Below are 44,058 nucleotides of genomic sequence, written 5' to 3' on the forward strand. Positions count from 1 at the left end.
CGTCGACGCCGCCCACCAACGCGGCATGCGCGTCATCATCGACTTCGTCATGAACCACACCAGCGACCAGCACCCGTGGTTCCAGGAGTCCCGCAACAACCCCGACGGCCCCTACGGCGACTACTACATGTGGGCCGACGACGACAAGCAGTACCAGGACGCCCGGATCATCTTCGTCGACACCGAAGTCTCCAACTGGACCTTCGACCCGATCCGCAAGCAGTACTACTGGCACCGCTTCTTCTCCCACCAGCCGGACCTCAACTACGAGAACCCGGCCGTCCAGGAGGAGATCCTGGCCGCCCTGCGGTTCTGGCTGGATCTCGGCATCGACGGCTTCCGGCTCGACGCCGTGCCCTATCTGTACGCGGAAGAGGACACCAACTGCGAGAACCTGCCCGCCACCCACGAGTTCCTCAGGCGCGTCCGCCGTGAGATCGACGCGATGTATCCGGACACCGTGCTGCTGGCGGAGGCCAACCAGTGGCCCGAGGACGTGGTCGACTACTTCGGCGACTACGCCAAGGGCGGCGACGAATGCCATATGGCCTTCCACTTCCCCGTCATGCCGCGCATCTTCATGGCCGTCCGCAGGGAGTCCCGCTACCCGGTCTCGGAAATCCTCGCCAAGACCCCCGCCATCCCCTCGAACTGCCAGTGGGGCATCTTCCTGCGCAACCACGACGAGCTCACCCTCGAAATGGTCACCGACGAGGAACGCGACTACATGTGGGCCGAATACGCGAAAGACCCGCGTATGCGCGCCAACATCGGCATCCGCCGCCGCCTGGCGCCCCTGCTCGACAACGACCGCGACACCATCGAATTGTTCACGGCCCTGCTGCTGTCCCTCCCCGGCTCGCCGATCCTCTACTACGGCGACGAGATCGGCATGGGCGACAACATCTGGCTCGGCGACCGCGACGCCGTCCGCACCCCCATGCAGTGGACCCCCGACCGCAACGCCGGATTCTCCACGGCCGACCCCGGCCGCCTGGTGCTGCCGACCATCATGGACCCGGTCTACGGCCATCAGGTCACCAATGTCGAAGCGTCGATGGCGTCCCCGTCCTCGCTGCTGCACTGGACCCGGCGCATGATCGAGATCCGCAAGCAGAACCCGGCCTTCGGCCTCGGCTCCTACACGGAACTGCAGTCGTCGAACCCTGCTGTGCTGGCTTTCCTGCGCGAAGCCCCCTCGACAGAGGACGGCGGGGACGACGTGGTGCTGTGCGTGAACAACTTCGCCCGGTTCGCGCAGCCGACGGAGCTCGATCTGCGCGAGTTCGCGGGGCGGCACCCGGTCGAACTGTTCGGCGGGGTCCGCTTCCCGGCCATCGGGGAACTGCCGTACCTGCTGACCCTCGGCGGGCACGGCTTCTACTGGTTCCGGCTCTCCCGAGTGGCATCCCGCATCGGTCGACGACTTTGAGCGTGTGCCGACGAAAGGACGCGTCACCATGCCGAAGACCGCATTCCTCCGCCCCGGACGGACGGTCGTCGACGATCCGATGGCTTCGTTCGGCGGTCTGCTGCGCGAGTGGCTGCCCAGGCAGCGCTGGTTCGCGGGCAAGGACCGGCCCGTCACCGAGCTCGGTCTGCTGTCGATGACCGAGCTGTTCCCGGGCTGTCTCCACCTGCTGGTGCAGACCGGCCACGCACCGGTGCCCTCCCCCGGTGGCGGCACCCCGGCCGGCGACTGCTACCAGCTGCTCCTGGGCGTACGCCAGCACCTGTCGCCGCGGCTCGGCCGGGCCCTCATCGGCCGTGCGGAGCAGGGGCCGTTCGCGGGAATGACGGTCTACGACGCCCTGCACGACCCCCGGTCGGCGCAGCTGCTCCTGGAGCGGCTGCGGCATCCGGGGTCGGCCGGCCCCCTGCGGTTCGAACGCGACCCGTCCACGGTCCTGCCGGCCGGGCTGCCGCCCCGGCTGCTGGACGCCGAGCAGTCCAACTCCTCGCTGGTGTACGGCGACGAGTACATCCTGAAGCTGTTCCGGCGCGTCCAGCCCGGGGTCAACCCCGACCTGGAGGTGCCCGGCGCGCTGGCCGGGCAGGGCTGCCGCCGGGTGCCCGCGCCGGTGGCCTGGTTCCGGACGACGTGTCCGCAGGAGGCGACGCTGGGCGTGCTCCAGCCGTATCTGCGGGACGCCTCCGACGGCTGGGCGCTGGCGCTGCGCGCGCTGGCGACCGGGGACGACTTCACCGCGCAGGCCCTCCAGCTGGGGCGGGCCACCGCGGACGTGCACCTCGCGCTGGCCTCCGCGTTCCCCACGGGCCCGCACGACGAGAGCGCCCGTACGGCGGCGGCGATGGCCGAGCGGCTGGACTCCGCGGCGCGCTGCGTACCGGCCCTCAAACCGTTCGTGCCGGGCCTGCTGGGGGCCTTCGGTGCCCTCGTCGCCTGCGATCCGGGGCCGCCCGCCCAGCGCGTCCACGGTGATCTCCACCTGGGGCAGGTGCTGCGGGCCGGGCGGGAGTGGTTCGTCATCGACTTCGAGGGCGAGCCGTCGAGACCGCTGTCCGAACGGCGCACCGCCCAGTCCCCGGTGCGGGACATCGCCGGCATGCTGCGGTCCTTCGACTACGCGGCCCGGCAGCGCCGGCCCTGGCGTCCGGAGTGGGCGCGCCGCTGCCGGGAGGCCTTCTGCGCGGGCTACGCGTCCCGCGCCGGCTGGGACCCGCGCAAGAAGCACGGCCTGCTCCGCGCCTACGAGACGGATCGAGCGGTGTACGAAGTGCTGTACGAGGCCAGGCACCGACCGGACTGGCTCCCCGTTCCCATGGCGGCGATCGAGCGTCTCGCCGTGAGAGGAGACTGACCCGTGGCCCTGCGTGACGACACCTCCCTGCCCGAGCCGTCCGGACCGGCCCGCCCCGGCGCGGCCCCGGCACTGGACCCCGCCGACCGTGGGCGACTGCTGTCGGGCGCGCATCACGACCCGCACGCGCTGCTCGGCGCCCACCCGGCCCCGGGCGGGATCGTCTTCCGGGCCCTGCGCCCGTTCGCCCGCGCGGTGGACGTCGTGGTCGACGGCGTGCGCACACCGCTCGCGTCGGAGGGTGACGGCCTCTTCTCCGGTGTCCTGCCGCTCGACGCGATCCCCGCGTACACCCTGCTGGTGGCGTACGCGGACGGGGAGCAGGAGGTGCACGATCCCTACCGGTTCCTGCCCGCCCTCGGCGAGACCGACCTGCATCTGATCCAGGAGGGGCGGCACGAGCAGCTGTGGCGGGCGCTCGGCGCCGAGCCGATGGTGCACCAGGGCGTGGCCGGCACCCGGTTCACGGTGTGGGCGCCGAACGCCCAAGGGGTGCGGGTCGCCGGGGACTTCACCTTCTGGGACGGGCAGGCCTTCCCGATGCGGTCCCTGGGGTCCTCCGGTGTCTGGGAGCTGTTCCTGCCGGGCATCGCGGAGGGCGCCCGCTACAAGTTCGAGATCACCTCCAGGTACGGCTCCCGGTTCCTCAAGGCCGACCCGATGGCCCGCGGCACCGAGGTTCCGCCCGCGACGGCGTCGATCGTGACCTCCTCGGCGTACGCCTGGGGGGACGAGGAGTGGATGGCCCGGCGCGGGGAAGTGCCCGTGCACCGGGCGCCGTTCTCGGTGTACGAGGTGCATCTGCCGTCCTGGCGAGCGGGACTGACGTACCGTCAACTCGCCGAGGTGCTCCCGGCGTACGTCAAGGACCTCGGTTTCACGCACGTCGAGCTGATGCCGGTCGCCGAGCATCCCTTCGGCGGCTCCTGGGGCTACCAGGTGACCGGGTTCTACGCGCCGACCTCGCGGCTGGGGTCCCCGGACGACTTCAGGTATCTGGTGGACGTGCTGCACCGGGCCGGGATCGGCGTGATCATGGACTGGGTGCCGGCGCACTTCCCCAAGGACGACTGGGCGCTGGCCCGCTTCGACGGGGACCCGCTGTACGAGCCCGGGGACGACCGGCGCGCGGAGCATCCGGACTGGGGGACGTTCGAGTTCGACTTCGGGCGCGTCGAGGTGCGCAACTTCCTGGTCGCCAACGCGGTGTACTGGTGCGAGGAGTTCCACGTCGACGGGCTGCGGGTGGACGCGGTCGCCTCGATGCTCTACCTGGACTACTCGCGTGACTCGGGGCAGTGGACGCCCAATGTGTTCGGTGGCCGCGAGGATCTGGACGCGGTGGCCTTCCTCCAGGAGATGAACGCCACCGTCTACCGGCGGGCTCCGGGCGTGGTGACGATCGCGGAGGAGTCGACGGCCTGGGACGGGGTGACCCGGCCCACGGACAGCGGCGGTCTGGGTTTCGGTCTGAAGTGGAACATGGGCTGGATGCACGACTCGCTCGGCTACATCGGCCACGAGCCCGTCCACCGCAAGTACCACCACCACGAGATGACCTTCTCGATGGTCTACGCCTACAGCGAGAACTACGTCCTGCCGATCTCCCACGACGAGGTCGTGCACGGCAAGCAGGCCCTGGTGTCGAAGATGCCCGGCGACTGGTGGCAGCAGCGCGCCAACCACCGCGCCTATCTGGGCTTCATGTGGGCCCACCCCGGCAAGCAGCTCCTCTTCATGGGCCAGGAGTTCGCCCAGGGAGCCGAGTGGTCCGAGGCCCACGGTCCCGACTGGTGGCTCCTGGACCCGGCCTACGCGGCGGAGCCCGACCACCGGGGAGTGCGGGACCTGGTCCGCGATCTCAACACCGTCTACCGGGGATGCCCCGCCCTCTGGGAGCGCGACACCGACCCCGCCGGCTTCCGATGGGTCGTCGGCGACGCCGCCGAGGACAACGTCTTCGCCTTCCTCCGCTACGACGCCGAAGGCACCCCCCTCCTCGCCGTCTCCAACTTCTCCCCCGTCGTCCGCCACGACTACCGCATCGGCGTCCCCGACGACATCCCCGCCTGGCGGGAGATCCTCAACACCGACGCCGCCGCCTACGGCGGCAGCGACCTGACCGATCCCGGCCTCGCCAAGCCGGAGGACGGGGCCCTCCGGCTCACGCTGCCGCCCCTCGCGACGGTGTGGCTGGTACCGCAGCCCGGCTGAGGCACTCCGGCGGTGACAGGTGTTCGAATGCCCTGACAGGGGCATTCGGGGTCTACACGACCGAGCATTCCACGTCGTCGCCGCCCAGGGGCCACAGAAAGGCTGCATCACGTGCGCACCGTCGGAGTGGAGGAGGAGCTCCTCCTCGTCGACCCGGAGACCGGGGAACCACAGGCGCTGTCCGCGGCCGTCCTCGCGCGGGCCGCGCAGGACGACGCCGACCAGGACGTCTTCGAGAAGGAACTGCACAACCAGATGCTCGAGTTCGCGACGCATCCGCAGTCGGGCATGGAGGAACTGCGGGCGGAGATCGTCCGCTGCCGCAAGGAGGCCGCCCGGCACGCCGAGCAGAGCGGCTGTGCCGTCGCCGCGCTGGCCACCTCGCCGCTGCCCGTGAGCCCCTCGGTGGCCGCGGGCCGGCGCTACCACTGGATGGCGGAGCAGTACGGGATCGCCACCCAGGAGCAGCTGGTCCTCGGCTGTCACGTCCATGTCTCCGTCGCGTCCGACGAGGAGGCCGTCGCCGTCGTCGACCGGATCCAGCCGTGGCTGTCGGTGCTGTCGGCGCTCAGCGCCAACTCCCCCTTCTGGCAGGGGAAGGACACCCTCTACAGCAGCTATCGCAGCCGGGTCTGGCAGCGGTGGCCGTCGGCCGGTCCGACCGAGCCGTTCCGGTCGGCCGAGCGCTATCACCGCAGGGTCGCGGACATGGTGGCGACCGGTGTGATCCTCGACGAGGGGATGATCTACTTCGACGCCCGGCTGTCGCGGCGGTATCCGACGGTGGAGATCCGGGTGTCGGACGTCTGTCTGCACGCCGACACCGCCGTGCTGATCGCCACGCTCGCCCGCGGTCTCGTCGAGACCGCCGCGCGCGAGTGGCGGGCGGGCGTGGAACCGGTGGGGCACAGTGTGAGCCTGCTGCGGCTGGCGTCCTGGCGGGCCGCCCGGTCGGGGCTGTCCGAGGAGCTGCTGCATCCGGTGACCATGCGGCGGATGCCCGCGGAGACGGTGGTGCGGGCCCTGCTGTGTCATGTCGAGGACGCGCTCGCCGACAGCGGCGACCTGGAACGGGCGCGCGGGACCTGCGCCGCGCTGCTGCACGGCGGCGGTGGTGCCCGGGTGCAGCGCGAGCTGATGGAGCGCACGGGGAGTCTCAGGGACGTGGTCACGGAGTGCGTGCGGCACACGCAGTCCTGACCTCCGGGTGCCGGGCCGTGCTCACAGCATGAGCACGATGGCGTAGACCAGGAAGAACGCCGCGATCAGGATGGCCAGGCCGAGGATGAGGGTCAGCGGTGCCTTGGCCCAGCCCTTGGTCGGGTTGTGCGTCTCCCTGGGGCCCGCCTCGGACAGGCTGCTCTCGGCCGGCGGGGTCTCGCCCGGCGGTACGCCGCCGCCCGGTTCCAGACCGGTGGTGCGCTCGGGATCGGGATCAGGGTTCGGATGGCTCATGTCGACCGAGTCCCCCGATCGCGCCGAGATCACCGGCAGGCGACCAGTTCTGCAATCACGGCACCCCGAACGATCGCCTGGGCTAGATTCGGGCACCGAAGATGACCGTACTCGCCCGTGGAGTCACACCCCGTACATGTCAGGAGCAGCGCATGCGCGACGTCGCACTCGCTCCCCCGTCCACCGCTCCCCTGACCGGTGGGCTGGCCGACAGCATCTTCGAGACGGCGGACCGCAGTCCCACCCTGCCGGTGCTCGCCCGCCGGCGGGAGACCTCCCCGTCCGTCTGGGAGGAGGTGACCGCCGTCGAGCTGCGGGACGAGGTGGTGGACCTGGCCAAGGGCCTGATCGCGTCCGGGATCAAGCCCGGACACCGTGTGGCCGTCATGGCCCGCACCCGCTACGAGTGGACGGTGCTCGGCTATGCCCTGTGGGCGGTGGGTGCCGAGGTCGTGCCGATCCATCCCACCGCCTCGCGCGACCAGGTCGAGTGGTTCCTCAGGGACTCCGGCTGTGTGGCCGTCGTGGTCGAGGACGAGCAGGCGGTGATGACGGTCGGCTCGGTGTGCGCGTCCCTGCCCCGGCTGCGGCATGTCTGGCAGCTGGACGCGGGCGCGCTGGACGAGCTGGTGGCGCGGGGCGAGTTCATCCCGCTGGCCACGGTCGACTCGCTGCGCCGGATCGTGCTGCCGGACTCCACCGCGGTCATCGCCTACACCTCCGGTACGACCGGGCACCCGCTGGGCTGCGCGCTGAGCCACCGCGGCCTGGCGAGCCCCTGCGACACCCTGCTGGCGGGCTGGGGCCAGACCGCGGCACCGCCCGGAGAACAGGGGTCCGTCCTGGCCTTCCTGCCGTTCTCCCATGTGTACGGTCTCATGATCCAGGGGGTGTGCCTGCGCGGCGGGCTGCTCATGGGCCACGAGCCCGACCTGGGCGGGGAGTCCCTGTCCGCGGCGCTGCGCTCGTTCCGACCCACCTACTTCTACGGCGTCCCGTCGATCTTCGAGAAGATCTACAAGACCTTTCTGCGCACGGCCCAGCAGAACGGCCGCGGGGCACTGTTCGAACGGGCCGCCGAGACCGCGCGGGACTTCGCCGCCGCGAGCGAACGGCAGCGGCTGGGCGAGGGCCCCGGCCCGGGCTTCGACCTGAGGCTCCAGCACGCCCTGTACGAGCGGACCGTGTACCGCAAGCTGCGCGGCGCCCTCGGCGGCAGAGCCCGCCGCGCCACCTCCGGCGGTTCACCGCTGAACCGGGAGCTCGCGCACTTCTACGAGGGCATCGGCATCTACGTCCACGACGGGTACGGGCTGACCGAGACCTGTGGCGCGATCACCATGCAGCCACTGGGCCGGGAGCGGTCCGGGACCGTCGGGAAGGCGCTGCCGGGCACGGACATCCGGGTGGCCGACGACGGGGAGATCCTGGTGCGCGGCCCGTCGGTGTTCCAGGGGTACGTGGGCGACGCCGCCGCCACCCGGACCGCGATGCCCGCCGGCTGGCTGGCCACCGGGGATCTGGGGCGGCTGGACCCGGAGGGCTATCTGACGATCACCGGCCGCAAGAAGGAGGTCATCATCACCAGCAGCGGCAAGAGCGTCGCCCCTTCCGTGCTGGAACACCGTCTGCGGATGCATCCGCTCGTCCACCAGGCGGTCATCGTGGGCGACAACCGGCCCTGTGTCGGGGCGCTGATCACCCTCGACCCCGAGTTCCTCGCGCACTGGCGGGCGGGCCTGTCGGTGCAGAGCGACACGCCGAGCCGGGAGGCCCGGGAGGAGAACGCGCTGCGGGAGGAGATCGCCCGCGCGGTGGCGGCGGCCAACAGCGCGGTCTCGCGCACCGAGTCCATCCGGGTCTTCCGGGTGCTCCCCGGGCAGTTCGACCTGGCCAGCGGGTTGCTGACGCCGTCGATGAAGCTGCGCCGGGACCGCATCGCGCAGACGTACGCCTTCGAGATCGACGCGATGTACCAGGCGCGCTCGCGTCCCTCCCGGCAGCGTCTGCCGGACGACCTCGCGAGCTGGGACGACGCGGACAACGTGTTCCGCTGAGAACGCCGCGAACACCTCCACGCACCCGGCACACGGAGCGCGCGTAGGCTCCGCGCCCACGGGAACACGCAACAGTGCGACGCATGAGGAAACAAGAGCAGGAAGAGCGGAGCAAGTACGACAGCCCTGCTGACGCCGGGCCGGAAAGGCGACATGGCAACCGAGCCGCGTTGGGACAAGACACTGACTTCCGAGGCGATCCCGAGCCGCTGCACCAGTTTTGCGGGCGAGCCGCAGAACGTGACGGGTGCGCGCCTCGCCGCGGAGGAATTCCTCCGTGACCTCGCACGGGCCGCTCCGCCGGCGGCCCCCGAGTACTGGGACGACATCCTCCTGGTCGTCACGGAACTGGCGGCGAACGCGATCCAGTACGCCCCCGGTCCGTTCGCGGTGCGGATGCGCCGGACCTTCGACGGTGTGCACGTGACGGTGCACGACACCAGCACCACACCGCCCGCACCGCGCCCCTTCGATCCGCGCAGCGGCGGGGGCGGTATCGGCTGGCATCTGGTCCACGCCCTGTGCGACCAGGTCAGCGTGGTCACCGACGAGCACGGCAAGGACGTCCACGTGTTCCTGCCCTGGTGACCCGCCCGGCGGGCCCGGACCGCGCCGGACCTAGACGGCGGGACTCGGCCGCAGCGGCACCAGGACGCTGATCGTCTTGCCGCCCGTGCGCCGCCGGTCGACGCAGATCTCGCGGGCCAGCCGGATGATCAGGGGCCAGCCGTAGCCGCTGCCCCGGTGCCCGCGGGGAAAGGCACCGGGCCCGAGGACCACGTCGGGGATGACGTCGCTGTGGTCGTGCACGGTCAGCCGCACCCCGTCCTCGGTGGGTGTCACCTCGAACCCGGCCAGTCCGCCGCCGTGCCGGATGGCGTTGGTGACCAGCTCCGAGACGACCAGCAGCAGGTCGATGACGTCCTCCCGGCGCGCCCTGCGGGAGGGGGACTCCCACCCCTCGCACACCACGCGCTGCGTGTGGGCGCGCGCGGTCGCCGGGCTGGTCACCGGGGGCGTCCCGGCACGGGTGTGGTCGAAGAGCGCGGGTCCTGCCGCGTCGGTCGCGTCCATGGCTGTCGTCCCTGTGATCCCTCCGGCCGGCGGCGGGGCCCCGGCCGTCAGACCGCGGTCCTCCTGCGCGGTGGGAGCCGATGGTAGTAGTCGCCGACGGCCGCCAGGTACGCCGGGTCCCTGGTCTCGCTGTCGGTCCGGAAACGGGGCGCCGCCTTCACCTCTCCCCCGCTGCAGGACAGCGTGATCCTGCGGCCCCGTGTGTCGATCGCGGTGACGACCCCCACGGGGACCAGGACGCTCCTGCCGAACAGCCACACACCGGTGTCGACGACCAGGTGCCGCATGCCTGCGGGCTGCGCCTGCCGGTCCACCCGCCCCAGGGTGCCGTCGTCGGCGGCGACGGTGAAGCCCGTCAGGTCCTGCCCTTCGACGTACCCGCTGTCCGGCGCGTACGACCAGATTCTGTCCACGGCCACGCTGCCCCTTCCTTCCGAGCGGTTCACCGGTCCCGGGCCGCCGGGCGGACGTATTCGCCCATCGGCCTCCACAGCAGCAAATACCCGTCTCCCGCACGCGCATTCGGCAAGCCGGGCCCCGAAAGCGGTAGTACTCCCTCCGCCTGCGCGGTGTCACCGCCTCCCGGGCATGCGGGACGGTTTCAGGGGTATGCGCGGGTGCGCGGTGAAAACGGTGAACCGACAACCGACAGGGAGAGGTTGATCACGCCGCGGGAAGGAAGCGGACGCGCATCGAAGCCGCGGCCGGGGGTAACCAGCCCTGGCCGTCAGCACTCGTAGGAGGTACTCGTGCCCCTTGCCCAGAACCCGTTGTCCGTCGAGGTCACTCTTCCTCGTGAGGACGTGGCCCTGATCAGGGTCGAAGGCTATCTGGACGTCGACACCGCGACCGAGTTCCAGCACCACCTGGCCAACCAGCTCCACCACGGCCGGCGCCACTTCCTGCTGGATCTCTCGGCCGTGCCGTTCATGGACTCGTCCGGCATGAACATCATCCTGCGGGTGTACCAGGAGGCCCGGGAGATACCGGGCAGCGTGCACATCATCTCGCCCGCCCCGGCCGTCCGCAGGATCCTCGATCTCACGGGCGTCAGCATCACCGTGCCGGTCTCCGAAAGCTTCGACGAGGCACTCGAACGCGCGGACGCCGGGGCCGGGCAGGTCGAGCAGGACGGACAACAGACCTGATCCGGACGGCAGTTAAAGTGGTCGTCCGGCAAGGTCACAGCGCTGTCCCGGTACCGCCGACGGGCCCGGCGCGACGGGACACCAAGGCGGAGAAGGAGTGCGACAGGTGCCGGAGCACGAAGCGCTGGGGGAACACGGATCGCCGGCACGGGAGGTCGGGGAGTTCCTGCGCCGCCGCGGTGAGCAGATCGCCCAGCGATGGGCCGACGAACCCCTCTTCCGAACGGTGTTCACCGTCTCCCGGGACGAGGCGGTGGAGGCGGGCAAGATCGTCGTCGACGCGTTGGCGCAGGTCGCCGACACGGACCAGGTGCACGATCCCGATGCCGCCGGATTCACCCTGGTCCGCGAGCAGTTGTCCCGGATGGGCGCGGCCCGCTCCCGGGCCGGCTTCACCACCGCCCAGGTCTCCAACGACGTGGACGCGCTGCGTCCGCCCGTCGAGAACCTGCTGGTCTCCGACCTGCCCGACGCCCCGAGCGACCTGGTCCGGGGCTGCACGACGGCGCTCACCGTGCTGATGGGCACCCTGCGGCTGGTCGTCCTGGAGACGGCGCTGAGCGAGGGTCAGGCCCTCATCGAGCGGCAGCGGTTGCAGCTGCTGGAGGTGGCTACCCCGGTGATCAAGCTGTGGGACGGCATCGTGGCCGTCCCGCTGATCGGGACGCTCGACAGCGCGCGCAGCCAGGTCGTGATGGAGACCCTGCTGGAGGCGGTGGTCGACCAGCACGCCCGGTTCGCGATCCTCGACATCACCGGTGTGCCGACCGTGGACTCCCTGGTGGCGCAGCATCTGATGAAGACGGTCGCGGCCGCCCGGCTGATGGGCGCGGAGTGCGTCGTCTCCGGCATCCGGCCCGCCATCGCGCAGACCATCGTCCACCTGGGCCTGGACCTCGGCACGGTGATCACCCGGGCGAGCCTGGCCGACGCGCTGGCGTACGCGCTGCACGAGCTGGGGGCCGACATCGTCAACGCGACGCCCGGCGGTGCGGGTCGACGGTGAGCCACGACTTCTCCCGTCAGATGACGGGCCATGTGCCGGTCCTCCGGCTCGGCGACGTCCTCCTGGTCACCCTTCAGGGGGATCTCGACGACAGCACGGCACAGCAGCTTCAGCAGGACATCGGCGAGGCCATCGTCGACAGCGGGGTGACCGGTGTGGTCATCGACATCTCCGGTGTCGAGATCGTCGACTCCTTCCTGGGCCGGGTGCTGGCCGAGATCGCGGCCAACGCCTCGCTGCTGGCCGCGCGGACCGTGGTGGCCGGTATGCGGCCCGCGGTGGCGATCACGCTGGTGGAGCTGGGCCTGACGCTTCCCGGGCTGCGGACCGCGCTCACCACGGAGGCGGCCCTGGAGCTGTTGTCGGGACAGCAGCCGGTCACGCGTGCCGGCGGCTCGGGCCGGGAGCGCCGGTGATGCGGACAGCGGCGGGCGTCGAGGCCTGCTTGCCGATCCGTTCGGACATGGACCTGGTGTGGGTGCGCCAGCACGTGCGCCAGGCGGCCGGCCGGCTCGGCTTCGGGCTGGTGGAGCAGACCAAGCTGGTCACCGCGGCCAGCGAGCTGGCCCGCAACACGCTGGTGCACGGCGGGGGCGGGCAGATGGAGACGGCGCCCGTGTCCGACGGGCCGGTACGGGGGCTGCGGCTGACCTTCTCCGACGAGGGGCCGGGCATCCCGGACCTGGAGCGGGCCCTGACCGACGGCTACACCTCCGGCGACGGTCTGGGCATGGGCCTGGGCGGCGCGCGGCGGCTGGTGCACTCCTTCACCGTCGACAGCACCCCCGGCGTCGGCACCACGGTCACGGTGGTCTCCTGGGCGAGCAGGGCACCGCGGTCACGCGAGGGGCACTGATGCCACGGGTGTGGGAGGTACCGGTCCACGACTCCACCCGGGTGCGCGACGCCCGGGTGGCCGCCGAGCACGCGGCCGATCTGGCCGGGCTCGCCGAGCCGCGCAAGGCGGCGGCCGCGCTGGTGGCGACCGAACTGGCCACCAACCTGCTCAAGCACGCCGGGGGCGGCCACGTCCTCATGGAGGTCGTGCCCGCGCCGGTCCCGGGGACCGACGTCACGGTGGTGCAGATCGCCGCGATCGACCACGGGCCGGGCATGCCCGATGTCGCCGCCGCCCTGCGCGACGGGTTCTCGACGACCCGGTCCCTCGGGGCCGGGCTCGGCACCTGCCGCCGGATAAGCGACGACTTCGACGTGCACAGCACGGCCGGGCGGGGCACGGTCGCGGTGGCCCGGGTCGGTGCCGGGCTCAAGGGCCCGACGCCGCCCGGCGCGGTGCGGGCCGGCGGGATCAACGTGCCCTTCGCGGGCGCGGAGCAGTCGGGGGACGCCTGGGCGTGTGCCCGGGCGGGAGACCGGGTGACGCTGATGCTGGCCGACGGGCTGGGACACGGTCCGGAGGCCGCCCGTGCGTCGACGGCGGCGGCGCAGGCCCTGCACCGTGCGGCGCACCTGCCGCCCTCCGAGGCGCTGGTGCACCTGGACACGGCGCTGCGGGACACCCGGGGCGCGGCCGTCGCGGTGGCCCAGGTCGACACCCGAGCCGGTCTGCTGCGGTTCGCCGGCCTCGGCAACATCGGTGCGCGGCTGCGGGAGGGCGACGGCTGGCGTTCGCTGCTGTCGCGGCCCGGCATCGTGGGCGTCCACCGGCGCGCGACCCTGCGGGAGGACCGTCTGCCGTGGGCGGCCGACCGGATGCTGATCCTGCACAGCGACGGCCTGCCCAGTCGCTGGACGCCGCCGACCGACCCGCGGCTGTCGGCGGTGGACCCGGCCGTCGTGGCCGCCGTGACCGTGCGCGACGCGAGCAGCCCCGCCCGGCCGGTGCGGGACGACACGGCCGTGGTGGTGCTGGCTCCGACTCCGCCGGAGGGTCCATGACGCGCAGTTGGCAGATCACCGGTGTCGTGGACGCGGCCCGGGCCCGTATCGCGACCGCCCGGCTGGCCGCCGCCTACGGGGTGCCCGCCCTGGAGCGCACCCGGCTGACCACCGCGCTCAGCGCACAGCTGCGGCAGTGCCTCACCAAGGGCGGCGCCTGGCAGCTGACGCTGGACGCCACGGCCGCGCCCGCCGAGGAGGGGCTGCTGCACCTCGTGGTGAGCCCGGTGCCCGGCTCCGGTGCCGCCGCGCAGCCGCCGTGGCGGACCACGGTGCGCTGCCCCGAGGCGGCGGACCCGGCGGGCGCGGCCACGGTGGCGGACGACCCGGCGGTGCTGGCCGAGGCGCTGCTGGGTGCCGACGAGGACACCGCGCTGGTACTGGAGAGACTCACCCAGCAGGAGGAGCTGGTCGCCTTCCACCGGGAGGAGCTGCATCAGACCAACCAGGGCGTGCTGGCCCTGCACGCCGAGCTGGACGCCGCCGGGCGGGCCCAGCGCGAGGCCTTCGCCGCCGAACGCAGGGCGCGCACCGAGGCGGAGAGCGCCCGTCGGCGGCTGCTGTTCCTGGCGGACGCCAGCGCGGTGCTGACGGCGTCGCTGAACCACGACGAGATCGTGCGCCGGCTGCCCGAGCTGCTGGTGCCCGAGTACGCCCGCAGCGTGGACATCTGGCTGTTCGACAGCGACGGGGACCGGCGGCCGCCCGCTCCGCACCCGGCCGCCGCCGTGCTCGCCGCCCGCACCGGGCGACCGCAGTACGCCGCCGACCATCCCGGCGGCCTGCCCGGCGTCGACGACCAGCCGCCCTCGGCCCTGGACCCCGGCCGCCCCCTGCTGTGCGTCCCGCTGCCGACCCGCCGGGCCCCGCTGGGCGTCCTCACCCTGTCGCCGCCCGGCGACCGCTGGGACCCGGACGACGCCGTGATGCTGATCGAGCTCACCCGGCGGGCCAGCATCGCCATGGACAACGCCCGCCGCTTCGAGCACAACCGGGACATCGCCGAGACGCTCCAGCGCGCCCTGCTCACGGAGCTGCCCACCACGCCGGGCCTCAGCCTGGCCGCCCGGTATCTGCCGGCCACCCACGGCCTGAACATCGGCGGTGACTGGTACGACGCCTTCCGGCAGCCCGACGGCAGCCTGATCACCGTGATCGGCGACGTGACCGGGCACGGTCTGCACGCGGCCGTGATGATGAGCCAGCTGCGCACCGCGCTGCGCGCCCACGCCGTCGACGGCGGCAGTCCCGGCCAGCTGCTGACCCGGCTGCACACCTTCCTGCACCATCTCCAGCCGGATCTGTACGCCACCGCCGTCATCGCCCGGTTCCGCCCCGGCGACCCCACCCTGACCTGGGCGGCCGCCGGCCATCCACCGCCGGTGCTGCGCACCCCGGACGGCCGGGTGCACACGCTGGACGCCAAACCGGGCGCCATGCTCGGCATCCCGCTGCGGCAGCAGATCGCCGACCACACCGCGCCGCTGGCGCCCGGTTCGACGCTGGCGCTGTACACGGACGGCCTGGTGGAGCGGCGTGCGCAGGGGATAGACCCGGGGATCGAGCGGCTGGCCGAGGCGCTCGGCTCGTTCGGCTCGGCGGAGCTGGAGAGGGATCTGGAGGGCTCGGCGGACCGGATCCTCACTCCCCTGCTGAGCGACTCCGAACGCGACGACGACGTGTGCCTGCTGCTGTGTCACCTGGCCGCGTGAGTCCGCCCGCGGTCCCGCCGCCCCGCCTCCCGAGGCCTCGGGAAGCGCGTCCGCCCCACGATCTTCACGATCGCCCCGGTGCGCTTCGGCGGCCGGGCGGGCATGGTGGTGCTCGACGCGTTCGTCCGCCGCGATCACGGGCAGGCGAATGGCGTTCGAAGGCAGACCGCCTGGAGCCGCAGAAAGGGATGAACACCGTGACACGACCCAGGATCCTGGTGGTCGGCGCAGGCTTCGCCGGCGTGGAGTGCGTCCGCCGTCTGGAGCGGAAGCTCTCCCCCGACGAAGCCGACGTCACTTTGGTGACGCCGTTCGCCTACCAGCTCTATCTGCCCCTGCTGCCCCAGGTCGCCTCCGGCGTGCTGACACCGCAGTCGATCGCCGTCTCCCTGCGCCGCAGCAAGAAGTACCGCACCCGGATCATCCCGGGCGGCGCGATCGGCGTGGACCTCAAGGCGAAGGTCTGCGTCATCCGCACCATCAACGGGGAGATCGTCGACCAGCCCTACGACTACATCGTGCTGGCTCCCGGCAGCGTCACCCGCACCTTCGACATCCCGGGCCTGACCGACCACGCCTTCGGCATGAAGACGCTGGCGGAGGCGGCCTACGTCCGCGACCACGTCATCTCGCAGCTGGACCTCGCCGACTCCAGCCACGACGAGGCGGAGCGGGCCGCCCGGCTGCAGTTCGTGGTGGTGGGCGGCGGCTACGCCGGCACCGAGACCGCGGCCTGTCTGCAACGCCTCACGCACGCGGCCGTCAAGCGCTACCCGCGCATCGACCCGGGCCTGATCAAGTGGCATCTGATCGACATCGCGCCGAAGCTGATGCCGGAGCTGGGCGACAAGCTGGGCCGCAGTGCCCAGGAGATCCTGGGCAGGCGCGGTATCGACATCTCCCTCGGCGTCTCCATCGCCAAGGCGGGTCCCGAGGAGGTCACCTTCACCGACGGCCGGGTGATCCCCACCCGCACCCTGATCTGGACCGCCGGTGTGGTCGCGAGCCCGCTCATCGCCACCCTCGGCGCGGAGACGGTGCGGGGCCGGCTGGCCGTCACCGCCGACATGAACCTGCCGGGCCACGACGGGGTGTTCGCGCTCGGCGACGCCGCAGCGGTGCCCGACGAGGCCAAGGGCGAGGACGGCGCCATCTGCCCGCCCACCGCGCAGCACGCGATGCGCCAGGGCAAGCACGTCGCCGACAACGTCATCGCCACGCTGCGTGGCATGCCGAGGACGCCGTACACGCACAAGGACCTCGGTCTGGTCGTCGACCTGGGCGGCAAGGACGCCGTCTCCAAGCCGCTCGGCATCGAACTGCGCGGTGTGCCCGCGCAGGCGGTGGCGCGCGGTTACCACTGGTCGGCCCTGCGCACGAACGTGGCCAAGACGCGCGTGATGACGAACTGGGTGCTCAACGCCCTTGCCGGCGACGACTTCGTCCGTACCGGGTTCCAGTCCCGCAAGCCCGCCACGCTGAAGGACTTCGAGTACACCAACTCGTATCTGACGCCGGAGCAGGTGCGGGCGCACGTGGACGGCAGCGAGCGGCAGGACTGACGCCCGCGCGCCTGTGACGTGGTTCACTCCCGACCGCCGATCACTTTCCCCGTGGTCGGCGGTCGTAGGAGGGACAGCACGACGTCACACCGAAAGGACCCCGTAGTGGCCGAGAATGTGAAGGGCCCCGCGAGCTACTTCCCGTCCATCGAGAAGAAGTACGGCCGCCCGATCGCCGAGTGGCAGGAGCTGATCCGTTCCTCGCCGCTGACCGGGCACATGCAGCTGGTCGCCTGGCTCAAGTCCGAGCACGCCCTGGGGCACGGCCACGCCAACGCCCTGGTGGCGCACACCCTCGCGGAGGGCAGGGGCAGGTGATCCGGACGGGTCTGCCATGCTGAGACGTGGATCTTGACCTGACACGGGAGTGAGTGCGGCGGAGTGAAGGCAGCGGGGCAGTCGGTCCGGGCACGGTTGCGCATCGGTGTCGCGGCGTCCGATCCGGGGCTGCTGCGGCTGGCCGCCGGACTCAGGACGGTCGGCGCGATCGCCCTCACGCTCGCCGTGCTCGGCCTGCTGGACGCCGGGATCCGGCATCTGGTGGCGGGCGCCATGGCGGCGATGGTCGCCACCTTCGCCATCCGGGAGAAGCAGCGCGCGCAGCAGGCCCTCACCCTGGCCCTCGGGCTGCCGGTGGCGCTGGCGTCCGTGAGCCTGGGTGCCGTCATGAGCTCCCGGGTGGTGGCCGGTGACCTGGTCTTCGTGGCGCTGATCTTCTGCGCGGTCTACGGCCGCCGGTTCGGCGACCGCGGCACCGCCCTCGGGCTGATCGGCTTCCAGGTCTACTTCCTGTCCCTGTTCGTCGGCGCCGCCGTCTCCGGCCTGCCCGAGCTGTACGGCGTGCTCGGCATCGCCTTCGCGAGCAGCGCGCTGGTGCGTTTCGTGCTGGTCCCGGAGACGCCCGCGGGGCTCCTGGAGCGGCTGCGGGAGGCCTTCAGGGCCCGGCTGGCGCAACTGGTGGCGGCGCAGCTCGACCTGCTGGACGCCGGGCCGGACGAGCTGGAGAAGGTGCTCGAGGACGTGCGGGACGGGACCGCCCGGCTGCACGAGACGGCGTTGATGATCCAGGGGCGGCTGGAGGAGGGCACGGCCGACGAGGCGACCGCCCGGCTCGTGCAGCGGCGGATCGCGGACGCCGAGATCGCCGCCGAGCGGCTGGGGCTGTTGCTGCTGACCGCGCGCAGTGCCGAGCGGGCCGACACGCTGACCATGCACCTGCCCGGGGCGCCCGTGCCCGCGGGGCGTCGGCTGCCGGCGCGGGACGAGGCGACGGCCACCCTGCGCCGCGATCTCCAGGCGCTGCGCCAGCTGGTGCTGCGGCCCGTCTCGCAGGGCACCGGGACCGGGCTGTCGCATGTGCGCAACCGGCTGCTCGGGTACCGCGACGAGGAGAACGTGCCCACCGCCCCGGCCGCCGTCCAGGACGCCTTCCGGGGCATCGGCGAGGCCGCCCGTGCCGTGCTCGGGCTGCGGATCGCGCTCGGCGGGGCGCAGGACGAGTCGGACGACACCCCGGCGACGACCCGTTCGCGTGAGGAGATGGACGCCGAGGACGCCGCCATCGACGCGGGCGAGGACGAGGACCGGGACCAGGAGGAGCCGACGGGGCTGCGGCGCCCCACCACCCGGGCGGCCGTGCAGGTCGCCGTGGGCTCGTCGCTGGCGATCGTCGGCGGCGAGTTCCTGTCCAGTCAGCGCTGGTACTGGGCGGTGCTGGCCTGCTGGATCGTCTTCATCAACACCGCGTCCACGGGCGAGATCCTGGTCAAGGGCTACCGCCGGCTGGTGGGCACCGTGTTCGGGGTGGTGGCCGGGATCGTCCTGGCGGGCCTGGTGGGGCAGCACACCTGGACGGCTTTCGCGCTGATGCTGGTGTGCGTCTTCGCGATGTTCTACACCGCTCCCCTGTCGTACACGCTGATGTCCTTCTTCGTCACCGCCGCGTTGGGGCTGCTCTACACCCTGATGCACACCTACAGCCTCTCGGTGCTGCTGCTGCGGGTGCAGGAGACCGCGCTGGGCGCGGCCTGCGGTGTGGTGGCGGCGGCGTTCGTGCTGCCGGTGCGCACGGACCGCCGTACGAACGAGCTGCTGGTCACCGTGCTGGAGCGGCTGGCCGAGGTCACCGAGTCGGCGGTCGACCAGCTCAGCGGCGGGCCGCCGGTCGAGCTGCTGGACCAGGCCCGTGACCTGGACCAGGCGCTGGCCGATCTGCGGGCCGCCACCCAGCCGCTGACCCACCCGATCACGCCGCTGCGGGCCCGGCGCGACACCGCCCGGTACGTGGTCGCGCTGCTGGAGACCTGCGCCTACCACGCCCGTTCACTGGCCGCGACGGCCGAGCTGCTGCCCACGCATCCCTCGATCGCGGCGGATCCGAGGCTGCGTCGGGCCGGGCGGCGCATCGCGCACAACATCGGGGCGATCGCCGCGTATGTCGCCGACGACCAGGCCGCCGTGGAGATCGAGACCGGCCGGAGCATCGCCTCCCTGCTGGAGCCGGACATCCCGGGCACCCCGCGGTACAGCCGTGTCACCGACCGTGTGCTGCGACACCTCCAGCGCCTGGACGAGACGGTGGCGGGCCTGGCCCGGCCCCTGGACGTCCCGGTCGCGGCACCGAAGCGCTAGCCACGGCGCCGGTACGGGCGTGGGTCAGAGGTCCGTGGGCAGGTCGCTGACCTCGGCGATGCCGCGCAGTTCCTCGTTGGTGCGCTGGCGTTCCTTGATGTAGTCGGCGATCTCTCCCAGGCGTACCGGGTCGGAGGCGGTGGCCGCGTCGGTGACCACCCGGACCGGGCCGGTGTCGTCGATGTGCAGCTCGATCACCTCGTTGTCCAGGCGGCCCGTGACGGCCGTGGCGATGACCAGGGCGGCCTCGTCGCGGATCTCCTGGGAGAGCTCGTCGGTCTGTTCCTCGTCGAGGGAGAAGTCGAGGGCGGGCAGTTGGTGTTGGTCGATGGCCTCCAGGACCGGCTCCACCACGCTGAGCAGCAGTCGGTAGTCCTCGGTGTCCATGCGGATGCGCAGCAGGCCGAGGTAGACGTCCACGGGCCGGCCGTCGGGCGGAAGCTCTGGTTCGTCGTTCATCCGGACCGGGTTCCCCGTGTGGCCACGGTTCAGACGCGGCGCCAGCGGGCCAGGGCGAACGAGAACACGCCGAACAGCACGAGACCGGCGGCGACGCAGACCAGGAGCCACGGTCCGAGCGGGGTGTCGGCGAAGGAGCGGAGGGCGTCGTCGAGGCCCTTGGCCCTGTCGGGTTCGTAGTCGACCGCCGCCTTCACGGCGAAGGCCCCGACGACGGCGAACACGGCGCCGCGGGCCAGACCGCCGGCCACACCCGTGACGTCCACCAGCCGCCGGGTGCGCCGGGACAGCTCACCGAACTTCATCTTGTCGTGGTAGGAGCGGCGCAGTGCCTGTACGGCGATCCACCCACCGGCCACCACGATCGCGGCCCCGGCCGCCCCGACCAGCCACTGCCCGGCGGGGACCTCCAGGAGCCGGGCGGTGACGTCCTTGGACTGCTCGTCGCTCGATCCGCCGCCGCCCGATCCGGCGGCGAAGGACAGCACGGAGTAGGCGACGAAGGCGTAGAAGAGACACCGCATCGCGGCCAGCAGCCGTTTCCTCGGCTTGTGGCCGTCGCGTCCGACCGAGCCGAAGAGGGCTTCGGACAGCCGCCACAGGGCCATCCCCACGAGTCCGATGCCCAGCGCCCACAGCAGGACGGCGCCGAAGGGCTTGTCGGAGAGTGCGGCGAGGGCACCGCCGCGGTCGGCCTGTTCCTTGCCGTCGCCGAAGGCGATCTGGAGGGCGAGGACGCCGACCAGCAGGTAGATGACGCCGCGCGCGGTCAGTCCCGCGCGTGCGGCGGCCTCGCGCGCCGAGCCCCTGCCCACTCGGCGGGCACCGATCCGTCCGGTCCGTGCCGTGGCGCTGATGTTCATCTCGACCTCCTGGGATCCGAATGCCCTGGTCGGGGGCGGACACACCCGGCGTGACCGACGGGGTGGTGGCGCAGGGGGCGCGCGACCGGCGGACCTGCGGTCCGGCGCGGGCGCCGTGACCGCAGGTCCGCCGGTCGCGCGGTGCACTGGCGGTCGGCCGCCCTAGGACGCGGGCTCGCGCTCCTGGGCGGGCTCGCGGTCCTGGACGAAGTGACGGTCCTGGACAGGGTGACGGTCCTGGAGAGGCTTGCGCCTCAGGGCGGGCTCGCGGTTCGGGGCGGGTTCATGGTCCTGGCCGGGCTCGCGCTCCTGGGCTGCCGCGAGCAGGCGGCGGGCGGTCTCCAGGGCCGGTCTGACGTCCCGCGTGCCGGTCGACACGCAGAGCGTGTAGGCGAGGTCGCGGGCCCGCGGGCTGGGCTCGGTCCGGCCGGCGGCGGCCTCCTCGGCCGCCAGGGCCTCGTAGGCTTCGACCAGTTCCCGTAGAAAGCCGGGACGGGGGATCAGCATTGTCTCGCCTCCTTGTCGACGTCGACCGCGGTCCGCTCAGTGCTCCGCCCGCCCGGCGGGGCCACGGCCCGCCCGCTGCCCCAGGGCCTCGTCGCGCACACGGGCGCAGCTGCGGCTGATGAGCCGGGAGACGTGCATCTGGGAGATGCCGAGGTGGTCGGCGATACGGCTCTGGGTCATGTCCTCGAAGAACCGCATGTAGAGAATGGCGCGCTCGCGTTCGGGCAGCCGGCGCAGCCCCTCCTTGGCTGACTCGCGGTCCACGACCACGTCGTAGGAGGTGTCCGAGGAGCCCAGGGTGTCCGCGAGGCTGTAGCCGTCGTCGCCGGCCGATAGCTCGGCGTCCAGGGACAGGGTGCTGAAGCTCTCCAGGGCCTCCATGCCGGTGGCGACCTCGTCCTCGGTCAGCCCGGTGTGGACGGCGATGTCGGCGGCCGAGGGTTCGGGGGACCCCGGGTTCTGGGTCAGCTCGCGGCGCGCCACCCGCACCTTGTTGCGCAGTTCCTGCACGCGGCGCGGGACGCGCAGCGCCCACATCCGGTCGCGGAAGTGCCGCTTGACCTCACCGGTGATGGTGGGCACGGCGTAGCTCTCGAAGGCTCCCCGCTCGGGTTCGAAGCGGTCGATCGCCTTCACCAGTCCCAGGGCCGCGACCTGTCGCAGGTCCTCGAGGGACTCGCCGCGGTCGCGGAACCGGCCGGCGATGCGGTGGGCCATGGGCAGCCAGGCGGTGACGAGTTCGTCGCGGACGGCCTCCCGGTCCGGACCGTCCTCCAGAGTGTTCATCCGGGCGAAGAGGGCGGCGGTGTCGGGGGCGTCGTCGTGGCGGCGCCGGGCGGGGGCGGAGGGCTGGGCGGACGCACCGGGACGGCTTGTCGACATATCGATGAGCATGCGGAATCGCTCCTGAATGGTCGTCTCAGGGGGAATTACCGCGGGAGGTCGGCGCCCGGATGACCTGGAAGGGCCCCGGGGCAGCCATATCGCTCCCGCTGGCGCGCCTCCGGTCCGAAGCACGAAACTGCGACTGCCCTGCTGTCCTGGGTGCAAACTCCGGTTCCGAAAACTGTTCAGGACAGTTCAGGACAGGGGCACCACAGCGGTGATGCACTTGCCGCCGGCGGGCAGGTCGGTCACGCGGACGTCGTGCGCGAGCCGGCAGACGATGGGCCAGCCGTGGCCGCCGACCCGGTGCCGCCCCTGCCGGTCCACCGGCGGGGAGACCACCGGCAGGGCGTCACTGCGGTCACACACCGACACACGCACATCCGTGCCGGGTTCCAGGACGTCGACGCGGAAGTCGGTGATCCCGCCGCCGTGCAGGATGGCGTTGGTGGTGAGTTCGGAGGCCACGAGCAGGGCGTCGGAGAGGGCGTCCGCGTCGCACGGCCGGTCGGCGGCGCGGTAGCGCGCGGCCACGGCACGTTCCACCGCCCGCCGCGCCTCGGCCGGTTTGCACGGGCCGGGGCGCTCTCCGCGCCGGCCGGCAACGGACGACTGGAGGGCGAATTCGGTCCTGTGCTCCTCGCACATCCCTTTCACTCCCTGAATCACTCGCGCAGAGGACAGAAGCCGAGCCCCGGCCACACCCGCGGGCCTGTACGGCCACGGCGGTGACGCCTCACGCTGCGTAGGCTTCCGCAGGTCTCACTTCTTCGGCTGACCTCTCCCCGGCATACCAAACCTCTCGTTCCGTGCGAGGACGAACCATGACGAACCATGTCGACAGGTCATTGCCCCGCGGGAATCGGGTACGCGGTCCGCATGACCGATGTGGTGGACTCAGACGAACTGCTGCGACGCATCCAGCGGGCCCGGGCCTGTGCGCGGGAGGAGGAGCGGACCTGGCGCACACGCCGTGACAGTCTCCGGCAGGACGATCCGGACGGCGCCCGCGAGGCCGCGGTGCGCAGTCTGGCCTACGAGGCGGTGCTCCGGGTGCTGGACGAGATCGTCACCCCGGGCAGGCAGGGCGAGGAGCCGTGACGGCCGGGGCGGGCCGGGCCGCCGTGAGCACGCTGATTGACGTCCCCCGGGCCTGGGCACCCGGCCTCCATGGCACCAGCTGATCACACCAGCGCACCGGTTCTGGAAGCCCTGGCCGACTATCACCGCCAGGGCCGACTGACGTTCGCGCCGCCGGGTCACAAGCAGGCCCGGGGCGCCGATCCCGCGGTGCGCGAGGTGCTCGGTGACGCCGTCTTCCTCGGTGACGTGCTGGCCTCGGGCGGTCTGGACGACCGGCTGACGCGGGGGCGGGTGCTGGAACGGGCCCAGGACCTGATGGCCGACGCCGTGCACGCGGAGCACACCTTCTTCACGACCTGCGGGAGCTCGCTGTCCGTCAAGGCGGCGATGCTGGCCGTGGCGGGCCCGCACGAGAAGCTGCTGATCGGGCGGGACGCCCACAAGTCGGTCGTCGCGGGTCTGATCCTCTCCGGCATCGAACCGGTCTGGCTCGAACCGCGCTGGGACACCGAACGGCGCCTGGCGCATCCGCCGTCCGCCGCGGAGTTCGAGGAGGCCTTCGAGGCGCATCCCGACGCGAAGGGCGCGTTGATCACCAGCCCCACGCCCTACGGCAGTTGTGCGGATCTCCGGGCGGTCGCCGACGTCTGCCACCGGCGCTCGGTGCCGTTGATCGTGGACGAGGCCTGGGGCGCCCACCTGCCCTTCCATCCGGAGTTGCCGTCCTGGGCGATGGACGCCGGCGCCGACATCTGCGTCACCAGCATCCACAAGATGGGCAGCGGTCTGGAGCAGGGCTCGGTCTTCCACCTCCAGGGTGATCTGGTCCCGCCGGAGCTGTTGCGGATGCGGGCCGATCTGCTCGGCACGACCAGTCCGTCGGTGCTGCTCTTCGCCGGGCTGGACGGCTGGCGTCGGCAGATGGCCCTGCACGGCAGGGGCCTCCTGGGCGCGGCCCTGGATCTCGCCGACGAGACCCGGCACGCCATCGAGGAGATCGACGGACTGCACGTCAACGACCGCGCCGACTTCTGCGGCGCGGGCCTGGCCGACGACCTCGATCCGCTGCCCGGCGTGATCGACGTGAGCGCGCTCGGCATCACCGGCTACCAGGCGGCCGACTGGCTGCGGGAGCACCGCGCCATCGACGCGCATCTGACCGACCACCGGCGTATCGGCGCGCAGATCACGCACGCCGACGACCGGGAGACGGTCGGTCAACTGCTGGCCGCGCTCAAGGACCTGGTCCGGGTCGCACCGGAACTGCGCCCGGCGCCACGGGTAGAGGTGCCCCTGCCGGGCGAACTGCGCATGGAGCAGGCCCGACTGCCCCGGGACGCGTTCTTCGGTCCCGCCGAGAACGTGCCGGTGACCGAGGCCGCGGGGCGGGTCGCGGCGGAGATGATCACGCCGTATCCGCCGGGGATCCCGGCGATCCTGCCCGGTGAGCGGCTGACCGAGCCGGTGCTGCGGTATCTGCGGACCGGCAAGGACGCGGGCATGAATCTGCCCGACGCGACCGACGCCGAACTGGAGTCGATCAGGGTCGTGCCCCGGGACACCGAGTGACGGCGGAGTGAAACCGGTCACGTGACCCGGATTTGTGTCGCACCACCTCCACGGATGGTTTACCGTTCATACATACGTGGCCGCGGGGTCGACGGCATCCGTCCTCCGTGCACCACGCCTTTACGGCCCTGGCTGGTCTCCCCCGTCCAGCCAGGGCTTTTTTCTGCCCGATGACCGGGCGACACGCGATCCTCACAGCCTCTTGTCCGATTCTTCGGTCCGCCGAGGTGCCCCGAACGGTGCAAGCCGCTGAAATGGGCGTAGGGAAAAACCGGAATCCTTCGCCGGCGAGGAGCCCCGCGCCATGACCAAAGCGATCAAACTCCTGACCGCCCTTCCCCCGCCGCAGCGTCAGCGCCTGATGACGCTCGCCCACGAGGTCTCCTTCCCGGAGGACACCCGGATCTTCGAGGCGGGCGGCACGGCCGACCGCTTCTGGGTCATCCGCTCCGGCGCCGTCTCCCTCACCCAGCAGGTGACGGCCCAGCAGCGGGTCACCGTCGCCGGTCTCGGCTCCGGCGACCTGCTGGGCTGGTCGTGGCTCTTCCCGCCGTACCGGTGGGACTTCGGCGCCGAGGCCTTCAGCCCGGTGCGTGCCTACGAGTTCGACGCGGCGGCCGTGCTGGAGCTGTGCGAGGAGGATGCGCGGCTCGGAGTGATCCTGGTGCGGTCCGTCGCCGAGATCCTCGCGCACCGCCTGGAGACCACCCGGGGCAAGCTCCTGGAGCAGTACTCGATGCACCGGCGCAGCGCCCTGTAGCGCGTCGGGCGTCCGGGGCGGCCTCAGACCCGGTAGCGGCGCAGCGCGGGCACGGTGAGGGCCAGGGTCAGCATCACGACGACGACCAGGATCCCGCCGCCCGCGACGGCCGTACGGGCGCCGAAGGCCGAGCCCGCGGTGCCGTGCAGGACGTCGGCCAGCCGGGGGCCGCCCGCGACCACGACCGTGAAGACGCCCTGCATACGGCCGCGCATCTCGTCGGTGGCGGCGGACAGCAGGATCGCCCCGCGGAACACCATGGAGACCATGTCGGCGATCCCGGCCAGCGCGAGGAACGCCACCGCGAGCCACAGGCTGCCGCTCAGCCCGAAACCGGTGATGGCCGCGCCCCAGGCGACGACCGCCCCGATGACCATCCAGCCGTGCCGGCGGGCCCGCGAGAACGTCCCGGAGAACAGTCCGCCGACCACCGCCCCGATGGGGATCGCCGCGAAGAGCAGGCCGAGCGCGAGGCCTTCGCCGTACGGGGCGTACGTCTCGGAGGCGAGCTGCGGGAACAGGGCGCGGGGCATGCCGAGGACCATCGCGACGATGTCGGCGAGGAAGGACAGCAGTAGCACCTTGTGCGCGGAGATGTAGCGGAAGCCGGCCGCGATCTCCCGGACTCCGGCCCGGCGGGTGCCGCCGGCCGCGAGGGGCGGCAGCGAGGGCAGCCGGTACACCGCCCACACCGTGACGCACAGGGCCAGGGCGTCGATCAGGTACAGCTCCGGCAGTCCGATCACGGGGATCAGGACACCGGCGAGCAGCGGTCCGACGACCTGGCCGGTCTGCATGACCGTGGACCCGAGGGCATTGGCCGCGGCCAACTGCTCCTGGGGCACCAGACGGGCGATGGAGGCGTTGCGGGCCGGGGCGTTCAGCCCCCAGAAGGCCTGCTGGACGGCGAGCAGCACCATCAACGCGGTCACCGACTCCAGGCCGGTGACGGCCTGGAGCCAGAACAGGACCGAGGTGACGGCGATGCCGCTGTTGGTGATCAGCAGCAGCTTGCGGCGGTCCATGGCGTCGGCGACCGCCCCGCCCCACAGCGCGAACACGATCAGCGGCAGCAGGCCCGCGAGGGAGGCGGCGCCCACCCAGGCGGAGGAGCCGGTGATGTCGTAGATCTGCTTGGGGACGGCGACGGCGGTGAGCTGGCTGCCGACGGCCGTGACGATCGTCGAGGACCACAGCCGGCGGTAGGCCGGGACGCGCAGGGGGCGGGTGTCCATCGCCCAGCGGCGCCGGCCGCGTCGGGGCGGTGCGCCCGGGTCCTCGGCCGGGGTCTGCGATTCGGTGCCGGTGCCGCTGTCACTGGTGTCCACGGAGTTCCTGGTTGCTCGCTACATCTATCGGGTCCGGGGTTCACTATCGCAGCACCGCCCAGGAGTTCGGGACGCGCGTTCCGGATCGCGGACATCACGCCCCGGCGATCAGCGTCACGCCGAACGTGATCATCATCGCGGCGACCAGACCGTCCAGGACGCGCCAGGCGGCGGGCCGGGCCAGGAAGCGGCCGAGCAGCCGGGCACCGAACCCGAGCGCGGTGAACCAGCACAGGCTGGCGACCACCGCGCCCAGGCCGAACGTCCAGCGCAGCGGGCCCCGGTCGGCGGCGACCGAGCCGAGCAGGAACACGGTGTCGAGGTAGACGTGCGGGTTGAGCCAGGTCAGCGCCAGGCAGGTGAGCACGGCCCGCCGGACGGAACCCTCGGCCTCCCCCTCGGCGCTCAGGGCACCGGCCGGCCGGACCACCCGTCGGACGGCGAGGGCGCCGTAGCCGAGCAGGAACGCGCCGCCGATCCAGCCGACCGCGGTCAGCGCTCCCGGCCGGCTCACCACCACGGCGCCGACACCGCCGACGCCCAGGGTGATGAGGACGGCGTCGGACAGGGCGCAGATGGCGACGACGGCGAGGACCGCGTGGCGGCGGATCCCCTGGCGCAGGACGAAGGCGTTCTGGGCGCCGATGGCGACGATGAGCGAGAGACCGGTGCCGAAGCCTGCGGCAGCGGCGGCGAGAGAGGCGGACATGGCTTCGACGCTAGGGAATCGATCTCTGCACGTACAGCTAAAGATTCTTACGTACCATTAGCTGTCGTGATGGTGACCGAACTTCCGCTGGATCAGGTACGGACGCTGCTCGCCGTTGTCGACGAGGGCACGTTCGACGCCGCGGCGGCCGCTCTGCACGTGACCCCGTCGGCGGTGAGCCAGCGGGTCAAGGCCCTGGAGCAGCGCACCGGCCGGGTCCTGCTGGTGCGCACCAAGCCGGTGCGGCCGACCGAGTCGGGCGAGGTGGTGGTGCGGTTCGCCCGGCAGCTGGCCCGGCTGGAGCGGGACGCGCGGGCCGCGCTCGGGATGAGCGACGAGAACGAACTGACCCGGGTCTCGATCGCGGTGAACGCGGACTCCCTGGCGACCTGGCTCCTGGAGGCGCTCACGCATGTCCCGCAGCAGCCGGGGCTCTGTTTCGAACTGCGCCGCGAGGACGAGACCCGTACGGCGGAGCTGCTGCGGGAGGGCCTGGTGATGGCCGCGGTGACCTCGTCGCCGGATCCGGTCGCCGGGTGCTCCGTGCGGCCGCTGGGGCGGATGCGCTACCTCGCGGCGGCCAGCCCGGCCTTCGTCGACCGGCATCTCGACGGGCCGCTGCGGGAGGTGCTGCCCGAGGCCCCGCTGATCGTCTTCGACCGGAGTGACGATCTGCAGGACGCGTTCGTGCGGCGGCTGCGGCGCGGGCGCGGGCGGGGGGCCGCGGTGCGGCACGCCGTGCCGACCTCGGAGGGTTTCGCCGAGGCGGTCGCGCTGGGGCTGGGGTGGGGGCTGGTGCCCGAGGTGCAGGCGGAGCCGTTGGTGCGGGCGGGGCGGTTGGTGCTGTTGGCTCCGGAGCGGCCTGTTGATGTGCCGCTGTACTGGCAGCAGTGGAAGTTGGATTCGCCCGCGTTGGCCGCGGTGGCGGATGCGGTTGTTTCGGCGGCGAGGGGTGCTTTGCGGGCCGCCTAAGGATGTGCCTCGCTGTGTCCGTTCGCGGCTGCGGCTTCGTTGTGGCTGGTCGCGCCCACGCGGCGGAGCCGCAGATCAATACAGCCCCGCGCCCCTAAAGGGGCGCTACTACGCCGGCCAGGAGCATTTCCAGTGCTGTTGGGTAGGCGCTCGTGACCATGCGGGGTGCCAGTAGCGGGGCTGCTTCCGCGATGCGGGGGTAGCTGGCGGCCGGGAGGTGGGCGTAGGTCGTGTGCCACTTGTCCTCGTCGGCGTCCAGGGCCGCGCTCGGCAGGGCCAGGGAGGCCGCGTCCAGGGCCGCGAAGGCCAGCGTCTGGTCGATGAAGGCGTGATAGATGCGCACGGTCTCGGGCAGGGAGAAGCCGGCGTTCCTGAGGATGTCCAGGACCGCTTCGTCCGCGGCCAGTTCGTTGGGGCGGCCCGTCACCCTGCTCGTGGTCAGCAGGGCCGCCTGCGGGTGGGCCACATAGGCGGCGTGGATGCGCAGGCCCACGGCACGCAGGTCCGCCCGCCACTCCCCGGTCGGCTCCCAGCCCTCCAGGGCCCGGCCTATGAGCGCGTCGCCGATGGCGAGGGTCAGGTCGTCCATGCTGCGGAAGTACCGGTAGAGCGTGGAGGGATCGGCGTCGAGGGCGAGGCCCAGGCGGCGGGCGGTGAGGCCGGAGCTGCCGTGTTCGCGCAGCATGCGCAGCGCGGTCTCGACGATCAGCCGTTCCGACAGCACGGTTCCGCTCTTGGTGGGCCGGCGCCGGCGGCGACGCTCCTCGGGAACGACGGGCTTGGGCATGACGGACCCCTGCTCCCCGCCTCGCGTCCTTATGCCAACGCCATTGACCTTACGTGAGAGCCGGGCGTTGTATCTGCGCGAGGGGCCCCGTCCATCCGCGACCTTCGATCCGCCAGGGAGTGCCTGTCATGCGTGTACTGCTCGTGGGAGCCGGTGGTGTCGGCACCGCCGTCACCCGGATCGCCGCCCGCCGCCCGTTCTTCGACGCGATGGTGGTGGCCGACTACGACCGGGCCCGTGCCGAGTCGGCCGTCGCGGCCCTGGGCGAGCGCGGGACCCGCTTCCGCGCCGAACGGGTGGACGCCGGGGACGAGGCGGCGGTGGCGGCGCTGCTGGAGCGGCACTCCTGCGACGTGCTCCTCAACGCCACCGACCCGCGGTTCGTGATGCCGCTGTTCCGGGCGGCGCGCACGGCCGGTGCCGGTTATGTCGACATGGCGATGTCGCTGTCCCGGCCGCATCCCGAACGTCCGTACCAGGAGTGCGGGGTGAAGCTCGGCGACGAGCAGTTCGCGCACGCCGAGGAGTGGGAGCGGGCCGGTGCGCTGGCCCTGGTCGGCATGGGCGTCGAACCGGGTCTGTCGGACGTGTTCGCCCGGCACGCGGCCGACGAACTCTTCGACACGATCGAGGAGATCGGGGTCCGCGACGGTGCGAACCTGACCGTCGACGGCCACGACTTCGCCCCGTCCTTCAGCATCTGGACCACGATCGAGGAGTGCCTGAACCCGCCGGTCGTCTACGAGGACGGCCGCGGCTGGTTCACGACCGAACCCTTCAGCGAGCCCGAGGTGTTCGACTTCCCCGACGGCATCGGCCCGGTGGAGTGCGTGAACGTGGAACACGAGGAGGTACTGCTCGTGCCGCGCTGGGTGCCCGCCCGCCGGGTCACCTTCAAGTACGGCCTGGGCCGCGAGTTCATCGAGACGCTGCGCACCCTGCACCTGCTGGGCCTGGACCGCACCGACCCGGTGACCGTGCCGGGCGCCGCCGGTCCGGTCGCCGTGTCGCCCCGGGACGTGGTCGCCGCGTGCCTTCCCGACCCGGCGACGCTGGGCGAGCGGATGCACGGAAAGACCTGCGCCGGCACCTGGGTCCGGGGCCTCAAGGACGGGGCGCCGCGCGAGGTGTACCTGTACCACGTGGTCGACAACCAGTGGTCCATGAAGGAGTACGGCTGCCAGGCGGTGGTGTGGCAGACCGCCGTCAACCCCGTCGTCGCCCTCGAACTGCTGGCCACGGGCGCCTGGTCGGGCGCGGGTGTCCTCGGCCCGGAGGCCTTCCCCGCCCGCCCCTACCTGGATCTGCTGACCGAGTACGGCTCCCCCTGGGGGCTTCGCGAGCAGTGACCGCGGCCGTCCGGCCGTGCCGCTCGCCGGATCCTCACCAGGTCCCCACAGGACTCGGTCGTTTCACCCACGCATCGACAGGTGACCCGGAAACGAGTAAGGCATCCCCGAGGGCACGTTCGACTTCGATCGCAGGTGACTTTTCATGGACAACTGGCGAGACCATGCCGCGTGCCGCCACGAGGACCCCGACCTCTTCTTCCCGATCGGCACCACCGGCCCGGCGCTGGTGCAGCAGGAGCAGGCCAAGGCCGTCTGCCGACGCTGCCCGGTCCGGGAGGAGTGCCTGGAGTGGGCCCTCGACACCGGTCAGGCCATCGGGGTCTGGGGCGGCACGAGCGAGAACGAACGCCGTGCGCTCAAGCGCCGGGCCGCCGCCGCCCGCAGGCGCACGGGATGACGAGGAGGCCCGGCGTCGGGTGACGCCGGGCGGGTCAGCGAGCACCGCGCCGCAGTGGACCCCAGGAGTTCTCCTGCCGTTCCACCGCGGCGCGCGCCTCGTCGATCACCCCGGGATCGATCCAGCGCATCGGCCGTACGTCCTCGACGAGCGGTTCGTTGTCGGGCCCACGGCTCGTCTCGCGGCCCTGAAGGACCCAGGGGCGGACGTCGGGGCCCTTCTCGTGCGGCAGGTGCGAGTAGTCGTACAGACGCCTGGCCACCCACACCTCCACGGGGCGCCCCTCCCACCAATCCTCCACGTCGAGCGGGTTGGCCGACAGCCCCGGCATGGGGACGCCGGTGAGGTCGTCGGTGCTGGACACGTCGGCGAGGTCGGTGGCGGGGCCCCGTGACCAGCGGACGTACAGGCCCTCGTACCGTTCGACCAGGCCGGTGAGCTCGGCGAGTGTCCGTACCACCGGCAGGTCGTCCGATCCGCTCATGGCATGACCTCCCTCTTCGCCTCGGGGTCCGCGCCCCACGGGCAGACGGGGTACCCGTACGACGGGAACGGAACCGGCCGGAACTCCTACCGCGGCGGGGCGCCGGGCAGCCGCAGCGTGAAGACGCTGCCGGTGCCGGGTTCGCTCCGGGCGACGGCCGTGCCGCCGTGCGCGGCGACCAGGTGGCGGACGATCGGCAGGCCGAGACCGCTGCCTCCGGTACGGCGGCTGCGGGACTTCTCCGCGCGCCAGAACCGGTCGAAGGCGTGCGGCAGGTCCTGCGGCGCGATGCCGGTGCCGGTGTCGGCGACCTCCAGCAGCACGTCGTCGCCGTCACGGCGTGCGGACAGGGTGACCGTGCCGTCGGCGGGGGTGTGGCGCAGCGCGTTGGAGACCAGGTTGCCGAGGGCCTGGCGCATGCGCACCGGGTCGGCGTCCAGCCACGGTCCGCCCTCCACCGTCGTCTCCAGGACGACTCCCGCCGCGTCGGCGGCGACGCGGTGGGCGGCGGCCACCTGGTCGAACAGGTCCGCGCAGCGCACCGGCTCCCGGTGCAGCCGCAGGGTGCCGGCGTCGGCGTCCGCGAGGTCGCGCAGGTCGTCGATGACACGCTGGAGCACCAGGGCCTCGTCGTGCAGGGCGGCGAGCAGGGCCGGGTCGGGGTCGACGACGCCGTCCCGGGTGACCTCCAGCCAGCCGCGGATGTTGGTGAGCGGGCTGCGCAGTTCGTGGGCGATGTCGCTGACCATGGCCCGGCGCTGGGACTCCAGGCGTTCCCGGCGTTCGGTGTGGGCGTTGAAGGCCGCGGCCAGGATGCCGGTCTCGTCGCGGGTGGTGACGGGGACGCGCACATGCCGCTCGGGCGGCTGCCGGGCCGCCTCCGTCAGGGCGCGCAGGGGCCGTACCAGCCGGGTGGCGACGACCGCCGTGACGGCGACGGTGACGGCGAGGACGAGCCCGGCGGCGCCGACGACCTTGGCCTTGTTGGCCGGTGACATGTCGAACCGGACGGCGGGGGTGTCCCCGCCGCCCAGGAACAGGTGGGCGGCGGGGGCGACGTACGGGTCGAGCTGGACGCGCCGGGCCCGGTCGAGGCAGGACCGGGCGGCGCGCCTGACGTCGGAATCCGCCTTGGCGAGTGTGACGGGGTAGCTCGCACCCCGCGCGGCGGGGGTGGAGTCCACTCCCAGGTACAGCGGCGCGGCGGGGTCCATTCCGGCCCGGAGCAGACATGTCCCGGCGAGCTTCTCCAGCTCGGTCAGCGCCTTCCTCTCGGTGGGCGTCGGTGTGTTGAACAAGCCGTCGGCGCAGGCGTCGGGCACGTACGCGGGGTCGCCGGTGCCGTCCGCCTCGGTGAGGACCGGGCGGCCGCTCGGGGTGCCGGTCAGGCGCAGGTCGATGCCGTGGCGGGCGAAGCAGCGCTGCCGGGCCCGGGCCAGTGCCCCGACCTTGGCGCGTTCGGTCTCCGTCAGCCGGTACGGGCCCACCGCGCGGGGGTCCGTGCCGCCGAGCTGGGCGCCGCGCTCGCTGTAGGTGTCGACGCGCAGCGGGTCGACGGTGGCGGCGGCGCTCACCGGCAGGGCGGTGCCGCGCGGCGCGGAGTCGGCGATCGGTCTGCGGTCGGCGGTGGTCAGGGCGATCCGGCGGCCGGTCTTCTCGGACAACTCCCGTACGGTGTCCTGCACTCCGCTCCAGTCGGGGTGGGCCGCGGCGTAACCGCTGAGCCGGGCGAGGACGTCCATGTCGTCGGCGAGCACCTGTCCCTGTTCCTCCCGCAGCGCGCGGGTGGTGGTCTCCACCGCGAGCCAGGCGGTGGCCGCGACGGAGCACACGGCGATCAGCCCCGAGGCGATCAGCAGCCGGACCAGCAGGCGTTTGCGCAGCGGTATGCGGGCGCTCATCCGCGGCCGCCGCTGAGCTTGTAGCCGACCCCGAAGACGGTCAGCAGCCGGACCGGTCGGCGCGGGTCGGCCTCCGTCTTGCGGCGCAGGTTCATGATGTGGACGTCCACGGCCCGTTCGGTGGAGGCGCGGTCGGTGCCCCGGGTGATCTCCAGCAACTGCCGCCGGGAGAACACCCGTTCCGGTTCGGCGGCCATGGCCAGCAGGATCTCGAACTCGGCCGGTGTGCACTCCACCGGTCTGCCCTCGCAGACCACCTCGTGCCGTACCGGATCCACGGCGATGCCCCCGGCGCGCACGACGGGGTCGTCCGGGCGGTCGGCGCGCCCGCTGCGGCGCAGCACCGTGCGGATGCGGGCCATCAGCTCGCGCGGGCTGTAGGGCTTGGTCATGTAGTCGTCCGCGCCCAGTTCCAGGCCGCGCAGGACATCGTCCTCGGCGGTGCGGGCGGTGAGCATCAGGACGGGCAGGTCGTCCTCCCGGCGCAGCGCGCGGCACACGTCGAAGCCGTCGATCACCGGCAGCATCAGGTCCAGGACCACGAGGTCCGGGCGTCGGCGGCGGGCCGCGTCCAGGGCGGCCCGGCCGTCGTGGACCACGGTGGCTGTGTGGCCCTCCGCCAGCAGGGAGCGGCGGATCAGTTCGGCCTGCATCGCGTCGTCCTCGGCGACCAGCACATGTGCGCACACGCGGCGGATCCTAAGCGGTTCGGGAGTCCGAGGGGACTCGGCGGACAGGGACGGACTCGGCAGCCGGGGGCTCAGCGGGCCAGGGACTCGGCGTCGCCCATGACGACCACGGGGTGCCGGGCCGGGTCCAGCGCCAGCAGCAGCGCGCGCATGTGCTCCTTCGCGAGGCTGACACAGCCCTGGGTCGGGCCGTCGTGGTCGACGTGCAGCCAGATGCCCCCGCCGCGGCTCGCGCCGAGCGGACGCGTCCAGTCCAGGGGGGACGTTCCGGGCTTGCGGTTGTAGTCGATGGCGATCACGTAGTCGAAGGACCCGGCCAGCGGTTCGCCCTCGAAGCCGGTGCCGGTGGCGGTGAACCCGCCGGAGCGGTCGTACGGCAGCCGGGTGCCGGGGTCGCGGAGGCGGCCGCCGGCGTCGCTGAGGGTGTAGACGCCTATGGGTGAGCGCAGGTCGCCGACGCGGTGGTGGTCGGTCCAGCCGCGCAGCGCGTTGTGCGCGGGCCAGGTCTGGCCGGCCTGCCAGCCGGTGGCGGTGCGCTCGTGGAGCACGACCGTGGACAGCGGCGAGTCCTTGCCGCGGCCGGTGACGACGACGGCCTGCCGGGCTCGGGAGGGCACCTGCGCGAGGGTCTTCGGGCCCAGGCCCGGCAGGTCGCGCGGTGCCGTCCGGGCGGAGACGGCGGGTGCGGGCGGCGGGGTGCTCGTCGTGGGGGCACTCGTCGTCGGGGCGGTCTCGGAGCGGTGCTCGGAGACCGCCGCCGCGCCGCCACCGCATCCGGTCAGGAGCAGGGACGCGGCCAGCAGCGCGGCGGGAGGTGTGCGTCTGATCATGGTCTGAACCCTGACCGACACTTGTGAGGAACTCGTCAGGTTCCAGGGCCTGTTCGTTTCCCCGTCACCGCGGTCAGGGGGTGCTCGGGGTGCTGGGCTTGCCCTGGGTGTACAGCCAGGTGTGGAGCAGGGCGTCCAGGTCCTTGCCCGACACGCGTTCGGCGAGGCGGACGAACTGGGCGGTGGTGGCGTGCCCGTAGCGGTGTGCGTCCGCCCAGGCGCGCAGGATCCGGAAGAACGCCCGGTCCCCGACGGCCGTGCGCAGGGCGTGCAGGGTCATCGCGCCCCGGGCGTAGACGGGGGTGCCGAAGATGTTGGCGCCGCTGCCGGGGTCACCGGGCGGGAAGGCCCACAGGTCGTCGCTCGCGGGGCGGGCGTGGAGGTCGTCGAAGGTCTTCTGGGCGCTGTCGCCGCCGTGCTGCTCGTCGTAGAGCCACTCGGTGTAGACCGCGAAGCCCTCGTTGAGCCAGATGTCCTTCCAGGAGGTGAGGGTGACGGAGTCTCCGAACCACTGGTGGGCGCTCTCGTGGACGAGCGTGCTCAGGTCGGGCGCGGCGGAGTAGACCGGGCGGGACTGGGTCTCCAGGGCGTAGCCCACGTTCGGGGCCCGGTCCACGATGGAGCCGGCGGCCCGGAAGGGGTAGGGCCCGAAGAGCTTGCTCTCCCACTCCAGCACGGACGGCAGCTGCTTCAGAACGGGCGCCGCCGCCTTCGCCTCGCGGGGATCGACGGCGTCGTACACCTGGATGCCGTCGCGGGTGGTGTACCGCGTGGTCTTGAACGTGCCGACGGTCGCCGTGGCCAGGTAGGCGGCCATGGGCTCGCTCTGCCGCCAGCGGAAGGTGGTCCGTCCGTTCCGGGTGTGTTCGCCGAGGAGGACGCCGTTGGCGACGGCCGTCTTCCCCTTGGGCACGGTGAGGGTGAAGTCGTACGACGCCTTGTCCGTGGGGTGGCTGTTCGCGGGGAACCAGGTCATGGCGCCCTGCGGCTCGCCGGCCACGAAGGCGCCGTCGTCGGTGGGGATCCAGCCGTCGAGCGAGCCGTCCGGGTCGGTGACCGGCTTCGGGGTGCCGGAGTAGGTGACGGTGACCTGGAACCACTGGCCCTCGTGCAGGGCGCGGCGCGGGGTGACGACGAGTTCCTGGCCGTCGCGCCGGTGCTCCGCCTTGACGTGGTCGACGGTGAGACCGGTGACCTTCAGACCGCTCAGGTCGAGGTCGAAGCGGGTCAGGCGCTGGGTGGCGCGGGCGGTGAGGACGGCCTTGCCCGCCAGGTGGCGGCTGCCCGGGTCGTAACGGAGTGTCAGGTCGTAGTGGCCGACGTCGTAGCCGCCGTTGCCGGAGAGCGGGAAGTAGGGGTCGCCGACTCCGGGCGAGCCCGCCGACGGGGGTGCGGCGGCCCCGAGCAGGGCGGCGAGGACGACGGGGGTGGTGGCGAGAACGAAGGTGCGTCTGACGGCCTTCGGCACGTGTGCTCCTACAGGGGGTGGGGGGGGTGAGCGACGGCCTCACCCTAGATCCCGCCCGTCCGCGTCTCGACCATGATCAGGTCAAGTCCCATGGTCAGGTCACGTCGCGGCGCTGTCCGCGCTGTCCCGCGCAGTACGCTCCCGGCACCACTGCCGCCCTGCAGAAAGGCCCGCCGTGAGCATTCGCGTCCGTCGCGTGTACGAGCCGCCCGAGCCCGGGGACGGCGTGCGTGTCCTGGTCGACCGGCTGTGGCCGCGCGGCCTGTCCAAGGACGCGGCCCGGGTGGACGAGTGGCCCAAGGCGCTCACCCCGTCGACCGAGCTGCGCCGCTGGTATCACGCGGGCGAGGGGTCCTACGAGGAGTTCGCGGAGCGGTACGAGGCGGAGCTCGGCGCTCCTGAGGCGTCCGGACTCCTCGACCACGTACGGGAGTTGGCGCGAGCCGGTGACGTGACCCTGCTGACCGCGTCGAAGACGCCGGAGCAGAGTCACGCCACCGTGCTGGTCCGCCTTCTGAAGGGCGGCTGAGCCCGCTCAGCCGGTCTGCCGTGCCGCCGCCCGGCCCGCCGCCCGGCCGGAGAAGAGACAGCCGCCTAGGAAGGTGCCCTCCAGCGCGTTGTAGCCGTGGACGCCACCGCCGCCGAATCCGGCGACCTCGCCCGCGGCGTAGAGACCGTCGAGCGGCTCGCCGTCGGTGCCGAGGGCGCGGGAGTCCAGGTCGGTCTGGATCCCGCCGAGGGTCTTGCGGGTCAGGGTGTGCAGCTTGACGCCGATCAGGGGTCCGGCCGCCGGGTCGAGGATGCGGTGCGGGGTGGCGACGCGGCCGAGGCGGTCGCCGATGTAGCGGCGGGCGTTGCGGATGCCCTGTACCTGGGCGTCCTTGCTGTAGGCGTTGGCGATCTGGAGGTCGCGGGCCTCGATCTGGCGGCGGATCCCGGCCGCGTCGAGCAGTGCCTTGTCGGTCAACTCGTTCATCTTCTCCACGAGTTGCTCCAGGTTCGGCGCGGTCACGAAGTCCGCGCCCTTGCGCAGGAAGGCGTCGACCGGTCCGGGGGCGCCCTTGCCGAGGATGCGCTCCTTGAGGAAGCCGGCGCGGTCCTTGGCGGTGATGTCGGGGTTCTGCTCGGAGCCGGAGAGCGCGAACTCCTTCTCGATGATCTTCTGGGTGAGGATGAACCAGGAGTGGTCGTGGTCCGCGATGTCCTCGGTGGTGCGCAGGTACTTGAGGGTGCTGAGGGTGTCGTAGCCGGGCAGGCAGGGTTCGGGCAGGCGGCGGCCGAGGGCGTCGAACCACATCGAGGACGGGCCGGGCAGGATGCGGATGCCGTGGCCGGGCCAGATCGGGTCCCAGTTCTGAAGGCCCTCGGTGTAGTGCCACATGCGGTCGCGGTTGACCAGGCGCACCCCGGCCTCCGCGCTGATGTCGAGCATCCGGCCGTCGACGTAGGCGGGGACACCGGTGACCATCTCGGCGGGCGGGGTGCCGAGGCGCTCGGGCCAGTAGCGGCGGACGATCTCGTGGTTGGCGCCGATGCCGCCGGTGGTGACGATCACGGCCTTGGCGGTGAGCTCGAAGTCGCCGACGCGGTCGCGGTTGGAGGCGACACCACGGGGTGAGCGGTCCTCGGCCAGGACGGTGCCGCGCACCCCGCGCGCCGCGCCCTCCTCCACGACCAGCTCGTCCACCCGGTGGCGGTGGTGGAAGGTCAGCAGCCCGTCGCGCGAGGCCTGCTTGGCGTACTCGACGAAGGGCTCCACGACACCGGTGCCGGTCCCCCAGGCCACATGGAAGCGGGGCACGGAGTTGCCGTGGCCGTGGGCGGTCAGGTCGCCGCGCTCGGCCCAGCCGACGGTGGGCAGGAACTTGATGCCGTGCCCCTCCAGCCAGGACCGCTTCTCCCCGGCCGCGAACTCGACGTAGGCGCGCGCCCAGCGCACCGCCCAGGAGTCCTCGTCCTCGATCCGGTCGAACCGTGCGCTGCCCTGCCAGTCGTTCCAGGCGAGGTCGAAGGAGTCCTTGATCCCGAGGCGGCGCTGCTCCTGGGAGTCGACGAGGAACAGGCCGCCGAAGGACCAGAAGGCCTGTCCGCCGAGGTTGGCGGCGTTCTCCTGGTCCACCAGCGCGACCCGGCGGCCCCTGCTGGTCAGCTCGTGTGCGGCGACCAGGCCCGCGAGCCCCGCTCCGACGACGATGACGTCGGCATCCATGGCGACCGTCCCTTCCTCATACGGTTGTGTCGCTGCCGTCGGTGAGCAGCGCGGTGAGCAGTTGTTTGAGCCAGCCGCGGGCCCGGTCGACGTCGCCGTCCAGCAGCAGTTGGACGGTGACCCCGTCGTAGGCGGCGACCACCGCGTGGGCGGCGCCGTCGACGGAGCCGAGCACCGCGGGCAGGCGGGTGTGCCCCTGTGCCCGGGACAGCCGGTCCGCGATCGCCTGCCGCAGCCGCGTCCGGTGTTCGAGCAGGGTCCGGGCGACCTCGGGTGCGCGGGCGGCGTGCACCAGGAAGTCGGTCTTGACCAGCAGCCAGTCCCGGTCCAGGAGCAGCACCTCGGTGACCCGGTCGACGGCGGCCGGCACGTCAAGCCCCGGGCCGTCGACGGCGAGCACCCCGGCGACCTGCTCGGCGATCAGGTCGGCCCGCTGCCGGTACAGGGCGAAGAACAGCTCGTCCAGGCTGTCGAAGTTCGAGTAGAAGGCGCCCCGGCTGTAGCCGGCGGCCTCGCAGACCTCCTCGATGGAGACCCGTCCGAACCCCTTGGCGGCGAAGACCGCGAAGGCGGCGTCCAGCAGTTTGGCCCGCGTGCGGACGCGCCGCTTGGTGACGCGCCTGGTCGTCTGCTCCACCGCCATCTCCGGACCCCCGTTCGATACAGAAATGTATCCGATACGGCGATGTATCGAAAGCTAATAGGGGCGGCCGGAACCCGGCCCGGAATTAATGGGAACAGATTTTCGAATACGGGGTACGCTGGAGCCATGAGCACGCACCTCCAGGCCTCCCTCTTCGACCAGACCGACCGGCTCCGGCTCGGCCCCCTCGACGGGATCCACCGGACCATGCTCGGATCCGGTGCTTGGATCGACGTCCTGCCGGGCTGGCTGAGCGGCTCGGACACGCTGTTCGAACACCTGGCCGCGGAGGTCCCGTGGCGCGCGGAGCGGCGGACCATGTACGACCACGTCGTCGACGTGCCGCGACTGCTGGCGTTCTACGGCGCCGGGGACGCCCTGCCGCACCCGGCGCTGGACCGGGCGCGCGCGGCGCTGTCCGCGCACTACGCCGAGGAACTGGGCGAGCCGTTCACCACGGCCGGACTGTGCTACTACCGCGACGGCCGGGACAGCGTGGCCTGGCACGGCGACCGGACCGGGCGGGGCGCCCGCCAGGACACCATGGTCGCGATCCTCTCCGTGGGAGCGCCCCGGGACCTGGCCCTGCGGCCGGTGCGCGGCGGCGACACCGTCCGACGGCCGCTGGGCCACGGCGACCTGATCGTGATGGGCGGCTCCTGCCAGCGGACCTGGGAGCACTGCGTACCGAAGACCACGCGTGCCGCGGGACCGCGCATCAGCATCCAGTTCAGGCCGCACGGCGTGCGGTGACACCTCGGGCGGCGTGCGCCGGGGCGGAGAGGCGGCCGCTTCGGACGTGCGCGGGGGCTGCCTCCGGCGGACGGTGCCGGAGGCAGCCTCGTTCCTCGCGGAACCCCGCCCTCCCCCTGTCCGGCGCGTGACCGGACCCGACGGCTCCGTCGCCCTCCCGGTCTGCTTTGCTGGGTCCGTCGGGCGGGGAACTCACAGTGCGGGGCGATCATGCGGGCAGATGTTCGGCAAGTGGCCGACGGTACTTATCTGGTGCACGGCAGCAACACCAACTGGGTGATCCTCACCGAGGGGGACGCCGCCACACTGATCGACACCGGCTACCCCGGGGACCGCGCCCAGCTGCTCTCCTCCCTCGCGGAGGTGGGCAGTTCACCGGAGGCCGTCGAGGCCGTGCTCATCACCCACGCCCACAACGACCACCTCGGCTCCGCCGAGTTCCTGCGCGCCACCTACGGCATGCCCGTCTACACGCACGAGGCCGAGGTCCCGCACGCCCGGCGGGACTTCCTGGACCAGGTGAGCGTCGGGACGGTACTGAAGAACGGCTGGCGGCCCGGTGTCCTGCCGTGGGCCGTGCACGCGCTCCGCTCGGGCGGCACCGCCCATGTGCCGGTCGCCTCGCCGCAGCCGCTCCCGACGGCCGGCCCACTGGACCTGCCCGGCAGACCCGTGCCGGTGCACACCCCCGGCCACACCGACGGGCACAGCGCCTTCCACCTCCCCGAGCGCGGGGTGGTGGTCTCCGGCGACGCCCTGGTCAGCGGCCACCCCACCTCCCGGGCAAAGGGCCCGCAGCTGCTGCCGGACATGTTCCACCACGAGCGGTCCGCCGCCGTGGCCTCCCTGACCGCGTTCGAGAAGCTGGACGGCGATCTGCTGGCACCCGGGCACGGACCCGTCCACCGCGGTCCGGTCCGTGAAGCGGCACTTCAGGCCCGGGAGAAAGCGCTTTAAGGTGAGGTGACGATCACCGGCGGGGCATCGCCTGCGACGGAGCACGGGTGCCCACCGCCTCGTGAGACCCCGTAAGACCTGGTGAGACCCCGTAAGACAAGGACACGCGACCCATGGCTCTGCAGATCAGCGCGACCACCCCGGAGCACCCCGCGCTCCTGCTCGAACTGCCGTGGCACCTCCCCCTGGAGGAGTGGCCCGAGGAGTACCTGGTGCCGCTGCCGCGCGGTATCTCCCGCCACGTCGTGCGCTACGCCCGGGCCGGCGACGAGGTGATCGCCGTCAAGGAACTCGCCGAGCGTCCGGCGCTGCGCGAGTACGAGCTGCTGCGCGACCTGGACCGCATCGGCATCCCGGCCGTCGACCCGCTCGCCGTGGTCACCGGGCGCACCGACGCCGACGACGGCCCGCTGGAATCGGTGCTGGTCACCCGGCACCTGGGCGGCTCGATGCCGTACCGGTCGATGTTCGAGACGACGATGCGGCCCGCCACCATGCACCGCCTGATGGACGCGCTGGCGGTGCTCCTGGTGCGGCTGCACCTCGCCGGGTTCGCCTGGGGCGACTGCTCGCTGTCCAACACCCTGTTCCGGCGGGACGCGGGCGCCTACGCCGCCTACCTGGTGGACGCGGAGACCGGTGATCTGCACACCCAGCTCAGCTCGGGGCAGCGCGACTACGACCTGGACCTGGCCCGGGTCAACATCAGCGGGGAACTGCTCGACCTGGAGGCCTCCGGGGCGCTGCACCCCTCCGTGGACCCGATCGAGTTCGGCATGGAGATCTGCGCGCGCTACGCGCGCCTGTGGGAGGAGCTGACCCGCACGTCCGTCTACCCGGCGGGCAAGTACCACTACATCGAGCGCCGGATCCGCCGTCTGAACGACCTCGGTTTCGACGTGGCCGAGATGCAGATCGAGCACGCCCCGAACGGCGACACGGTCACCTTCGTGCCCAAGGTCGTGGACGCCGGCCACCACCAGCGCCAGCTGCTGCGGCTGACCGGGCTGGACACCGAGGAGAATCAGGCCCGGCGGCTGCTCAACGACCTGGAGAGCTGGATGGCCACCCAGGACGACTACGCCCCGGGCGACCCGCTCGGTGCCCGCCCCGAGGTGCTCGCCCACCGCTGGGTCCGGGACGTCTTCCGGCCCACCGTGCGGGCGGTGCCCCTGGAGATGCGCGGCTCGATGGACCCGGCCGAGATCTACCACGAGCTCCTGGAGCACCGCTGGTACATGTCCGAGCGGGCACAGCACGACATCGGGCTGGACACGGCGGTGCAGGACTACATCTCCCACATCCTGCCCAAGGCCCGCGAGACGCTCCAGCCCTCGCCCTCCGCGGACTGAGAGCCTGTCTTTGGCCCCCCGTCGTCCGCGCGCGGCGCGGGCGCAGCGGCGGTCGGTGCGTGCGATCGGCGTGCGGCGAGCGTGCGTGCCGGGCGTCGGGGCGCAGGCGGGGGTTCAAAGACAGGCTCTGACTCAGGCCTGCGGCACCACGGCCACCGGGCAGCCCGCGTGGTGCAGGACGCCGTGGGCGACCGAGCCGATGCGGGCGCCGACGGCGGTGCGGTGGGCGCGCCGCCCGACGACCATCAGCTGGGCCTGGCCCGCCACGGACAGCAGCACCTGCCCGGCGCTGCCCATCTCCACGTGCTCGACGACCGGCACGTCGGGGAAGCGGTCCCGCCACGGCTGGAGCGCCGCCGCCAGGGCCTTCTTCTCGTACGGCTCCAGACCGCCGGCCTCGTCGAGGAGCTTCAGCGAGGCCGGGCTGTAGGCGAACAGCGGCGGCAGGGTCCAGGCCCGCACCGCGCGGACGGCGGCACCGCGCGCCGCGGCCGTCTCGAACGCGAACCGCAGGGCCTCGGCGCTGTCCTGCGGGTCGCCCTGCTGGCCCACGACGATCTCGCGGCCGGCCGCCTCGGCGGCGGGCTCGTCACGGGCGCGCACCAGGACCACGGGCCGCGCCGACTCCACGATGACCTGCTGGCCGACCGAACCGACCAGGAAGCCGACGACCCGGCCGTGGCCGCGCGAGCCGAGGACCAGCATCTCCGCCTCGGCCGCCGCGGCGACCAGCGCGTCCACGCCGCCGCCCTCCACCACGTCGGTGGACACCTCCAGCTCCGGGTGCCGCTCGGTGACGGTCCGGGCCGCCTCGCCGACCGCCTCCCGGGCCCAGCCGAGCTGGACGTCCGGGTCGGCGGCCTCGATCGCCTCGTACGACTGGAACCGCCAGGCGTGCACCACCCGCAGCGCCAGCCTCCGGCGGACCGCCTCCCGGGCGGCCCAGGCCAGTGCGGCCAGGCTCTCCTCGGTTCCGTCGACCCCTGCCGTGATCGGGCGCGTCATGCCGTCCGCCTCTCTGTCTCTGTCGCGGTCGAAATCCGTGCGTACGGCCCAGTCTTCACCACACGGCCCCCCTCGCCACGCAGCCCCCCGGCGTCCACCGCTCCCGGCCTCCCGGGCCCTTGGCCCATACCTGCGCGAAGCAGGGCGATCGAACATACGATGGGCGGGACCGGGCCGGTGACCACAGGGACACCGTGCCCCCGCATCCAACCACTCGGGGTGGGAGACGTATGGCACAGGCCGCGGACGCTGCGCGGACGGTCATCCTGACCGTGGACGACGACCCGGGAGTCTCCCGTGCCGTCGCCCGCGACCTGCGACGGCGCTACGGCGAGTCGTACCGGATCGTGCGCGCGGAGTCCGGCGAGTCCGCCCTGGAGGCGCTGCGGGAGCTGAAGCTGCGCGGTGATCTGGTCGCGGTGATCCTGGCCGACTACCGGATGCCCCAGATGAACGGCATCGAGTTCCTCGAACAGGCCCTGGACGTGTATCCGGGCGCCCGGCGCGTGCTGCTGA

45 protein-coding genes are annotated in these 44,058 nt (G+C 72.3%); 26 read left to right on the forward strand and 19 right to left on the reverse strand.

Going from position 1 to position 44,058, the window contains the following annotated elements:
- The 4 genes from treS to K4B79_RS46860 form a co-directional block, all read left to right on the forward strand.
- Window positions 1-1,432, forward strand: a 1,432-nt coding sequence (gene treS, locus K4B79_RS46845; RefSeq protein ID WP_232033603.1) for a maltose alpha-D-glucosyltransferase, incomplete at its 5' end; no start/stop codon positions are given.
- Between the two features lie 28 nt (window positions 1,433-1,460).
- Window positions 1,461-2,822, forward strand: a complete 1,362-nt coding sequence (locus K4B79_RS46850) for a maltokinase N-terminal cap-like domain-containing protein (RefSeq protein ID WP_232033604.1) — start codon at window positions 1,461-1,463, stop codon at window positions 2,820-2,822.
- A 3-nt stretch (window positions 2,823-2,825) separates the two neighbouring features.
- On the forward strand, window positions 2,826-5,036 hold the full coding sequence (glgB, locus tag K4B79_RS46855) for a 1,4-alpha-glucan branching enzyme (protein WP_232033605.1): 2,211 nt from the start codon (window positions 2,826-2,828) through the stop codon (window positions 5,034-5,036).
- A 111-nt stretch (window positions 5,037-5,147) separates the two neighbouring features.
- Window positions 5,148-6,236, forward strand: a complete 1,089-nt coding sequence (locus K4B79_RS46860; protein WP_232033606.1) for a glutamate--cysteine ligase 2 — start codon at window positions 5,148-5,150, stop codon at window positions 6,234-6,236.
- Between the two features lie 21 nt (window positions 6,237-6,257).
- On the opposite strand, the gene K4B79_RS46865 is transcribed toward K4B79_RS46860, so the two are convergent.
- Window positions 6,258-6,491, reverse strand: a complete 234-nt coding sequence (locus tag K4B79_RS46865; RefSeq protein ID WP_232033607.1) for a DUF6480 family protein — start codon at window positions 6,489-6,491, stop codon at window positions 6,258-6,260.
- 152 nt (window positions 6,492-6,643) lie between these two features.
- Here K4B79_RS46865 and K4B79_RS46870 point away from each other — a divergent pair, with 152 nt between their 5' ends.
- On the forward strand, window positions 6,644-8,548 hold the full coding sequence (locus K4B79_RS46870) for an AMP-dependent synthetase/ligase (protein ID WP_232033608.1): 1,905 nt from the start codon (window positions 6,644-6,646) through the stop codon (window positions 8,546-8,548).
- Window positions 8,549-8,701: 153 nt separating this feature from the next.
- Window positions 8,702-9,136, forward strand: a complete 435-nt coding sequence (locus tag K4B79_RS46875; RefSeq protein WP_232033609.1) for an ATP-binding protein — start codon at window positions 8,702-8,704, stop codon at window positions 9,134-9,136.
- Between the two features lie 30 nt (window positions 9,137-9,166).
- Here the strand turns inward: K4B79_RS46875 and K4B79_RS46880 are convergent, their stop codons facing one another.
- Together K4B79_RS46880 and K4B79_RS46885 are read right to left on the reverse strand one after the other, a co-directional pair.
- Complete coding sequence (locus tag K4B79_RS46880) at window positions 9,167-9,622, reverse strand: ATP-binding protein (protein WP_232033610.1); 456 nt, start codon at window positions 9,620-9,622, stop codon at window positions 9,167-9,169.
- A gap of 47 nt (window positions 9,623-9,669) precedes the next feature.
- Window positions 9,670-10,041, reverse strand: coding sequence for a PRC-barrel domain containing protein (locus K4B79_RS46885; RefSeq protein ID WP_232033611.1), 372 nt, complete (start codon window positions 10,039-10,041; stop codon window positions 9,670-9,672).
- 330 nt (window positions 10,042-10,371) lie between these two features.
- On the opposite strand from K4B79_RS46885, the gene K4B79_RS46890 reads away from it, so the two are divergent.
- The 9 genes from K4B79_RS46890 to K4B79_RS46930 all read left to right on the forward strand — a co-directional run bounded on the left by K4B79_RS46890 (window position 10,372) and on the right by K4B79_RS46930 (window position 19,580).
- Window positions 10,372-10,770, forward strand: coding sequence for an STAS domain-containing protein (locus K4B79_RS46890; protein ID WP_232033612.1), 399 nt, complete (start codon window positions 10,372-10,374; stop codon window positions 10,768-10,770).
- A 106-nt stretch (window positions 10,771-10,876) separates the two neighbouring features.
- Window positions 10,877-11,776, forward strand: coding sequence for an STAS domain-containing protein (locus K4B79_RS46895; protein WP_232033613.1), 900 nt, complete (start codon window positions 10,877-10,879; stop codon window positions 11,774-11,776).
- Window positions 11,773-12,192, forward strand: a complete 420-nt coding sequence (locus K4B79_RS46900) for an STAS domain-containing protein (RefSeq protein ID WP_232033614.1) — start codon at window positions 11,773-11,775, stop codon at window positions 12,190-12,192. Before K4B79_RS46895 ends, K4B79_RS46900 begins: the two co-directional genes overlap by 4 nt.
- Window positions 12,192-12,632 carry an anti-sigma regulatory factor gene (locus K4B79_RS46905; protein ID WP_232033615.1) on the forward strand — a complete coding sequence of 147 codons (441 nt, stop codon included), beginning with the start codon at window positions 12,192-12,194 and terminating at the stop codon, window positions 12,630-12,632. Before K4B79_RS46900 ends, K4B79_RS46905 begins: the two co-directional genes overlap by 1 nt.
- Window positions 12,632-13,675 (forward strand): ATP-binding SpoIIE family protein phosphatase, encoded by a 1,044-nt coding sequence (locus tag K4B79_RS46910; RefSeq protein ID WP_232033616.1) that lies wholly within the window; start codon window positions 12,632-12,634, stop codon window positions 13,673-13,675. The genes K4B79_RS46905 and K4B79_RS46910 overlap by 1 nt, the downstream gene beginning before the upstream one ends.
- Window positions 13,672-15,387 (forward strand): PP2C family protein-serine/threonine phosphatase, encoded by a 1,716-nt coding sequence (locus K4B79_RS46915; protein ID WP_232033617.1) that lies wholly within the window; start codon window positions 13,672-13,674, stop codon window positions 15,385-15,387. Before K4B79_RS46910 ends, K4B79_RS46915 begins: the two co-directional genes overlap by 4 nt.
- Window positions 15,388-15,575: 188 nt before the next feature.
- The gene (locus tag K4B79_RS46920) at window positions 15,576-16,949 is read left to right on the forward strand and encodes an NAD(P)/FAD-dependent oxidoreductase (RefSeq protein WP_232033618.1); all 1,374 of its coding nucleotides are present in this window, start codon (window positions 15,576-15,578) and stop codon (window positions 16,947-16,949) included.
- Between the two features lie 105 nt (window positions 16,950-17,054).
- Entirely contained in the window at window positions 17,055-17,267 is a 213-nt protein-coding gene (locus K4B79_RS46925) for a DUF4287 domain-containing protein (RefSeq protein ID WP_232033619.1), read from the forward strand.
- A gap of 63 nt (window positions 17,268-17,330) precedes the next feature.
- A complete protein-coding gene (locus K4B79_RS46930; RefSeq protein WP_232033620.1) occupies window positions 17,331-19,580 on the forward strand; it encodes an FUSC family protein in 2,250 nt (749 codons plus the stop codon).
- 24 nt (window positions 19,581-19,604) lie between these two features.
- On the opposite strand, the gene K4B79_RS46935 is transcribed toward K4B79_RS46930, so the two are convergent.
- The 5 genes from K4B79_RS46935 to K4B79_RS46955 form a co-directional block, all read right to left on the reverse strand.
- Window positions 19,605-20,039: a hypothetical protein gene (locus tag K4B79_RS46935; RefSeq protein ID WP_232033621.1), complete on the reverse strand. Its 435-nt coding sequence runs from the start codon at window positions 20,037-20,039 to the stop codon at window positions 19,605-19,607.
- Window positions 20,040-20,068: 29 nt separating this feature from the next.
- Entirely contained in the window at window positions 20,069-20,902 is an 834-nt protein-coding gene (locus tag K4B79_RS46940; RefSeq protein ID WP_232033622.1) for a DUF1206 domain-containing protein, read from the reverse strand.
- Window positions 20,903-21,064: 162 nt separating this feature from the next.
- A complete protein-coding gene (locus K4B79_RS46945) occupies window positions 21,065-21,409 on the reverse strand; it encodes a DUF5133 domain-containing protein (RefSeq protein ID WP_232033623.1) in 345 nt (114 codons plus the stop codon).
- Window positions 21,410-21,445: 36 nt separating this feature from the next.
- Entirely contained in the window at window positions 21,446-22,303 is an 858-nt protein-coding gene (locus tag K4B79_RS46950; protein ID WP_232033624.1) for a SigB/SigF/SigG family RNA polymerase sigma factor, read from the reverse strand.
- A 186-nt stretch (window positions 22,304-22,489) separates the two neighbouring features.
- Entirely contained in the window at window positions 22,490-22,942 is a 453-nt protein-coding gene (locus K4B79_RS46955) for an ATP-binding protein (protein WP_232033625.1), read from the reverse strand.
- Between the two features lie 231 nt (window positions 22,943-23,173).
- Here K4B79_RS46955 and K4B79_RS46960 point away from each other — a divergent pair, with 231 nt between their 5' ends.
- The 3 genes from K4B79_RS46960 to K4B79_RS46970 all read left to right on the forward strand — a co-directional run bounded on the left by K4B79_RS46960 (window position 23,174) and on the right by K4B79_RS46970 (window position 25,706).
- Complete coding sequence (locus tag K4B79_RS46960; RefSeq protein ID WP_232033626.1) at window positions 23,174-23,395, forward strand: hypothetical protein; 222 nt, start codon at window positions 23,174-23,176, stop codon at window positions 23,393-23,395.
- Between the two features lie 69 nt (window positions 23,396-23,464).
- A complete protein-coding gene (locus tag K4B79_RS46965; protein WP_232033627.1) occupies window positions 23,465-24,946 on the forward strand; it encodes an aminotransferase class I/II-fold pyridoxal phosphate-dependent enzyme in 1,482 nt (493 codons plus the stop codon).
- Between the two features lie 304 nt (window positions 24,947-25,250).
- On the forward strand, window positions 25,251-25,706 hold the full coding sequence (locus K4B79_RS46970; protein ID WP_232033628.1) for a cyclic nucleotide-binding domain-containing protein: 456 nt from the start codon (window positions 25,251-25,253) through the stop codon (window positions 25,704-25,706).
- A gap of 23 nt (window positions 25,707-25,729) precedes the next feature.
- Here the strand turns inward: K4B79_RS46970 and K4B79_RS46975 are convergent, their stop codons facing one another.
- A complete protein-coding gene (locus tag K4B79_RS46975) occupies window positions 25,730-27,034 on the reverse strand; it encodes an MFS transporter (RefSeq protein ID WP_232033629.1) in 1,305 nt (434 codons plus the stop codon).
- A gap of 94 nt (window positions 27,035-27,128) precedes the next feature.
- Window positions 27,129-27,743 carry a LysE/ArgO family amino acid transporter gene (locus tag K4B79_RS46980; RefSeq protein ID WP_232033630.1) on the reverse strand — a complete coding sequence of 205 codons (615 nt, stop codon included), beginning with the start codon at window positions 27,741-27,743 and terminating at the stop codon, window positions 27,129-27,131.
- Window positions 27,744-27,812: 69 nt separating this feature from the next.
- Here K4B79_RS46980 and K4B79_RS46985 point away from each other — a divergent pair, with 69 nt between their 5' ends.
- Window positions 27,813-28,715 (forward strand): LysR family transcriptional regulator ArgP, encoded by a 903-nt coding sequence (locus tag K4B79_RS46985; RefSeq protein ID WP_232033631.1) that lies wholly within the window; start codon window positions 27,813-27,815, stop codon window positions 28,713-28,715.
- Window positions 28,716-28,809: 94 nt separating this feature from the next.
- Here the strand turns inward: K4B79_RS46985 and K4B79_RS46990 are convergent, their stop codons facing one another.
- Window positions 28,810-29,502: a TetR/AcrR family transcriptional regulator gene (locus K4B79_RS46990; RefSeq protein WP_232033632.1), complete on the reverse strand. Its 693-nt coding sequence runs from the start codon at window positions 29,500-29,502 to the stop codon at window positions 28,810-28,812.
- A gap of 128 nt (window positions 29,503-29,630) precedes the next feature.
- On the opposite strand from K4B79_RS46990, the gene K4B79_RS46995 reads away from it, so the two are divergent.
- A complete protein-coding gene (locus K4B79_RS46995; protein ID WP_232033633.1) occupies window positions 29,631-30,851 on the forward strand; it encodes a saccharopine dehydrogenase family protein in 1,221 nt (406 codons plus the stop codon).
- Window positions 30,852-30,996: 145 nt separating this feature from the next.
- Window positions 30,997-31,251 (forward strand): WhiB family transcriptional regulator, encoded by a 255-nt coding sequence (locus K4B79_RS47000; protein ID WP_232033634.1) that lies wholly within the window; start codon window positions 30,997-30,999, stop codon window positions 31,249-31,251.
- 34 nt (window positions 31,252-31,285) lie between these two features.
- Here the strand turns inward: K4B79_RS47000 and K4B79_RS47005 are convergent, their stop codons facing one another.
- The 5 genes from K4B79_RS47005 to K4B79_RS47025 all read right to left on the reverse strand — a co-directional run bounded on the left by K4B79_RS47005 (window position 31,286) and on the right by K4B79_RS47025 (window position 36,623).
- On the reverse strand, window positions 31,286-31,735 hold the full coding sequence (locus K4B79_RS47005) for a DUF6098 family protein (RefSeq protein ID WP_232033635.1): 450 nt from the start codon (window positions 31,733-31,735) through the stop codon (window positions 31,286-31,288).
- Window positions 31,736-31,821: 86 nt separating this feature from the next.
- The gene (locus tag K4B79_RS47010) at window positions 31,822-33,636 is read right to left on the reverse strand and encodes a sensor histidine kinase (protein ID WP_232033636.1); all 1,815 of its coding nucleotides are present in this window, start codon (window positions 33,634-33,636) and stop codon (window positions 31,822-31,824) included.
- Complete coding sequence (locus K4B79_RS47015; protein WP_232033637.1) at window positions 33,633-34,325, reverse strand: response regulator transcription factor; 693 nt, start codon at window positions 34,323-34,325, stop codon at window positions 33,633-33,635. Before K4B79_RS47015 ends, K4B79_RS47010 begins: the two co-directional genes overlap by 4 nt.
- Window positions 34,326-34,396: 71 nt before the next feature.
- On the reverse strand, window positions 34,397-35,155 hold the full coding sequence (locus K4B79_RS47020; RefSeq protein WP_232033638.1) for a hypothetical protein: 759 nt from the start codon (window positions 35,153-35,155) through the stop codon (window positions 34,397-34,399).
- A 73-nt stretch (window positions 35,156-35,228) separates the two neighbouring features.
- Window positions 35,229-36,623, reverse strand: coding sequence for a M1 family metallopeptidase (locus K4B79_RS47025; protein ID WP_232033639.1), 1,395 nt, complete (start codon window positions 36,621-36,623; stop codon window positions 35,229-35,231).
- A gap of 175 nt (window positions 36,624-36,798) precedes the next feature.
- On the opposite strand from K4B79_RS47025, the gene K4B79_RS47030 reads away from it, so the two are divergent.
- The gene (locus K4B79_RS47030; RefSeq protein ID WP_232033640.1) at window positions 36,799-37,152 is read left to right on the forward strand and encodes a DUF488 domain-containing protein; all 354 of its coding nucleotides are present in this window, start codon (window positions 36,799-36,801) and stop codon (window positions 37,150-37,152) included.
- Between the two features lie 6 nt (window positions 37,153-37,158).
- Here the strand turns inward: K4B79_RS47030 and K4B79_RS47035 are convergent, their stop codons facing one another.
- Both K4B79_RS47035 and K4B79_RS47040 read right to left on the reverse strand, forming a co-directional pair.
- Window positions 37,159-38,832: an FAD-binding dehydrogenase gene (locus K4B79_RS47035; RefSeq protein ID WP_232033641.1), complete on the reverse strand. Its 1,674-nt coding sequence runs from the start codon at window positions 38,830-38,832 to the stop codon at window positions 37,159-37,161.
- Window positions 38,833-38,848: 16 nt separating this feature from the next.
- Window positions 38,849-39,475 (reverse strand): TetR/AcrR family transcriptional regulator, encoded by a 627-nt coding sequence (locus tag K4B79_RS47040; protein ID WP_232033642.1) that lies wholly within the window; start codon window positions 39,473-39,475, stop codon window positions 38,849-38,851.
- A gap of 126 nt (window positions 39,476-39,601) precedes the next feature.
- On the opposite strand from K4B79_RS47040, the gene K4B79_RS47045 reads away from it, so the two are divergent.
- From K4B79_RS47045 to K4B79_RS47055, 3 genes are all read left to right on the forward strand, one after another.
- Entirely contained in the window at window positions 39,602-40,228 is a 627-nt protein-coding gene (locus tag K4B79_RS47045; RefSeq protein WP_232033643.1) for an alpha-ketoglutarate-dependent dioxygenase AlkB, read from the forward strand.
- 210 nt (window positions 40,229-40,438) lie between these two features.
- Window positions 40,439-41,185, forward strand: a complete 747-nt coding sequence (locus K4B79_RS47050; RefSeq protein ID WP_232033644.1) for an MBL fold metallo-hydrolase — start codon at window positions 40,439-40,441, stop codon at window positions 41,183-41,185.
- Between the two features lie 113 nt (window positions 41,186-41,298).
- On the forward strand, window positions 41,299-42,537 hold the full coding sequence (locus K4B79_RS47055; protein ID WP_232033645.1) for a DUF4032 domain-containing protein: 1,239 nt from the start codon (window positions 41,299-41,301) through the stop codon (window positions 42,535-42,537).
- 132 nt (window positions 42,538-42,669) lie between these two features.
- On the opposite strand, the gene K4B79_RS47060 is transcribed toward K4B79_RS47055, so the two are convergent.
- On the reverse strand, window positions 42,670-43,542 hold the full coding sequence (locus tag K4B79_RS47060; RefSeq protein WP_232033646.1) for a universal stress protein: 873 nt from the start codon (window positions 43,540-43,542) through the stop codon (window positions 42,670-42,672).
- Between the two features lie 230 nt (window positions 43,543-43,772).
- Here K4B79_RS47060 and K4B79_RS47065 point away from each other — a divergent pair.
- On the forward strand, window positions 43,773-44,058 hold a 286-nt coding region (locus K4B79_RS47065), incomplete at its 3' end, for a response regulator (RefSeq protein ID WP_232032688.1).

This window comes from Streptomyces lincolnensis, assembly GCF_021173675.1.
In the GTDB taxonomy this organism is placed as follows: Bacteria; Actinomycetota; Actinomycetes; order Streptomycetales; family Streptomycetaceae; genus Streptomyces; species Streptomyces lincolnensis_B.

What these genes read in the sequence shown, in the direction of transcription:
- K4B79_RS46850 (WP_232033604.1), top strand. Translation starts at nt 1,461, where the DNA reads ATGCCGAAGACCGCATTCCTCCGCCCCGGACGGACGGTCGTCGACGAT.
- K4B79_RS46865 (WP_232033607.1), bottom strand. Translation starts at nt 6,491, where the DNA reads ATGAGCCATCCGAACCCTGATCCCGATCCCGAGCGCACCACCGGTCTG.
- K4B79_RS46870 (WP_232033608.1), top strand. Translation starts at nt 6,644, where the DNA reads ATGCGCGACGTCGCACTCGCTCCCCCGTCCACCGCTCCCCTGACCGGT.
- K4B79_RS46875 (WP_232033609.1), top strand. Translation starts at nt 8,702, where the DNA reads ATGGCAACCGAGCCGCGTTGGGACAAGACACTGACTTCCGAGGCGATC.
- K4B79_RS46880 (WP_232033610.1), bottom strand. Translation starts at nt 9,622, where the DNA reads ATGGACGCGACCGACGCGGCAGGACCCGCGCTCTTCGACCACACCCGT.
- K4B79_RS46905 (WP_232033615.1), top strand. Translation starts at nt 12,192, where the DNA reads ATGCGGACAGCGGCGGGCGTCGAGGCCTGCTTGCCGATCCGTTCGGAC.
- K4B79_RS46910 (WP_232033616.1), top strand. Translation starts at nt 12,632, where the DNA reads ATGCCACGGGTGTGGGAGGTACCGGTCCACGACTCCACCCGGGTGCGC.
- K4B79_RS46915 (WP_232033617.1), top strand. Translation starts at nt 13,672, where the DNA reads ATGACGCGCAGTTGGCAGATCACCGGTGTCGTGGACGCGGCCCGGGCC.
- K4B79_RS46920 (WP_232033618.1), top strand. Translation starts at nt 15,576, where the DNA reads ATGAACACCGTGACACGACCCAGGATCCTGGTGGTCGGCGCAGGCTTC.
- K4B79_RS46935 (WP_232033621.1), bottom strand. Translation starts at nt 20,039, where the DNA reads ATGAACGACGAACCAGAGCTTCCGCCCGACGGCCGGCCCGTGGACGTC.
- K4B79_RS46940 (WP_232033622.1), bottom strand. Translation starts at nt 20,902, where the DNA reads ATGAACATCAGCGCCACGGCACGGACCGGACGGATCGGTGCCCGCCGA.
- K4B79_RS46945 (WP_232033623.1), bottom strand. Translation starts at nt 21,409, where the DNA reads ATGCTGATCCCCCGTCCCGGCTTTCTACGGGAACTGGTCGAAGCCTAC.
- K4B79_RS46950 (WP_232033624.1), bottom strand. Translation starts at nt 22,303, where the DNA reads ATGCTCATCGATATGTCGACAAGCCGTCCCGGTGCGTCCGCCCAGCCC.
- K4B79_RS46955 (WP_232033625.1), bottom strand. Translation starts at nt 22,942, where the DNA reads ATGTGCGAGGAGCACAGGACCGAATTCGCCCTCCAGTCGTCCGTTGCC.
- K4B79_RS46960 (WP_232033626.1), top strand. Translation starts at nt 23,174, where the DNA reads ATGACCGATGTGGTGGACTCAGACGAACTGCTGCGACGCATCCAGCGG.
- K4B79_RS46965 (WP_232033627.1), top strand. Translation starts at nt 23,465, where the DNA reads ATGGCACCAGCTGATCACACCAGCGCACCGGTTCTGGAAGCCCTGGCC.
- K4B79_RS46970 (WP_232033628.1), top strand. Translation starts at nt 25,251, where the DNA reads ATGACCAAAGCGATCAAACTCCTGACCGCCCTTCCCCCGCCGCAGCGT.
- K4B79_RS46980 (WP_232033630.1), bottom strand. Translation starts at nt 27,743, where the DNA reads ATGTCCGCCTCTCTCGCCGCCGCTGCCGCAGGCTTCGGCACCGGTCTC.
- K4B79_RS46985 (WP_232033631.1), top strand. Translation starts at nt 27,813, where the DNA reads ATGGTGACCGAACTTCCGCTGGATCAGGTACGGACGCTGCTCGCCGTT.
- K4B79_RS46990 (WP_232033632.1), bottom strand. Translation starts at nt 29,502, where the DNA reads ATGCCCAAGCCCGTCGTTCCCGAGGAGCGTCGCCGCCGGCGCCGGCCC.
- K4B79_RS46995 (WP_232033633.1), top strand. Translation starts at nt 29,631, where the DNA reads ATGCGTGTACTGCTCGTGGGAGCCGGTGGTGTCGGCACCGCCGTCACC.
- K4B79_RS47000 (WP_232033634.1), top strand. Translation starts at nt 30,997, where the DNA reads ATGGACAACTGGCGAGACCATGCCGCGTGCCGCCACGAGGACCCCGAC.
- K4B79_RS47005 (WP_232033635.1), bottom strand. Translation starts at nt 31,735, where the DNA reads ATGAGCGGATCGGACGACCTGCCGGTGGTACGGACACTCGCCGAGCTC.
- K4B79_RS47010 (WP_232033636.1), bottom strand. Translation starts at nt 33,636, where the DNA reads ATGAGCGCCCGCATACCGCTGCGCAAACGCCTGCTGGTCCGGCTGCTG.
- K4B79_RS47020 (WP_232033638.1), bottom strand. Translation starts at nt 35,155, where the DNA reads ATGATCAGACGCACACCTCCCGCCGCGCTGCTGGCCGCGTCCCTGCTC.
- K4B79_RS47035 (WP_232033641.1), bottom strand. Translation starts at nt 38,832, where the DNA reads ATGGATGCCGACGTCATCGTCGTCGGAGCGGGGCTCGCGGGCCTGGTC.
- K4B79_RS47040 (WP_232033642.1), bottom strand. Translation starts at nt 39,475, where the DNA reads ATGGCGGTGGAGCAGACGACCAGGCGCGTCACCAAGCGGCGCGTCCGC.
- K4B79_RS47045 (WP_232033643.1), top strand. Translation starts at nt 39,602, where the DNA reads ATGAGCACGCACCTCCAGGCCTCCCTCTTCGACCAGACCGACCGGCTC.
- K4B79_RS47050 (WP_232033644.1), top strand. Translation starts at nt 40,439, where the DNA reads ATGCGGGCAGATGTTCGGCAAGTGGCCGACGGTACTTATCTGGTGCAC.
- K4B79_RS47055 (WP_232033645.1), top strand. Translation starts at nt 41,299, where the DNA reads ATGGCTCTGCAGATCAGCGCGACCACCCCGGAGCACCCCGCGCTCCTG.
- K4B79_RS47060 (WP_232033646.1), bottom strand. Translation starts at nt 43,542, where the DNA reads ATGACGCGCCCGATCACGGCAGGGGTCGACGGAACCGAGGAGAGCCTG.